Below are 57671 nucleotides of genomic sequence, written 5' to 3' on the forward strand. Positions count from 1 at the left end.
GGCCGGCCCCGCCCCCGCGCCGGCCGGCCGGGGGTTCACCCGTTGGGGGGCCGCCGGGCCGTTCACCCGCCGTCCGCCTCCCGGCGCGCCACCGTCAGGACCAGGTCGGTCCCCGCGGTGAGCGTGATCCAGGAGGCCGCGCCCGGCTCCGCCGCACCCGCCGGGGCGCCCGGTGGCGGTCCCGTACGCAGCTCGACCCGGGCATCGCGGGCAGGCCGGAGCACCGCGGTGACCTCGTCGGGGGTCCAGCCGAGGTCGAGCGTCGCGCCGAACCGTGTACGGACGCCCCGGAGCGAGCCCCTGGGGTACGCGGCCGGGAGCGCCGGCAGCAGGACCAGGCGGTCCGGTGCCGACTGGACAAGCATCTCCAGCACCACGGCCGGCAGCGCGTGGGCGGCATCCGCGTTGTACACGTCGCGGGCCGGGTAGTGGGCGCTCATCAGTGAGTCGTGGAAGAAGTCCCCGGCCAGCACCGACGCCAGCGCCGAGGACACCCGCGAACCGTCACGCAGCCGCGCCGCCACCAGCGCGTGGTGCAGATGGCCGTGGGCCGAGTCGTTCTCCGAACCCCGCAGCTCCAGGGCCCGGTGGGCGGCGCGGGCCAGTCCCGGGGTGTCGTACGGGTTGATCTCGTCGAGCGGCCACACCGGGTAGAGGTGGCTGAGGTGGCGGTGGTCGTACGTCTCGCGCAGCCCGGGCCACGCCCACTCCGCGAGCGCGCCGTCCTCGTTGACCAGGTAGTGAGGGAGCCGGCCGGCGAGGGCGCGCCAGCGGCCGGCGTCCGGATGGCCGGGGGCCAGCTCCGCCGCCGTCGTCAGGGCGTGACGGGCCGCGGCGATGTCCATCGTGGCGTTGACGGTGCCCCAACTCGAGTTCGCCGGGCGGTTCTCCGGCGAGTACGAGGGGACGACGGCCACGCTCCCGTCGGGGGCCCGGCGAGTGAGGAAGTCCGTGTAGAAATCGGCTACTTCGACACAGGCCGAGACCAGCTCCTGCGGGGTCTCCCCGGTGGTCGCCGCGCGTTCGACCAGCGGGTGCAGCAGCCAGTCGGCCCCCGCCGTCCACAGGTGGAGCGGATAGGCCCGCTGGAAGTGGCGGGTGTGGCCGGACTCGCCGTCCGAGTGGGAGGGTGCGACGATGCCCCGGGCGCCGAAGAGCGCGCGGGCGTTGTCCCGCCAGTGCTCCGACTGGCCCTCGATCAGCCGGGCGTGGGCGTCGAGGACCTCGGGCAGGTCCGCCGCGGCGGCCGAGGCCAGCTGGAGGTTGAGGTTGGCGTTGGTGGTGAACGCCCCCGACCAGGCGGTGTTCCAGTCGCCCGTCCACAGCCCGGTCAGCCGGGGCGGCAGCAGCCCGGAAGCGGAGAGCAGGTGGTAGCGGCCCGCCGCGAAGAGCCGTTCCAGCAGGGCGGGACTCCCCGGACGGCGCAGCAGCTCGCTGCCCGGGAGACCCGGCCGGGCCGGGTCCTCGTCGTGCAGGGAGAGCGTGCACCGGCCGAAAGCGGCTCGGTGGAGCGGCATGTGACGTTTCATCAGATACGCATGGTCGCCGTCCGGCAGGGCCGCCCACTCGGCTTCGAGGTCCGGGTCGCCCGGGCCCCGGCGTACCCGGGTGAGCAGCAGCAGACTCCGGGCGCCCGTGACGCGTACGCCGTCACCGTCCACCGAGACCGTGCCGCCCTCCGCACGCAGCGTGGCCACGCCCACACAGGACAGTTCGCTGTCCGGGTACCGCAGCCGCAGCGCGAGGCGGGCGCCGTGCGGCGTCAGCACCGTGGAGCGGCCGATCGCGAGGCCCGCCGGAGCACCGGGCAGGACCGGATCGAGCGTCACCTCGACGTCCGGCGCCGGACCGGTGATGTGCTGCACGATCACGTCGTCGGCCCGCGACACGAACACCTGGCTGCGCCAGAGGCCCGAGGAGGCGGTGGCCTCACCCGTGGTGAAGTCCAGCTCACGGCGGTAGGACGCAGGGCCGGGCGCATGGCCGGGTCCGGCCGAAGTGCCCGACGGAAGAGAGCTGTCGCCTGCGTCGGCGATGGCTTCCGTGCCGTTCCGCCGTACCCGGGTCCGGAACGCGGGGTGGAACGGCTGGACCCACACCAGCGGCCGGCCCGCGCCGAAGCGTTCGGCCGCCTCGGTTTCCCCGGCGAGCAACGCGTCCTGGAGCGTGCCGAGTTCGTCGGCGAGCTCCGGAGGGCGCAGGTGCTCGCTGCCGTTGGGCCGGACGAGGGTGTGGTGGTTGACGATCACCCGGTCGTCGACCGGGTCGCCGTACACCATCGCCCCGTGGTGCCCGTTCCCGCTGAGGAAGGCGTCCTCCCAGCGTGCCGCGGGCCGGGGCTCCCAGGTGCCCCGGCTCATGCCGCGCCGACCGGCTTCAGGGCCGCCACGCCGTAACGCCCCAGCTCCACGACGCCGTCCGCCTTCGCGCCGCTGAGCACGTCGGTGTACGCGCCGGGCAGCGGCACGGTCACCGTGCCCTGCCCGTGGTGGAGGAGGAAGAGCAGCTCGCCCCGGCGTACCGCCTCCACGCCCCCGGGCAGTCCGGCCACCACCGGGCGGACGCCCGCCTCGCCGGCCACCCGGCCGAGGAGATCGCGCAGGGCACCGGGCTCCGGCAGCGTCGAGACGTACCAGGCGCCGCCCTTGCGGAGCACGGCGGGCAGCCCGTCCAGCTCGCCGCCCCGGTAGGCGGCGACGGTCTCGCCGGTGCCGTCCGCCTCCAGCTCCTCCGACCACAGCAGGCCCCGGAAGCCGTCGCAGTCGACGCGCGCGTCCGGGTCGACGGGCCACCACTCGTGGAGCGTGCGGATCGAGAAGAGCTCACGAAGCCGCGCGTCCATGCCGCCCGGCCGGATGCGGTCGTCCACGTCGGCGACACCGGTGAAGAACCCGCTGACCAGGGTGCCGCCGCCCGCCACGTACGCGACCAGGTTGTCGACGGCCGCGTCGGTCAGGAGGTAGAGCTGCGGCACCACGACCATCCGGTAGCCGCTCAAGTCCCGCTCGGGGCGGGCGAAATCGGTCGCCGTGCCGTTCTCCCAGAGCGCCCGGTGCCAGGCCCGTACGATCTCCGGGTAGTCCAGGTGCGAGGACGGCCGGCCCTCCTGCGCGCTGCCCCACCAGGCGTCCCAGTCGTGCAGCACCGCCACCTCGGCCGGAGCGTGGGCGCCGCTCACCTCCGGTGCGAGGGTGGCCAGTTCGGCGCCGATGCGGGTGATCTCCCGGAAGGCGCGGCCTTCGGGTCCCGCGTGCGACACCATTCCGGAGTGGAACTTCTCCGAGCCCTGCCGGGACTGGCGCCACTGGAAATAGCAGACGGCGTCCGCACCCCGGGCCACCGACTGGAGGGACCAGAGCCGGTTGAGCCCCCGGGGCTTCGGGCGGTTCACCGGGCGCCAGTTGACCGCGCTCGCGGCCTGCTCCATCAGCATCCACGGGCCCTGGGCCTGCGAGCGGGTCATGTCGGCGAGCATCGCGTTGTACTGCCCCGCGCCCGGGTCCGCCGGGTCCGGGTAGACGTCCACCGAGACGACGTCCTCCTGCCCGGCCCACGTCCACGCGTCCTGACCCGACCAGAGCGGCATGAAGTTGGACGTCACCGGCAGGGCGGGGGAGTGGCGGCGCACGATGTCCCGCTCGGCCGAGTAGCACTCCAGCAGGGCGTCGGAGGTGAACCGCTTGAAGTCGAGCATCTGCGTGGGGTTGCGCATGTACTGGGCCTTGCGGGGCGGCAGGATCTCCGCCCAGGTGTCGTACCGCTGGCTCCAGAAGGCCGTTCCCCAGGCCTCGTTGACCGCGTCGAGCGTGCCGTACCGGCCGGCGAGCCAGCGGCGGAAGTGCGCCGCCGTCTCGTCGCACCAGCAGTGCGTGCAGTACTCGTTGTTGATGTGCCACATGGTCAGCGCCGGATGGCCGGCGTACCGGGCCGCGAGGTCCTCGGCGAGGGCCGCGGCGTACCGGCGGTACACCGGTGAACTCGCGCAGAAGTGCTGGCGCGAGCCGTACCAGACGACCGAACCGTCCTCCGCGCGCGGCAGCGTCTCCGGGTGCAGCGCGCCCATCCACGGCGGCGGGGAGGAGGTCGGGGTGGCGAGGACCACCCCGATGCCGTTCTCCGCCATGAGTCCCATCAGCCGGTCGAGCCAGCCGAACTCTCTTGCCCCGGGTCGGGGTTCGATCTTCGCCCAGGAGAAGACGCCCAGAGTCACCGAGTTGACCCCGGCCTCCTTCATCAGCGCCACGTCCTCGGCCCACACCTCCTCGGGCCACTGCTCGGGGTTGTAGTCGCCGCCGAAGAGCAGGCGGCCACGGGTGGCGTCACGCAGGGACGGCATGGTGTTCTCGATCCTCATTCCGGTTCGGCGTACTGGATGCCCCGGCCGTTGGTGCCCAAATACACCCGGCCGTGGACACGGGGGTCGCCGGTGATCACCTCGCCGGTCCACCCCCACTGATGCTGGTCGTCGTTGATGCGTATCCAGGTGACGCCCGCGTCGTCGGAGCGCAGCACCGCCACCCCTTCGTGCGTCGCGGACACCCGTCCCGTCTGGAAGACCGCGGGATACCCGGGGTGCCCGGGCCTGCCCTTCGGGGCGGGGGCCGCCTTGCCGAAGCCCAGCGCGTGCGACTCCTGGACGCCGGCCACGGCCGTGAACGTCCGGCCGCCGTCCGTCGAACGGTGCAGCCCGCCGGTCTTCGCCGACAGCCAGAGGTCTCCGGTCCTGCCGGGCGCCGCCGCCATCTTGAACTGCGCGTCCCCGTGAGGGAGTCCGGTGGCACCGGCGGCGAAGGCCGCGCCCGCGTCCGCGGAGAGGTGGACGGTTCCGGTGTCCGTGTCGTACGCGTAGAAGCGGGCGGAGTCCACCGGGTCGGCGACGGGCGTCGCGCCCTTCGGGAACGACGGCACCTCGCTCCAGCTCGCACCGCCGTCCACGGACCGGTGCGCCGGGTACTTCGTGCCGTCCCAGTGGACGAACGTCCAGAGCAGGGTCGTCCCGTCGGCGCTCACCGCGATCGGCCCCGGTGCGGACGCCGCGATCTCCGGCTGCGCCGCGAAGGGCCGCCAACTGGCGCCCCCGTCATGGGAGTACGCTCCGGCGACATCCGACCCCGAGGGCCAGCCGGTCCGTACGACGTACGAGGGGACGCGCGCCGCGAGGGCCAGGCCGGTCGCGGTGCCGAACACCGGGTCCGACGCCATCCCGCGCGAGGGGGAGGAGACGAGCGACTCGTGGTACATCACCCCGATGTCCCCGAGCCCGCTGAGCAGCCGGGCGCCCCGGGTGGTGGGCGGCGCGACCAGGTGGCGTACCGACGACTCCTCCAGGCCCCGGATCTCCGGCGCCCAGTGCACCAGGTCCCGGGTGCCGAAGACCGTGGCGCCGGTCCCGTAGACGAGGTGACGGGAGTCGAAGGGGTCGACCGCGACGGACTGGATCCACCAGCCGAACTTCGCCTCCCCGCCCCAGCGCAGGTACGGCGTCTCCGAGACGTCCAGCACCGCCGTGTCCTCGAGGGAGGTCCAGGTGCGCCCGTGGTCGGTGGAGCGGAAGAGCGTGTCGACCGGCCCCCAGCGGTTGTTGGTGGAGACGACGACGGTACCGGGGCGCCGGGCGTCCACGGCGATCCCGCCGTAGCCGAACGTGTCCGCGCCGCCCGGCACCACGGGCGTCACGTCCGACCAGGCGCCGGTCACCGTGTCGAGGCGGTGCACCGCGCCGTCGCTCTGGTTGTTGGGCCCCGGACCGTTCGCCCAGCTCACGTACAGGGCGCGGGAGGCGGAGTCGTACGCGGCGCGGACCGGTACCCGGGTCGCCCCGTCGGCCACCGGCGCGCCGGGGACCGGCTCCCACCCGCCGGACGCGGTCGAGCGGTACAGGGAGGTGGTGCCGTCGCCCCAGCCCGCGTACACCGTCCGCCCCGCCGCCACCAGCAGGGTGACCCCCTGGCCGGAGGCGGACGGGACGGCGGGGAAGGAGGGGTCCGGTGCCCAGGTGGCGCCCCGGTCGGTGGAGCGCAGCAGCCCGTCGTGGCGGGTGCCGAGCCAGAGGGTCCCGCTGTCGCGCGGGTCGACCAGCAGGCGCTCACCGGTACCCCGGCCGTCCTCGTTGGCGCCGAGCCGTACCGCCAGGTCCGTACGGGTCCAGGTCGCGCCCCGGTCCTCGGAGCGCAGCACCGCCCCCGGACCTGCCCAGGACTGGGCGTACGTACCGAGCGCGAGGTACACCCGGTCCGGGTGGGCCGGGTCCACGGCCATCGCCTCGACGCCGAGCAGGTTCCAGTCGTCCCAGCCGGTGAAGTCGGTGAGCGCCGTCCAGCGGGCCTTCGCGGCGTCCCACCGGTAGGCGCCGCCGATGTCCGTCCGGGCGTAGGCCAGGCCCCGCACCGACGGGTGGAACATCAGCCCGGTGACGAACCCGGTGCCACCGACGGCGGCGGTGCGCCAGCGGTACGCCTCGGTGCGCGGCCGGCCGGGGGACCGTTCCGCCGCCGAGGCCGTACCGGCGGCGGGCAGCACGCAGGCGGTCGCGGCGACGGCGGCCGCCCCGGCCAGCACCGAGCGCCGCCCGGGCGACGACGGCACGACGGGAGCGGGTGCGGGACCGGGATCGGAACGGAACGCGGGCATGGCGGAGTCCTTCCGGAGCGGGCGAGCGGGCGAGCGGGCGAGGAGAGGGGAACGGGACGCTCCGTGCCGCGCGCGGGAAGACCCGGCGCGCGGCACGTACGGCAGCGGAGAACGCGGTGGGCTCAGCCCTTCACGGCCCCGGTGAGCATCCCCTTCTGGAAGTGCTTCTGGACGAACGGTGACAGCACCGCCACCGGGATCAGTGCGAGGACCATGACGGCCATCTGCACCGCGAGGCTGTTGATCTGCCCGCTGCTCACCGCCGCCCCCATCGCGCCCGGCGGCACCTGGTGCTGGAGCACCAGCTGACGGAGAATCATCTGGAGCGGGTACTTGTCGCTGTCCTGGATGTAGAGCATGGCGTTGAACCACTGGCTCCAGTAACCCACCGCGTAGAAAAGCGAGATGACGGCGACCACGGCGCGCGAGAGCGGCATGACGATCTGGAGCAGGATGCGCCACTCGCCGGCGCCGTCGATCCGTGCCGCGTCGATGAGTTCGGGCGCGGTGTCCATGAAGAAGCCACGGAGCACCAGGATGTTGAAGACGGAGATCGCGCTCGGCAGGATCATCGACCAGTAGCTGTCGCTCAGACCGATCCCGGTCACCAGCAGATACGTGGGGATGAGCCCGGCGCCGAAGAACATCGTCGCCATGAGCGTCATCAGCAGCGGCCGGTGGGCGATCGAGTCGCGCCGGCTGAGGCCGTAGGCGCAGAGGATCGAGACCACCATGCTGAACACCGTGCCGACGACGGTCAGTCCGATGCTGACCATCGCGGCCCGGGTGACCGCGCCGCCGCTCAGCAGCTCCTTGTACGCGACGAAGGTGACGCTCTTCGGCCAGACGACCAGCCCGCCCGCGTCGTTGATGGCCTTGGTGTCGGAGAGGCTGGTGACGACCACCACCCAGATGGGGATGAGGATCACGGCGCAGATCGCGACCAGGCCGAAGCCCTTGAAGGCGAGCCCGGCCTTCGTCGGTTCGTCCTCCCAGGCGGGGCGCTGTTCGGTGCCGAGGAGGCGCTGCAGCGGGGTGCGGGCCGGGGCCGTGTCCACGGGCCACCCGCCCGGGGTCTTCTCGAGGTCCAGGAGAGTCGTCATTTCTTGGAGTACACCCCCTGCTCGCCCAGCATGTGGGCGACCTTGTTCGCGCCCAGCACCATGGCGACGCTGAACAGTCCCTTGAAGATCCCGGCCGCGGCGGCATAGCCGAAGTCACCGGTTTTGATGCCCGTCCACCAGATGTAGGTGTCGAGGATCTCGGAGGCGCCCGCGCCCACCTGGTCGCGCTGGAGCAGGATCTGCTCGAAGTCCAGGTTGAGAGCGCTGCCGACCCGCAGCACCAGCAGCAGGGCGATCACCGGGCGCAGCGCCGGCAGAGTGACGTGCCACATGCGGCGCCAGCGTCCCGCGCCGTCCACGGCGGCGGCCTCGTACAGGTCGGTGTTGACGGCGGCGAGCGCGGCCAGGAAGACGATGACGCCCCAGCCCGCGTCCTTCCAGACGGCCTGCGCGGTCACCAGGAACTTGAAGAACCCGGGGTTGGTCATGAGGTCGAAGCCCTCGTGACCGTGTTCGCGCAGCCACTGCGCGACGAGGCCGGCGCCGCCGAACATCTGCTGGAAGACGGTGACGACGAGAACCCAGGAGAAGAAGTGCGGCAGGTAGACGATCGCCTGCACCCACGCCTTCACCCGTGCACTCATCAGACTGTTCAGGAGCAGCGCGATGGCGATGGGGATCGGGAAGAAGAGGATCAGCTGCGTCAGGAAGATGACCAGCGTGTTGATCAGGACTTCCCAGAAGCGGTAGTCGTCGAAGATCCGCGTGAAGTTCTCGAAACCGACGAAGGGGCTGCCGGTGATGCCCAGGTCGTAGACGTCGTAGTTCTGGAACGCGACGATGTTCCCGAGCAGCGGTATGTAGTTGAAGATCAGCAGCAGCACGATGGCGGGGACCGTCATCAGGACCAGCGTGCGGTCCCGCCGCAGCCGGTGCCGCCAGGTGATGCCCCCGGACGGCAGCCCGGAGGCCGGCCGCCCGCCGCCCTTCGCCGCCTTGCCGGGCCGGCCGCCGCGCGCGCGGGGAACCGCGCTCCCGCCGGTGGCCCGCGGCCCGTCCGTACCGTCCTTGACTCCGCCGTCCGGCGCACTGCCGTCCGGCGTACTGCCGTCCCGCGTTCCGCCGTCCCGCGCGGCCTGCCGGCCGTCCTCGCCGGCCGGGACGTCGGTCCCGTCCGCCGCGCGGCCCGTGCCGGCCGCCGCCGTGGCCCGTGGCTTCACCGTGAGCTCCCCATGTCGTGCTGCTCCGCCCCGGCCGCCGGGCGTCACTGCGCCCGGCGGCCACTTTCCGTTCGTGCGTGGGTCCTGCGGTCTGCCGCGTACGGTCAGTTGCCGGAGCCGTTCTTGTCGAGGATGTCCTGGTACCAGCTGCGGAGCTCGTCGCCGCCGCTCTTCTTCCAGGTCGACACCGCCGACTCCAGGTCGCTGACCTTCTTGCGCCCGCGCCGGATGTCCTTCTGCAGGTCGTCGAAGGGCGTGTACAGGGAGGCGTACCGCTGGGGCTCGACGATCTGCATGCCGAAGAAGAGCGGCTTCTTGATGTTCGGCGCCTGCCGGGCCATCCACCCCGCGTAGTCCTGCACCAGCTTCGGCTCGTCGGGGAAGGCGATGGTGTGCGGCGGTGAGGCGAGGAAGAGGAAGGTGGAGGGCTGGGCCTCCTGGATGCCCTGGTCGGTGAAGGTCGGTACGCCGCCCTTCACTTCGTAGTGGGTGCCCTGGACGCCGTAGTTGGTGAGCATGAACTCCTCGGTGCCGTACGGGGCGGCGGCGAAGTCGGCGATGGCGAGCATCTCCTCGATCTTCGCCTTGGGGAGCTTCTTGCTGAGGAAGGTGAAGATGCCGGCCGGGTCGTCCTGCCAGAGGACCGGCTTGCCGCCGTCGGCCGAGAAGAAGTCGAGCGCCTGCATGTCGAACTTCGGGTTGGCGGCCTTCTGTTCGGTCACCATGCCCTTCCAGCCGCCGGTGCCGTCGTTGTACATGACGATGTGGCCGCTGGTGAAGCGGATCTTGGAGTCCGCGTCCTTGTTCGCCTCCGCGTCCGGGTGGACGTAGCCGAGGTCGTGGAGCTTGCGGGCGAAGGCCAGGGCCTCGCGGTACTCCTTCGTCTCGAGCTTGTGGACGAGCTTGCCGTCCTGGAGCTGCCAGTAGTGCGGGGCGTCCGGCAGCACGCCGTAGATCTTCTGGATGCAGGTCCACAGGTCGTCGAAGGCCCAGACCTTGCTCTTCGGCGCGGTGTACTCCTTGCCGAAGGCGAGCAGGTCGTCGGCGCTGGCCGGGACCGCGCCGGAGCCGACGATGTCCTTGCGGTAGAAGATCGCGTTGCCGATGACCGGCGAGGGCATGGGCAGGCCGCGCAGCTTGCCGCCGAAGACCGAGTACTGCCAGGCCCCGGTGGGGATGTTGGCGAGGTTCGGGTACTTCTTCACCGCGTCGCCGGCCAGGTAGGGGCTGAGGTCGGCGAACTTCGCGGTGATGGCGTTGCGGATCTGGCCCTGCATGTTCCAGCCGGGGATCGTCATCACGTCCGGGATGTCGTCACCGGCCAGGACGGCGCCGATCTTGTCCTGGTACGTGTTGCCGTCCTGCGGGTCGAAGTTCAGCGTCGCGCCGACCGCCTTGTTCACCGCCGTGTAGTACGGGTTGTTCTTCTTCGGGACGGTGCCCCACAGCGGGGTCATCACCCGGAAGGAAGAGCCCTTGCCGGGAACGGACTTGACCGACTTCGCCAGCGGGTCGGGCAGCTTGGTGAACCCGGGGCTCGACCCGTTGACGCTGGCCACGTCGGGCTGCACCAGGTCGGAGGGGACGTAACTCGGCACGACCTTGCTGAGCGCCTTGCCGGTCGTCGTGCCCTCCCGGGTCCCCGAGTCGGATCCGGAGCCGCCGCACGCGGCCAGCAGCGGTACGCCGCCCGCCACGGCCACCGCTGCGAAGGCGCTCGAAGCGAGGAAGCTCCGGCGGTTCGGAGTGATGGCACTGAGGCCCGTCGCGTTGTTCTCGGACCGGTTCGTGGCGGGGGAGGAATTCGGCGTCATTGCGTCAACCCTTCATGGCGCACCAGGACGACACCCGGCGGGCGACCGCCGTTCGGCTCCTGAGTCTGAGGTGGGCGTAACTGGACGGAACCGCTCGGATCGAGCGGTACACGACCGGGCGGTGACGGCTTGAAGCCACCGCCGGCGGCGAGACCGGGAACGGACCGCGGGGGACCAGGCCACCCTCGGCACTGTCCGGAGACACCGGCTGAGCACCCTCGAAGCGCTGTCGAAGCGCTTCGATGTTGCAGCGAGGTTAAGTGAACGGGACCGGTCGCACAAGGGTTCGTCCACACATTCCTCGGAGCTGTTTCCGTAACGTTTCCCGCGCTCCCCGGCAGCCCCCGTGAGCCGGGCAGGCCGAGTCAACCCCCGTGCGCCCTTGACACTTTGCCGGTCGGACACCGAGCATCGAAGCGCTTCGAAAGATCACTCGCTGATGTTCCGAAGGGCCGTGGCAGCCCATGGCTCCGCCAGACCTCCCACCTTTCCAAGGGGACCCGCACGTGACGGACCTTCCGCTTCCCTTCCGCGACCCGCAGTCGCCCTTCGAGGCACGCGTCGACGACCTGCTCCAGCGACTCACGACCGACGAACGGATCGCGATGCTGCACCAGTTCGCGCCGCCGGTGGAGCGGCTGGGGCTGGCCGCCTTCCGCACCGGCCAGGAGGCGCTGCACGGTGTGGCCTGGATGGGCGGGGCGACCGTGTTCCCCCAGGCCGTCGGCCTCGGCGCCACCTGGAACGACGACCTGGTGCGCCGCGTCGGCGAGGCCGTGGGCGACGAGGTACGGGCCAAGCGCCGGAGCGACGACCGGGTCGGCCTCAACGTCTGGGCCCCGACAGTGAATCTCCTGCGCCACCCCCTGTGGGGACGGGGCGAGGAAGGCTACTCCGAGGACCCCGCGCTCACCTCCGCCATCGCCGTCGCGTACACCCGCGGCCTGCGCGGCGAACACCCCCGCTACTGGCGCACCGCCCCGGTCCTCAAGCACTGGCTCGCCCACAACAACGAGACCGACCGCGACACCGCCTCCTCCTCCGTGCGCCCCCGCGTCCTGCACGAGTACGACCTGCGCGCCTTCCGCGACGCGGTCCGCGCCGGAGCGATCGCCGGGGTCATGCCGGCCTACAACCTCGTCAACGGCCGCCCCAACCACGTCTCCCCGCTGCTCGACCGGGAGCTGCGGCAGTGGACCGACCAGCCGCTCGTCGTCTGCTCCGACGCCGGCGCACCCTCCAACCTGGTCGACTCCGAGCACTACTTCGACACCCACGAGGAGGCCACCGCGGCCTCGCTCAAGGCGGGCGTCGACAGCTTCACCGACCACGGCACGGACTCCTCCGTGATGACCGGCCGCATCCGTGACGCGCTCGCCAAGGGCCTGCTCGACCCCGAGGACATCGACCGGGCGGTGCGCAGGCTGCTCCATCTCCGCTTCGCGCTCGGTGAGTTCGACCCGGAGCTCGACCCCTACGCGGACACCGACGCCTTCGACACCCCCGCCCACCGCGAACTCGCCCTGGAAGCAGCCGAACAGGCCGCGGTCCTGCTGAAGAACGACGGCCTGCTGCCGCTCCCGCCACGCGCGGGGCGGAAGATCGCGGTCGTCGGCCTGCTCGCCGACGCCTGCAAGCTCGACTGGTACAGCGGCACCCTGCTGCACCGCTCCACCCCGCTCGACGGGCTGCGCGCCCGCTACGGCGCCGACGACGTGCTGTACGCCGAAGGCGTCGACCGGGCCCTGCTCACCTGCGAGGCGGGCCAACTTCTCGTGCCCGCGGCCCAGTCGGAGGAAGGCGGGGCGCGCGGTGAGGAAGGCGCGCTCGACCCGGCACTCCTCACCGGCCGCACCGACCTCCCGCCACTCGTCGCCGCACCCGAGGGAACCGCCCTCGCCGTGGTCGACTGGGGCGACGGCGTCCTCACCTTCCGCACCGACGAGGGGCGCTACCTCTCCGTCGCCGAGGACGGCTTCGTCCGCGCCTCCGCCGAGGAGCCGGGCGGCTGGATCGTCCAGGAGACGTTCCGCCTGGAAGCGGTCGAGGGGCACGACGCGGGACACCGCCTTCTGCACATCGGTACGGGTGGGTACGTGTCTGTCGCCGCCGGGGGCGCAAAGGTTGCCGAGGACGGCGAAAAGATTCCGGCGGACCGCGCGACCCTCTTCGGTGTGGAGATCGTCGAGCGTGGCGCGGACGAGGTCGCCCGGATCGCGGCCGAGGCCGACACCGTTGTCGTCGTCGCGGGCAACGACCCGCACATCAACGGCCGCGAGACCGAGGACCGCACCACCCTCGCCCTCCCCGCCCAGCAGGAGAGGCTCTGGCGCGCCGCGCACGCCGCCAACCCGCGCACCGTACTCGTCCTCACCTCCGCCTACCCGTACGCCGTACCGGAGGCCGACGCCACCCTCCCCGCCCTGCTGTGGACCGCGCACGGCGGCCAGGCCGCCGGCACCGCGCTCGCCCGGGTCCTCGCCGGAGACGTCTCCCCGGCCGGACGCCTCCCGCAGACCTGGTACGCCGGTGACGACGACCTGCCCGACCTGTTCGACTACGACGTCATCGGGTCCCGCCAGACCTACCTCTACTTCGACGGCACCCCCCTCTACCCGTTCGGCCACGGCCTCTCCTACGCCTCCTTCGCGTACGAGGACCTCACCGTCGCCCGTGAGGACGACCTGCTCCGGGTCGGCCTGACTGTCACCCGTACCGGCGCGGCCACCCCCGACGGGGCCGCCTCCGACGAGGTCGCCCAGCTCTACGTACGCCGCAACGCCCCGGACGCCGCCCGCCTGCCGCTGCGCAAGCTGGTCGGCCACCGCAGGCTGCGCCTCGCCGCCGGTGGCTCCGAGCGCCTCGAATTCCTGTTGCCGGTGGCCGAGTTGGGCCACTGGGACGTGGCCCACGGCCGCTGGGCCGTGGAACCGGGCTCCTACGAGCTGCTGGCCGGGGCGTCCAGCACGGACATCCGGCTCACCGCGGCCGTGGAGGTCGACGGAGAGCCCTCCGGGCCCCGCCCCGTCCTCGCCGCGGGCATCGAGGCCGCCGACTACGACGAGCAGTACGGCACCGGGATCGTGGACCGCGCGAAGACGGACGGCGACGCGGTCACCGCCACCGGCACGGAGAGCGGCCGACTGGTCTTCGAGGCCTGCGACTTCGGGCCGGGGGTACGCGGCGTCACCGTCCACGCGGCCGGTGAGGGCACGGTCGAGATCGAGACGGACACCGCCGCCGCGGCCATCGACGTACCCGCCACCGGCGGGCCGTACGACTACCGGTCCGTGACCGCCGCGTTCGGGGCGGACGGGGTGGCGGACCTCCGGGTCACCCTGCGCGGCGCCCTGCGTCTCGCCCGCCTCACCTTCGCCCCCTCGGGAGCGTCCGAGTGACCCGGCACCGCACCGCGACAGCCGCCCAGCCTCCGCTCACCACCGCCCCCGGCAAGGAGTCCTCATGAAGTTCACCGACGGATTCTGGCTCATGCGGGAGGGAGTCAGCGCCTCCTACGCCACCGAGATCCGCGATCTGCGCGTGGACGCCGACCGGATCACCGCCCACGCCGCGGTCATGCGGGTCACCGGGCGCGGCGACACCCTCAACACCCCACTGATCACGGTCGAATGCTTCGCGCCCGCCGAGGGGATCATCGGCGTCCGCGCCACCCACCACGCGGGGAAGGTCAACCACGGCCCGGACTTCGAGCTGACGGCGGATACCGAGCCGCACGCCTCGGTGCGTACCGCGCGGGAGGGCTCGGTCGCCGAACTCACCAGCGGGCCGCTGACCCTGAGGCTGGACGAGGACGGGCCCTGGGGCCTCACCTTCCTCGATGCCGACGGCCGCCGCCTCACCGGAGCCGACCGCAAGGGCACCGCCTTCGCCACCACCCCCGACGGTGCCCACCACATGATCGCCCAACTCGCCCTGGCCGTAGGGGAGAACGTCTACGGTCTCGGGGAGCGGTTCACGCCCTTCGTGAAGAACGGCCAAGTCGTCGACGTCTGGCAGGCGGACGGCGGCACCAGCAGCGAACAGGCCTACAAGAACATCCCGTTCTACCTCTCCTCGCGCGGCTACGGCGTCTTCGTCAACCACCCCGGCAAGGTGGGATTCGAGATCGGCTCCGAGTCCGTGGGCCAGGTGCAGTTCAGCGTCGAGGACCAGACGCTGGAGTACTACGTCGTCGCCGGACCCACGCCCAAGGACGTCCTCACCCGCTACACCGCCCTCACCGGCCGCCCCGCGCTCCCCCCGGCCTGGTCCTTCGGGCTGTGGCTCACCACCTCCTTCTGCACCTCCTACGACGAGGAGACGGTGACCTCCTTCGTGGAGGGCATGGCCGAACGCGACATCCCGCTCTCCGTCTTCCACTTCGACTGCTTCTGGATGCGCGAGTACCAGTGGTCCGACTTCCTCTGGGACCCCGACGTCTTCCCCGACCCGGAGGGGATGCTCGCCCGCCTCAAGGAGCGCGGGCTGCGCATCAGCATGTGGATCAACCCCTACATCGCCCAGAAATCGGCCCTGTTCGCCGAAGGCGCCGAGAAGGGCTACCTCGTCCGCCGGCCCAACGGCGACGTCTGGCAGTGGGACCTCTGGCAACCGGGCATGGCCCTGGTCGACTTCACCAACCCCGCCGCGACCGCCTGGTTCCAGAGCAAGTTGAAGGTCCTCCTCGACCAGGGAGTCGACTGCTTCAAGACGGACTTCGGCGAGCGCATCCCCACCGAGGTCGTCTGGCACGACGGCTCCGATCCCGAGCGGATGCACAACTACTACGCGCAGATCTACAACCGCGCGGTCTTCGAACTCCTGGAGAAGGAACGCGGAAGCGGCGAGGCGGTGCTCTTCGCCCGCTCCGCCACGGCGGGCGGCCAGCAGTTCCCCGTCCACTGGGGCGGCGACTGCTTCGCCTCCTTCAACGCGATGGCCGAATCCCTGCGCGGCGGGCTGTCGTTGAGCCTCTCCGGCTTCGGCTTCTGGAGCCACGACATCGGCGGCTTCGAAGGCACCCCCGACCCGGCCGTCTTCAAGCGCTGGGTCGCCTTCGGCCTGCTCTCCTCGCACAGCCGCCTCCACGGCAACGTCTCCTACCGCGTGCCGTGGGAGTTCGGCGAGGAAGCGGTCGAGGTGACCCGGCGGTTCACCCTCCTCAAGCACCGCCTGATGCCGTACCTGTACGGCGCCGCCGCCGAGGCCCACCGCACCGGCGTCCCGGTGATGCGCCCGATGCTGATGGAGTTCCCGGACGACCCGGCGGCCCGCACCCTGGACCGGCAGTACATGCTCGGCCCGGACCTGCTCGTCGCGCCGGTCTTCTCCGAGGAGGGCGAGGTGGAGTACTACGTACCCGAGGGCACCTGGACCCACCTGCTCACCGGCGAGACCGTCACCGGACCGGCCTGGCGCCAGGAGACCCACGGCTTCGACAGCCTCCCGCTGTACGTACGGCCCGGCGCGGTGCTCCCCTGGGGCAGCGACGACCAGCGCCCGGACGGCGACTGGCTCGCCGACCTCACCCTGCGGGCCTTCGGCCCCGCGCCGGACGCCGGGACGACCACCACCGAGGTCACCGTCCCCGGCCTGACCGGCGAACCCGCCGCGGCCTTCCACGTCACCCGCGACGGGGACGGCGTACGCGCCACGGCGGAGGGCAGCGGCCGGCCCTTCCGCGTCGTGGTCGAGACGACGGGCGCGACGGCGGAGGGAACGGGCACGGTGCACGTGCCGCACGCCGGCTGACGTGGGCGTGAGGCCGGTCGTGCCGGGGACCGGCCCACCGCTCCCCGGCAGGACCGACCTCCGGGACCGGGTACCACAGCCCCCGGTCCCGCTGCCGTCCCCCTCGGGTCCGGGGCGTCCGGCGGGGCTGGCTAGCATGCCCGCATGCCGTCCCTTTCCCTTTCACCGCTCCGCTTCTCCTCGCAGGAGATCGCCGAGCTGGTCGACCTCTACACCAGCAACCCGGAGTACTGCCGAGCAGCCGGGGAGTACGACCCCGAGAACGTCCGGGCCGACCGGGTCGAAGCGGATCTGCGGGAGGAGGCCGGCACCGAGGGCGGCGAGGTGCTGCTCGCCCGCGACGAGCGGGGACGGCTCGTCGGGCTGCTCTGCCTCCTCGGCCGCCATCCCAAGGACGGCCTGCCCTGGATCGGGCTGCTGATGGTGCACGGCGACTTCCGCCGCAAGGGCATCGGCCGGTCGCTCGCCGCCCTGGCCGAAGAGCGGTTTGCCGCTGAGGGCCGGAGCGGCATCCGCCTCGCGGTCCTGGAGAACAACCCCGGCGCCCTCACCTTCTGGAGCTCGCTGGGCTGGCAGGAGATCGACCGGCGTGCCGACCGGGAGCACGGCCGGCCCTGCCACGTCATGCACAAGCGACTGGCCTGAACCACCGGCGCCGGTCAGACGCGGGGGACCACCACGACCTGGACCTCGTCCTCGTAGACGACCCGCCCCGGATCGGCCGACTCCACCCGGACACAGGGAACCCCGTGGGCGGCCAGCAGGTCGAGGTAGCCGTCGACCCGTTCGACGAGATGGACCGCGGAGGCCTTGAACCACGCCACCGCGCCGGGGTTCACCGCGGCGTCGTAGACGTCCGGATCGGTGTCGGACGGGTTCGGGTAGTGGCCGTCGTACCAGTCGTTCGCCGCCCGCCAGAAGCGGAACTGCTCCTCGCTCAGCCGGCCCTCCCGGGCGAGCCCGTTGGCGAGGCCGAACACGCCCGGGTACTGCCCCCGGTGGTTGCGGACCGGGCCCTGGAACCTGATGTAACCGGTGTCGGCCATGCCGTACGTCTCCCACCTGCCGAGGCCGCCCCGGGTGCCCGGGACGGGACGCGCGGGGCCACCCTACGGCGGCGGGCGCCGGGGCCGGGCGGGCCGCCCCCGGTCACAGCCCCACGAGCAGCTGGACGCAGACGATCTTCACCAGGATGCTCAGCGCGAACAGCGTCGAATAGCCGCTGTTGACCCGGCTGTCGCTCACCCGGCTGTTGGTGTACGCGAGGATCGCCGGGTTGCCCACGTACCCCGAGAGCAGGCCCATGGTCCGCTCCCGGCTCTGGCCGAGCGCCTTCGCGACCAGGACCATCAGCGCGTAGCTGACGACCGCGCCGACGACCAGGACGGCCAGCAGCTTCAGGCCGAACATCGAGAAGGCGTTCTCCCGGAAGGAGTAGCCGGAGCTGAGGCCGACGATGGCGAGGAAGAGCAGCAGACCGATCTGGCGCAGGGTGAGGTTGGCCCGGGTCGGCAGCGTCCAGACCAGGGGGCCGGTGCGCCGCAGCCAGCCGAGGACCATGCCCATCACCAGCGGGCCCGCCCCGGTGCCGAGGGCCAGGGTGGTGTCGCCGAGCGTCAGGGACGGGATGCCGATGAGGAAGCCGAGCGCGAGGCCGAGGCCGAGGCTCACCGCGCTGACCTCGCTGACCTTCGCCTCCGTGTCGCCGAGGAACCGGGTGACCTCGGCGGAACGCTCACGCGGCATGACCACCCGGAGCCGGTCGTCCAGCTGGAGGACGAGGCCGTCGTGGGCGAGCATGTCGAAGTCGCCGCGCCGCACCCGGCTGACGGCCGCTCCGTAGGCGTCGGCCAGGCGGAGTTCGGCGACCGTGTGGCCGGCCAGGTCCGGGTTGGTGAGCAGGACGCGGCGGTAGTCGACGGTGGACCGGTCGTCGAGCAGGTGGGCGGCGGCGAGTTCGCCGAGGCGGGCGGTGGCCGCCACCACGTCCTCCTCGCCGCCCACCACCTCGACCAGGTCACCCGGGTGCAGCCGGTCCAGCCGGAGGGCGACCCGGGGCGCGGCGCCCACCGCCCGGTACTCGCTGGCCAGGACGCGGTGCTCGGCGACGCCCGGTACGTCCGCCCAGGCGATCTCGCGGGTGACGTGCACCGTCCGGGTGACCAGCGTGGCGGGCAGTCCGGAGCCGGGGTCGCGGCGGGCGGTCCACCGGCGGCGGGCGGCGATGGCGGCGATGAACAGGATGGTGATCACCACGGCGAACGGATACCCGATCGCGTATCCGACGGCAGGCTGCGCCGGGTCCTCGGACGCCGCCTGGGCTGCGGCGAGGCCCGGGGTGGTGGTCCCGATGCCCGCGAACCCGCCGGCGAGGAACGGGCCGCCGATGCCCAGGGCGCCGTGGCCGAGGGTGCCCACCACGACCGCGGTGACCACGAGTGCGACGACCGCCCCGGCCATCACCGCCAGCTGGCCCCGGAGTTCACGGAAGAACGCGGGCCCCGACTCCAGCCCGACCGTGTAGACGTACAGGGCCAGTCCCAGGGCGGACACCCCGGCGGGCAGGGCGGCGGCGATGTCCTTGTCCAGGGCGCCCACCAGGAGGCCGACGAAGAGCACGCCCGCCGCGCCGAGCCTGACCGGGCCGAAGCGCACCATGCCGAGCAGGGCGCCGACCGTGATCACCGAGAACACGGTCACCCAGGGGTTGTCCGCGAAGAACTGCCACACGCGCGCTGCCTCCTGGCTTCCTACCAGCATGGGGGCCTTTCGCCCAGCCCTGTCGGGGGCAGCTTCCGGCAGGCCCGTACGCCCCGCCACTCGGCGGCGGGCAATCCGGACACGACCGCGCCGCCGTCCCGGAGCGGGACGGCGGCGCGGCACACCGGGGGACGGAGCCCCGTCAGACGCCCGGCGGTACGTGCGACGGGCGGCCCCGGCCGCGCGTCACGGAGTAGCCGAAGACGCCGGCCAGAGCGGCGAGCACCGCTCCGCCCGCGCTCCACAGCCAGCGCCGCGTCCACCAGCCGGAGGCCCAGCCGTCCTCCGGCTCGCTGCCGGCCACCACGACCGGCTCGTCCGTCGCGCCGTCCGTGGGGGAGGCGGACGCGGTGGAGCCGGCGGCGGCGCGTACGGCGGAGGAGCCGGGCACCAGCGGCTCGGAGAGGGTGCCGTCCACGTCGTGCGCGCTGCCCGCGTCGATCGAGGTGGCCTCCACGCGCGCCCCGATGGGCCGGCCGAGGTCGGTGTCGGGCAGGTCCAGCACGGTCAGCCGTACGTAGTAGCTGCCAGGCAGCGGGTCGTTGGCCCACGGCTCGGACCAGGCGCGCACCGGGCGCAGCACGCAGTCGAGCTCGACCGTCGCCGCGTCGGCCGCCGCCTTGCGGGTCTGGTGGCCGTACATGCAGGCCTGACGGCGGCGCAGGCCGTCGTAGACGTCGATCTGCCAGGTGGACGCCCCGTGCCGGAGCGACGCCTCGGGGAGGGTCACGGTGGCCCGTACGGTCGCCCGCTGCCCGGCGTCGGCCGGGAAGACCCAGTAGAGGTAGTCGCCCGCCGAGGCCTGCGCCGTTCCGGCCTGGTCCTGCTGGAGGGCGGTCGCGGTACGGAAGGTGGTGCCGGCCTCGGTGGGTCCGGCGTCCGAGCCTTCCTCGCCGGGGCTCGCGGAGGCCGACGGGTCGTCGTCGGCCAGGGCCGGGCCGGCCGAGGGGAACAGGGCGAGACCGGCGACCAGGGCGCCCGCGCTCGCGCGCAGCACCCGGTGGGTGCGCGTGGTCCGGGTACGGGGGGTCGTACGCATCAGTTGGTCCTCCAGACGGCGACGCGCCAGCGCGAGATCCAGCCGAACAGCAGCCCAGCCAGCAGACCGGCGAGCAGCATCAGGCCGAGGAACCACCAGCCGCGGCCGAGGCCGAAGGCCGCGGTGTCCGCCGCGTCGTCGGGGGAGTCCACCACGTCGATGGTCAGCTCGACCGGCATGCCGGGGCCGGTCTTCACCGAGGCGGGGGAGGAGAAGGAGTCGCCGACCTGGAGGCAGACGGCCTCGGGGGTCTCGGCGTCGGCGTCGTCGTCCGCCTCGGCCTTCGGGTAGCGCAGACCGGTGGAGATGGCATCGGTGCGGCCGGTGCCCGATTCGGAGCCCCGGACGATCTCCCGCCCGTGCGTGGTGACCGCGCGCATCAGGATGCCGTAGTCGTTGTTGACGGCCCGGTCGGCCGACACGGTGACGGAGGCCCGCAGTTCCTGGCCGGGCAGGACGTTCACCCGGTACCAGCGGTGCTCGCCGAGCTTCGCGCGGTCCGTGTACAGGCCGGGGGTGAGCTCGGGGGCCTTGGCACAGCTCGCGGCGCCCTCGGTCGCCACCGGGGTGACGACGGGTTCGGCGGCCCGGTCGACCAGCTGGGTGACCCGGTGGGAGAGGTCCTCCTTGTGCTGGACGGCCGTGTACGTGCCACCGGTGGCCTCGGCGATGCAGGTCAGCTGCTGCCGGATCTTCGCGTTGGGCACCAGGCCCAGGGTGTCGATCACGAGGTGCACCCCGCGGGCGGCGATGTCGCGCGCCACCTCGCACGGGTCGAGCGGGCCGCAGGTGTCCTCGCCGTCGGTGATCAGGACGATCCGCCGGGTGGACTCACCGCCGTCCAGGTCGTCCGCCGCGCCCAGCAGCGCCGGGCCGATCGGGGTCCAGCCGGTGGGCGCGAGGGTCGCGACCGCCGTCTTCGCGTCCGTACGGTCCAACGGGCCGACCGGGTAGAGCTGCTTGGTGTCCTTGCAGCCGACCTTCCGGTCGTCGCCCGGGTAGTTCGCGCCGAGGGTGCGTATGCCGAGCTGGACCTCCTCGGGTACGGCGTCCAGCACGTCGTTGAACGCCTGCTTGGCCGCGCTCATGCGGGACTCGCCGTCGATGTCACGGGTGCGCATGGACCCGCTGACGTCGAGGACCAGTTCGACCTTGGGCGAGGAGGCGGTGGGGGGTTCGTCGGCGGCGGCCGGCACGGCGGTGCCGATTCCGGCGGCCAGGGTGGCGAGCAGCAGGCCCACCCCGGTCGTCAGCCGTTTGGTTGTGATCATCGCCGGATCCTATTGAACATCGGTTCGCATCCCCAAACCCGCTGCGCGGAAGCGGGTTCGGGGATGCCCGAGGTGATCCGGCGGTGCTGCCCAGGGCGCCGTCAGCCGCCGAGAAGGGGCTGCGCGGACCGTTCGAGGACCGAGCCGATCCGCTCCCAGGCCGCCGTGTCCCGCTCGACCGGGTCGAGCTGACGGTCCGTCCCCGCCGTGCCGTTGCCGTTCCACTCCGTCGCCAGGGCGACCGGGTCGCCGCCGCCGGCCGCCGAGGCCGCGAGGGCGGCGGCGCCGAGCGCGACCAACTCGCCGTTGGCGGGCAGCACCAGGGGCCGGCCGGAGAGCCGGCGCACGGTTTCGATCCAGGTGGTGCCCTGCGCGCCGCCACCGATCAGACGCAGCGGGCGGGCGGCGACCTCCGGGGCCGCCGGGTCGAGCCCGCAGGCGCGGAGCAGTTCGTCCATGGCGTGCAGCACGGTGAAGACCGCGCCTTCGTAGGCCGCGCCCAGGAGTTGCTGCGGGGTGGTGTCGTGCCGCAGCCCCGTGAGCAGCCCGGAGGCATGCGGCAGGTCGGGGGTGCGCTCGCCGTCCAGGTAGGGAAGGAGCACGGCCTCGCCGCCGGGTGACGCGTCGTCACGGTGCAGTCCGAGCAGCGCGGCCACCTTGTCCACGGCGAGGGTGCAGTTCAGCGTGCAGGCGAGCGGGAGGTACGTACCGTCCGCCGCCGCGAAACCGGCGAGCGCCGGGGAGGCGGGCCGGGTGCGCGAGGCCGCGAAGACGGTGCCGGAGGTGCCGAGGCTGAGCACGGGGTGGTCGAGCAGCCCGGCCGCGCCGAGGCCGAGACCGACGGCGGCGCTCATGTTGTCGCCGGTACCGGCCGCGACGGCGATGCCGGCGGGCAGGCCGAGCGCCTCGGCCGCCTGGGCGGTCAGCGAACCGGCGCGGGCGCCGCCGGTCGAGGCGACCTCGGGCAGCAGGGCGGGGTCCAGGCCGATCAGGGCGAGCAGCTCGGGGTCGTACGCGCCGGTGGCGGTGGAGTACCAGCAGGTGCCGGAGGCGTCGCCGGGGTCGGTCACCGCGACGCCGGTGAGGCGCTCGGTGAGGAAGTCGTGAGGGAGGCGTACGCGCGCGGCGGCGTCCGCGCTCGCCGGGTCGTTCTCCCGCAGCCACTGCCACTTGGCGGCGGTCATCGAGGCGACCGGCACCGAGCCGGTGCGCGCCGTCCACGCCTCCGGGCCGCCGAGCGCGGCGGTGAGGGCGGCGGCCTGCGGAGCGGAGCGGGTGTCGTTCCAGAGCAGGGCGGGGCGCAGCGGCCGGCCGGAGCGGTCCAGCACCACGAGGCCGTGCTGCTGCCCGGCGACCGCGATGCCCGTGACGGCGGAGGCGGGGACCCCGGACTCCTTCATCCCGGCGGCCACCGCCTCGCGCAGCGCCTGCCACCAGACCTCGGGGTCGCTCTCGCGGGCGCCGCCCTCGCCCAGGACCGTGTGCGGGGCGCGGCCCACGGCGAGGAGCTCGCCGGTTACGGCGTCGGTGACAGCTGCTTTGGTGGACTGGGTGGAACTGTCCACACCGATGACGACCGTGCGCGGCGGCATGGCTACCTCTTCTCGTGCTGCGGGATTTGCTCGTGCGACAAACAAATTACGTGATCGGAAGGGGTGCGAACAGCGGAGTGAAGACTTTTTGGTTCCCAAGGGTTTCGCTTCGGGCCCTCTCGGTGTCATATTAGTAATGGCACTGAACAAATTGGTCGGTCGGCAGAGCAGCCGTCCGCGCCCGTCGATCAAGAGGCAGACATGTCGGACCGCTTCACTCCCACTTCCGCTGACAAGTTCACCTTCGGTCTCTGGACCGTGGGCTGGCGGGGCAACGACCCCTTCGGCGAGCCGACCCGCCCGGCCCTGGACCCGGTCGAGTCCGTCGAGCGTCTCGCGGAGCTCGGCGCGCACGGTGTGACCTTCCACGACGACGACCTGATCCCCTTCGGCTCCTCCGACAGCGAGCGCGCCGCGGTGATCGGCCGGTTCAAGGACGCCCTGGAGCGCACCGGCCTCAAGGTCCCGATGGCCACCACCAACCTGTTCACGCACCCCGTGTTCAAGGACGGCGGCTTCACCTCCAACGACCGGGACGTCCGCCGCTACGCGCTGCGCAAGGTCATCCGCAACATCGACCTCGCCGCCGAGCTCGGTGCCGAGACCTACGTCGCCTGGGGCGGCCGCGAGGGCGCCGAGTCCGGCGGTGCCAAGGACGTCCGCGACGCCCTCGACCGCATGAAGGAGGCGTTCGACCTTCTCGGCGAGTACGTCACCGACAAGGGCTACGACATCCGCTTCGCGATCGAGCCCAAGCCCAACGAGCCCCGCGGCGACATCCTCCTGCCCACCGTCGGCCACGCCCTCGCCTTCATCGAGCGCCTGGAGCGCCCCGAGCTCTACGGCGTGAACCCCGAGGTCGGCCACGAGCAGATGGCCGGGCTCAACTTCCCGCACGGTATCGCCCAGGCGCTGTGGGCCGGCAAGCTCTACCACATCGACCTCAACGGCCAGTCCGGCATCAAGTACGACCAGGACTTCCGCTTCGGCGCCGGCGACCTGCGCCAGGCCTTCTGGCTCGTCGACCTCCTGGAGAACTCCGACTACACCGGCCCGCGCCACTTCGACTTCAAGCCGGTGCGCACCGACGGCATCGACGGTGTCTGGGAGTCCGCGAAGAACTGCATGCGCAACTACCTGATCCTCAAGGAGCGCGCGGCCGCCTTCCGCAACGACCCGGCCGTCCAGGAGGCCCTCGTCGCCTCCCGCCTGAACGAGCTGGCGCAGCCCACCGCCGCCGACGGCCTCAAGGGCCTCCTCGCCGACACCTCCGCCTACGAGGAGTTCGACGTCGACGCCGCCGCCGAGCGCTCCATGGCCTTCGAGGCCCTCGACCAGCTCGCCCTGGACCACCTCCTCGGCGTCCGCTGAACCGACCCGTCGCGCGCCTCGCGTCCCGCTCTCCGTCGGGCGGCCCGCGCCACGTGATGCGTCAACCGGCAGGGGCCGGGCCGTCCACCAGGACGGCCCGGCCCCTGCCGTTCGTCTGCGGGGACGCACCCCCGGCAGACGGGTACCTCAGCGTTACCGGGAGGCGTACGCCACCGGGTCGGCCAGTACGTCCTGCATCACCAGGGCCGCCGCGCCCCGGGCCGCGTCCCCGGCCACCGACGACGCCCGGAGCCTTCCGCTGCCCGGCGACCAGAGGCCGGAGACCACCCGGCCGGTCAGCTCCTCGTCGGCAGGCCCCGCCAGCCACGGCATCAGGCCCCGGTAGATCCCGCCGAGCACCACCGCGTCCGGGTCGATCAGGTTCACCGCGCCCGACAGGACGCGCCCCAGCATCCGGCCCGCCTCACCGACCGCCGCCTCGGCGCGCACGTCACCGGCGCGCACCCGGCGTTCCAGCTCGATCACCGCCGCACCGCCCCCGGCCCCCTCTATCCCCGCCGCCCTCAGCAGCGCCGCCTGACCGGCGTACTGCTCCAGGCAGCCGCGTGAGCCGCAGCGGCACTCGGGGCCGGAGGGGTCCACCACCACATGGCCGATCTCCCCGGCGAAGCCGTGCGCGCCGCGCAGCAGCTCGCCGCCGATCACCAGAGCACCGCCGACGCCGATCTCGCCCGTCAGATAGAGGAAGCTGCGGACGTCGCCGAGACCGCCGAACCACAGTTCGGCCAGGGCCGCCAGGTTCGCCTCGTTCTCCGAACTGACGGGGAGCGGACGGAGCCCCGGGCTCAGGACCGCCAGCGCCTCGGCGAACAGGCGCTCCGCCGGTACCCGGTTCCAGCCCAGGTTGGGGGCCTGGCGCACCGCGCCACCGGAGACGAGGCCCGGCAGGGCGAGGGCCGCGCCCACGGGATCGAGTTCCTGTTCGCGGGCGGAGTCCAGGGTCCGCGCGGCGATCCGGGCGGCGCGCACCAGGACCTCCTCGGGCGGCTCCCCCCGGTTGTCCAGGTGTTCCGTCTGCCGTACCCGCCCGGTGCCCGCCAGGTCGACGACGCACACCGAGACGTAGTCGATGTTGACCTCCACGCCGATGCCCGCGGGCCCGGTGCGGGCGACCTTGAGCGCGGTGCCGGGGCGCCCCGCCTGACCGCTGAAGGTCTTGCCGGACTCGGTGAGGAAGCCGGTCTCCAGCAACTGCTCGACCAGCGAGGACACCGCCGCCCGCGTGAGCCCCACGCGGGCGGCCACACCTGCTCTGGTCGCCTCGCCGGTCTCGTCCTCGTCGCGGACGGCGCGCAGAACGAGGCTCAGGTTGTGCCGCCGGACGGTGTCCTTGTCGGCCTTGGGACCCAGCTGCGTGAGGTGGTTCTTCATATCGTCCACGACCCTATGTGATGGCGGGCACGGCCGGACGGGGAGCGGGGGTCCGGTCCGTCCGCCGCTCCCCGTCCCGGGCCCCCGCCCGGTGCTCCGGTCAGGGCTTCGCGCCGTGCCGGGGCGTCGTGCCGCTCAGGGTTTCGCGCCGTGCCGGGGCGTCGTGCCGCTCAGGGTTTCGCGCCGTGCCGGGGCGTCGTGCCGCTCAGGGTTTCGCGCCGCGCTCGCGGAGCATGTCCGCCATGAGCGCGATCTCCGACCGCTGGCCGCGCACCATGCCGGTGGCCAGGTTGCCGATCACCTCGGTCGTGGCCGAGTCCGCCGCCGCCTGCGCCATCTCCGCTCCCGCGGTGTGGTGCGCCGTCATGAGCCGCAGATAGAGGATCTCGGCCTCCTCGCCCTTCGCCGCCCGCAGCGCGTCCAGCTGCGTGTCGGTGGCCATGCCGGGCATCAGCGCCCCGTCGTGCGGTGTGACCGTGTGCCCCATCCAGCGCATCGGCGGGACCGCCGAGCTCTTGGGCAGCCCCCACGCCTCCAGCCACCCCAGCATCATGCCGCGCTGGTTGGCCTGCGTGTTGATGATGTCGTACGCGAGCCGGCGCACGTCCTCGTCGTCGGTGCGGTCCCGGACGATGAAGGACATCTCCACCGCCTGCTGGTGGTGGACGGACATGTCGCGGGCGAAACCGGCGTCCACCGAACCGTCCGCCGGCGCCGACCGCCCGGCCGGGGACGCGGTGCCGGACGGGGAGGCGGAGGACGGCCGTACCACCATCAGCGCCACCAGCCCCAGGGCGAGCAGCAGCACGGCCGCACCCGCCACCGCCAGCCGCCGTGACCCGGTCGCGCGGCCGGCGCGCGTCACTTCGCGATCCCGCCGGTGCAGGCGGCACCCGGCTCCGGGGTCTGCGCGCCCTGCACGTACTTGGTGAAGAACTGCGCGACCCGCGGGTCGGAGGCGCTGGTGACGGTGACCTGCTTGCCCCAGGCACTCAGGATCAGCGGGTCGGCCTGGTCCTCCAGCGGGCTCATCAGGGAGTACGGGGTGGCCTCGACCCGCTCGGCGAGCGCCTTCACGTCGGCGTCCGCGGCCTTGCTGTTGTACGTGACCCAGACGGCGCCGTGCTCCATGGAGTGGACGGCGTTCTCCTTCGGTATCGCCTCGGTGTAGACGTCGGCGTCGCAGTTCATCCAGACCGGATTGTGGTCGCCGCCGACCGGCGGGTTCATCGGGTAGGTCACGGGCGTCTCGACATGGTTCTGGGTGAGCTTGTCCCAGCTGCGCTCGCCCACGATGGCGTCGGTCTTGGCCTTCGCCCCGGTCTTCGCCTCGGCCTTGTCCTGGTCGTCCGCCTTCGTGATCAGGTAGCCGCCGCCGACGGCGAGCGCGGCGACCACCACGACGGCGGCCGAGACGGCGACGATCCGGGCGCGGCGCTGCCGGCCGCGCTCCTTGCGCCGCGCCTCCTCCAACTTGGCGCGCCGCGCTGCGGAGGCGGGGTTCTGGTCCTGGCTGGAAGTCATGGTCGTCCTCGGGATTCGGCATCGGCGGGGAAGTGCGCCGGGCGGATGGTGCCCCGTACGGGCGGCCGGGGGCAACACCCCGTCGGACGAGGGTGCTTGTTCTCGCCGCACGCCGGCCGGGCCGGGAGGGACACGGCGTCGGCCGCCACGGGCTGTTGACGGAACGGCGCTCGCCCGGCCGGTCGGGGCGGAACCCGTGAGCGGGTGGCCCGCGCACCCGCGGATCCGCCGCCGGACCGTGCGTCCTCCCGTGCACCCGCTCACCCGCGGATCCACCGGCGGGCCGTCCGCCCGCCCGCGCCCCGGGCCCGGTCACCGCCGCCGCGGTCAACCGTTACAGGTGTGTGAAGTTCCGGGATGTGCCCGCGGCCCAGTGGCGGGATAGTGTGCCTCGGTGACCACGACCTCGAACATACCTGCGGGTTGGTTCCCTGACCCGCACGGTGCCACGGAGCTGCTCCGCTACTGGGACGGCTCCCAGTGGACCGAGCACACCCACCCCGCCGCCGGCACCCAGCCGACGGCCCCGGCGGGCTCTCCGCAGGCCGCCGCCGTGCAGGCCCCGGCCCCTCGGGCGGCCGTGCCCCAGCAGCAGTCGGCACCCGCCCAGGCCGCTCAGCCCGGCCAGATCAGCGCCGGAACGCTCTTCAATCAGCAGGTCCTGGTGGTGAACCAGAAGGCCAAGCTGATCGAGGTGACGAACGAGTACCGCGTCTTCGACCAGCAGGGCGCGACCCTCGGCTCGGTCGTGGAGGTCGGGCAGAGCCTCTTCCGCAAGGTGATCCGCTTCGCCACCAGCTGGGATCAGTACCTGACGCACCGCCTGGAGATCCGGGACGCCTACGGTCAGCCCCAGCTCCTGCTGACCCGTCCCGCCAAGTTCATCAAGTCGCGCGTGATCGTCCAGCGCCCCGACGGGCAGACGGTCGGCGAGATCGTCCAGCAGAACGCGATCGGCAAGATCAACTTCGCGATCATGGTGGACGGCCAGAAGGTCGGCGCGATCAAGGCCGAGAACTGGCGCGCGTGGAACTTCGCGATCGTCGACCAGAACGACGCGGAGATCGCCCGGATCACCAAGACCTGGGAAGGGCTCGCCAAGACGCTCTTCACCACGGCGGACAACTACGTCCTCCAGATCCACTACCAGCTGCCCGAGCCGATGCTGAGCCTCGTCGTCGCGACGGCGCTCACCGTGGACACGGCCCTCAAGCAGGACTCGCGCGGACTCGGCTGAGCCGCGCCCCCGCCTGCCGGTGCCCCGTACGCGTCGGGCGCGTACGGGGCACCGGTGTGTTTCCCGTGTCCCCGACGCGACGAGGCCCGTAGCGGCCCCCGCCCCCCCCGGCACCGCGCGCGGGCGACCCGGTACCGGCCGACAATGGCGGAGCGGCCGGGGGGTCCGGCCGGAACAGGAGGGGCGCGGCATGCGGACCCGTCCGCCGCACGGACGCCGGGGCACACCCGAGGAGCCGCCCCGGGCAGGCGCCGAGAACCCGGAGGCCGGGGGAGCACCGGCGTGACCGCCGGGCCGAAGCGGGCCGCGATGCTGCGCAGATCCGTCCGCGTCACCGTCTCCGCCTGCGTGGGCTTCTATCCGCTGCTGTACGCAGCCGGGCTTCCGGTCGCCTCCCTCTATGCCCTCTTCGCGCCCATCGCCATGGGCCTGCTCTCCGCCGTTCCCGGATCGGGCCGTCAGCAGGCATCCGGCACACTGCGGGTGATTCCCCCGGCCCTGGCGGCCGCGACGCTGGGGACGCTGCTCGCGGTGGACACCTGGGCGGCCACCGGCGGAATGCTTGTCATCGGCTTCGTCCTGGCGTTCGCCGCCGTGGCCGGTCCGCGTGCGGCCGGTGCGGGACCCGGCCTCCAGCTCTTCTACATCCTCGCCTGCTTCCCTCCCTACGCGCCCGGCACGCTCGTGGAGCGGCTGGCCGGGCTGACCATCGGCCTGATCCTGCTCGCGGCCTGCGAGATCCTGCTGCCCGACCCGGTCGTCCCCACCTACCGGGAACGGCTGGCGACCGGGCTCCGGACGGCCGCCCACCAAGCCCTCGCCGGGAACACGCCGCCCGACCGGCTGCACGAGGCCGGGTCGGCACTGCGGCTCTCGCGCATCCCGCCCGCCGAGCGCCCCGCCGGAGCGGGCCGCACCGACCGGGCGCTGGAACAGGCCGGCCGCGCCGTACGCCGGCTCCTCGGCCAGTTGGCTTCCCTCGCCGAGGAGCATCCGGACGCGCGTGATCGCGCCGAGGAGCATCCGGAAGTGCGCGATGCGGCGTCCGCGACGCTGCTCGCCCGGGTCGGCGAACTGTGCGAGGCCTGCGTGCGCGCCCTGCGCACGGGGACCGGGCCGCCGGCGCCCGAAACCCTGGAGCGTGCGATGCGGGTCTTCCAGGCGGAACGCGTCCGGCTGGCCGCCGGGGAGGGCACCCCTGAGCCCCCGGCCGATCGGCAGCCTCCCACCGCCCTGCTCCGCACGCAGTCCCGGGTCCTGGCACTGGCCGAATCCGCCCGGGTCGCCGGGGTCGCCCTGGACATCGCGCTCAACGGCGTACCGGCCCGGAGCCCCGCCCCACGGGCCATGTTCTGGTACGCGGAACTCGCCACGCCACGTCTGTGGGCCCGGCGGGTGCGGGGCAACGTGACCCTGCGGTCGGTCCTCTTCCAGAACGCCGTACGGACCGCGCTGGGACTGGCTGCGGCCCGGCTGGTGGCCGGATCGCTCGACCTGACCCACGGGTTCTGGGTCCTGCTGGCCGTACTGACCCTCGGGCGTTCGACTCTGGGAGCCACCTGGCAGGCGATCCGCCGAGCGCTGGCGGGCAACGCCGCGGGGGCGGTGGCGGCCGGCGCGCTGCTGATCGGGATCGGCCCGTACACGGAGGGGTACGCCGTGCTGCTCGCCCCTCTGATGCTGCTGGCGTTCTTCGGCGGCCCGATGCTGGGGATCGCCGGTACGCAGGCGCTCTTCACCCTGGTCGTGGCCACCGCGTTCGCCCAGATCTCGCCGGTCACCTGGCAGCTCTCGGAGGCGCGGATGATCGACGTCGTCACCGGAAGCGCGGTCGGACTGCTCTGCGGGCTCCTCGCCTGGCCGGCCGGGGCCCGGCGCGAGGTCCGGCGGGCCATGGCGGCGCTGCTGCGCTCCTGCGGCGCGCTGGTGCCGGGCACCGCGGACGCCGTGCTGATGTCACCGCCGGGGGGACGGACCGTGCCGGGGACGCTGGTGAGCGTGCACCGGATGCGCCTGGCCGAGGCCGCGTACACCCAGTACCGCACCGAGGCGTCGGCCGGGCCGGGGGCGCCGGAAGGACCCGAGGCCGACTGGCACGCCCTGCTCGTCACCGCCGACGACATGCTGTGGGGCGCGCACAGGCTCCCCCTCTTCGGCCTCCGCCCGGCGGTCCCGGCCCCACCGGACGCCTGGACCCGGAACAGTGCGGAGGGCCTGGAGGCGGCGGCGGACCGCATCGCCGCGCGGCTCGACGGCGGCGGCAGCGGCGGCTACAGCGTCCCGGCCGAGCCCCCGGTCGGGAGCCCGCCGGTCCCGCCCTCCGTCGACCTGGAGGTGTGGATCACGAGCCTCGGGCGCCGGCTCGCGCGGATCGAGGCGTCACTGGAGAAGCGGGAGCCACCAGGGCAGGAGCGGCCGGGGCAGGGGCGGTCAGGACAGGGACGGTCAGAACAGGGGCGGCCAGGACAGGGGCGGCCGGAACAGAAGCCCTGAGCACCGGGGCGGCCGTCCTCCGCCGGATATCTTTTACAGGTGTAATACCTGTTAAAGTAAAGAAGTGAGTGAGACAACCATCGTTCCCCGGCGCCCATCCGTCCGCAGACTCCCCCTGAAGGCGGCACTCCGCCTCAACCACCCCTCGGACACCTGGTTCAAGCCGGCGCTGAGCGTGGTCGTCGCCTCCCTCGTACCGAACCTGCTGCTCTTCGCCTTCGACCGGCTGGACCTCGTGATGTACACGATGGCCGGCTCGCTCTGCGCCCTGTACGGGCACGCCCTCCCGTACGCCCGCCGCGCCGGGACCGTCGTGCGCGTCGTCGCCGGGATGACCGCCGGGCTGGCCGTAGCGCTGATCGCGGGCTCGCTCACCGACTCCACCGCGATCCTCATAGCCGTCGGCGCACTGCTCGCCGCCGTCCAGAAGGCGCTCTGCGACGCTTCACGCATCGGGCCGCCCGGACACGTGATCTTCACCTTCGTCACCTCCGCGGCCCTCTTCGCGCCCCAGCACCTCGGCCAGGTGCCCGGCCACCTCGCGCTCACTCTCGCCGCCGGTGCCTTCTCCTGGTGCGTCACCGTGGTGGGCCCCGCCCTGCTGCGCCGCGAAGGACCCGAACGCCGCGCCACCGCGCGGGCCCTGGACGCGGCCGCCGCCTGCGTCGCCGACCCCGGTCCGCGTACGCGCGGCGCCGCCGCCGCGGCGGTGCACGGAGCCTGGCAGACCCTGCTCGCCTCCGGCCGTGCCACGCCGGACCGCCGCGCGCTGGAGCGCCTCGTCGTGCACGCCGAGGCCGCGCTCGCCGAAAGCTCCCCGGAAGGCCACCGGGCCGCCGCCGACCCCACGCGGCTGCGCGAGTGGGCCGCGCTGACCCGGGCCCGCGGGCCCGTCCCGATGCCGCCCGCCGCCCCCGGCACCACCGCGGAGCTCTACGGCATCGACGCGGAGCGCGCCGGACGCCGGGCCCGTTCGAACCGGGGCGAGCTGCTGCGCCGGCTCGGCCCCGGCTCCCACGTGCTGCCCATCGCCGTCCGTACCCTCATCGGCTGCGCCCTCGCCGGATACGCCTGCGAGGCACTCGGCGTCGGCCGCCCCTACTGGGCCATCGTCACCGCCGCCTCCCTCTACCAGGCCAATGTCACCCTCTCCTGGAACCGGGCCCTCCAGCGCACGCTGGGCAATCTGCTCGGCGTGCTCGTCTTCGCCGCGGTCCTCCCGCTCACCCGGGTGAGCCCGCTGCTGCTGATCGGCTGCGTCCTCTGCTTCAACTTCGCCGCCGAGGCCCTCATCACCCGCAACTACTGGCTCGGCTCGGTCGCGGTCACCCCCATGGCACTCCTGGTCATCGAGTTCGGCGGCACCCACCCCGCCGGAGAACTCATCGGCGACCGGGTCATCGACACCGTGGTCGGCGCGGCGGTCGGCTTCCTCGCCGCCGTACTGGTCACCAACCGCCGGGCCACCGGCCGGGTCGAACGCGCTCTGGAGGCCACCGGGCGGGCCCGCGCCCACGCCGTACGCGTCCTCGCCGACGCCACCGCGGACCCCGCCGCCCTCGACGCCTCCCGCCGCGGGCTCACCGCCTCCCTGGTCGAGCTGCGCGAAGCCGGCGACACCGCCGCCGGGGAGTGGTGGCAGCGCGCCCTGCCGGAGGAGGACCTCGTCGCGGCCGAGCGGGCCGGACACCGTACGCTCGCCGCGACGGCACAACGGCAGGGGCTCATCTCCCTCGCCCCGGAGAACGGAGCGGTGTGAGCGACGACATCGTGGCCTCGGTGGTACGCCAGTGGCAGGCGGTGAGCCCCGGTCTGGACACCGGGCCGATGGAGCTGATCGGCCGGATCAACCGCTGTGCGGCCCTCCTCCAGCAGGCCGAGGACGCCCCGCTGCGCGCCGCCGGACTCAACCGCGCGGAGTTCGACCTGCTCGGCGCGGTACGCCGGACGGGCCGTGAGCTCACCCCCGGCGAACTGGCCCGGGAGACCTTCTCCTCCGGGGCCGCCGTCACCAAACGGCTGCGCGCCCTCCAGGAGCGCGGCCTCGTCGAGCGCCGGGGAGACGACCGGGACCGCAGGGTCACCTACGTCCGCCTCACCGAGGAGGGACGCGGCCTGGTCGACCGGCTGCTGCCCCAGCAACTCGCCTACGAACGCTCGGTGCTGGCCGGTCTGGACGAACCGGCGCGCGACCGCCTCAGCGCCCAGCTCAGCGAGCTGCTCGTGCAGTTGGAGGGACGCATCGGCGGCGCCGGGCGCTGAGCCCCCGCCGCTCCGTTCCCGGCGGGGGTGCGGTCAGCCGGCGGCCGGCCGACCCAGCGCCGCCGCCGACTGCCGCAGCCGCACCGCGTGTCCGGCCAGCTCATCCTCGCCGCCCCGGTCGGCGGGCACCGAGGCCACCAGGGAGAGCCGGTCGCGCGGGCCCGAACCGGCGAGCGGCACCGCGACGGCGTTCATGCCCGGCGCCGACTCGCCGCGGCTCAGCGCGTACCCCCGGTCGCGGACCCGGTCCAGCTCCGCCAGCAACGCGGTCCGCGAGACGGCCGTGCGCGCGGTGACCTGCTCCAGCTCCTCGTCCGGATAGAGGGCGCCCACCTGACCGGCGGTCATCAGCGCGAGCAGCATCTTGCCCCCCGCCGTCGCGTGCGCCGGGTGGGTCAGACCCGTGCCGGGCCGCACCCGCACCGGGTGCGGGGACTCCCGCCCGTCCGTGACGATGATCCGGTCCCCGATCAGCGCCACGGCCTGCACGGTCTCCCCGGTGCGCCGGACGGCGTCGTCCAGGACACCGGCCACGCGCTCCCGGACGGCCGTACCGAAACCCGCGGGGCGGCCCAGCCGCATCAGTTCCGGCCCCGCCGAGTAGCCCCGCCCCGTGGCGTCGCGCCCGGCGAACCCCCGGCCCTCCAGCGTGGCAAGCACCCGGTGCGCGGTGGAACGCCCCACCTCCAGCAGTTCGGCGGCCTCGCTGACGGTGAGCGTGTCATGGGTCAGGAACAGCCGCATCAGCCGCAGACCGGTGTCCAGCGACTCGATGGTGTAACCCGGCGCCGATGCCATGGGGTGCCCGCTCTCATCCGGTTCTCGCCGCGGCCGCGCGGAGGCGCGGGCAGGTCCTCACCGGCCGTCGAACCGGGCGACTTTGCCCGCCACCCTTCCGCGGGGCGTGAATCCGCCCCTTTCGATCCACTTCGAGTGTGTGTGCGTACGTACTGCTCTGCGGGACGGTCGGCGTGAGGCCCTCCCGGCGGCGAGCTTAGAGCCTCGATCGCGGATCCTGCCTCAGCCCCGCCCGCGTTGGCCCGCGGGAGGGCCGGGTCGCCCGGGATGATTACGGTCGGTTCCCGTGGTGCTCCGTACGTCTTCGTACCACTGTGCGGGACGGAAGCCCCAAATCCCGCCCGTCCGACGCGGTTCGTCACTATCCGCGCACGTCCGGAAGCGTTGAGTGCGAAAACTGGCGAGTGTATTACCCCCGGAGTCCGTCCGCAGGGCGTTGGGTGAATGTGCCGACCCCCTGTTCTGATCTGGCTAAGCTCACGCGCAGTGAAGCCGAGTTGGCACCAATTCGCGCACATGTTCATGAGTGTCAGCACCTGTGGGCATACATCCCGGAATCAACCGCCAGAGGGTTTTTAGATGGTCCGTGTTGAATCACCACCGACCGACCGACGGATCCCCGTCGTCCGTGTACTCCTCCTGCCCGTCGCGCTGGTCGTCGGCGCCTCCGCGCTGGGCGTCACCCTGGTCACGGACGCCGCGCGGATACCACTCGCCGTGAGCGGCGCGCTCGCCGCCGTCGTGGTCGGTGCGCTCGCCGTCGCACTGAACCGGCGACGGTGCGAGACACGCGTCCTGCGCGCGAAGTACGAACAGCGCATCGCCCAGCTCGAATTGCGCATCGCCGCACACGACGAGGAGACCGTGCGGCTCACCAAGGAACTGATGCCCTCCGCCATCAGGATGCTGCGCGCGAGCAACTCGCCCGAAGAAGTCATGCGGGAGGTGGTGGACGGGGACGAGTCCTACCGCAACCTCCCCAAGGCGCTGCGGCGCCTCGTCTACACCGTCCTGCAGATCATCGACGACGAGGAGGCCCGGCGTGACTCCGCGCAGCGCGCCTTCGTCAGCGTCGCCCGGCGCGTGCAGGCCATCGTCCACCGCCAGGCGAGCGAACTGCGGGAGATGGAGGACCACTACGGACGCAACCCCGAGGTCTTCGACGACCTGCTCCGCATCGACCACGGCACCGCGCTGATCGGCCGCCTCGCCGACTCCATCGCCGTGCTCGGCGGTGCCCGCCCCAGCCGCCAGTGGCCCAAGCCCGTACCGCTGTTCAGCGTGCTGCGCGGTGCGATGTCCCGCATCCTGGAGTACCAGCGCGTCGATCTGCACTCGATCGCCAAGGTCGCCATCGTCGGCACCTCGGTCGAACCGCTCATCCACGCCTGCGCCGAACTCCTCGACAACGCCACGCGCTACTCCCCGCCGCAGACCCGGGTGCACGTCACCGCGGTCGAGGTGCAGACGGGAATCGCGATCGAGATCGAGGACGGCGGCGTCAGCCTCAGCGAGGAGGCCCGCGCCCGGGCCGAGAACATGCTCGCCCAGGCCCAGGCCGGCATCAACATGAACGACCTCGGGGAGTCCCCGCGCCTCGGCATGGCGGTCGTCGGCCGGCTGTCGCGCATGTACCAGCTCCAGGTGTCGCTGCGCCAGTCCGCGTACGGCGGCGTCCGGGCCGTGCTCATCGTCCCCCGGGACATGATCACCACCGGGCCCGCGCCCGGCATCGCCCACGGCATCGGCGCCACCTCGCGGCCCACCAGTTCGCTGGACATGTCGCAGCTCCAGCACGTCGTACCGCCCGCGGGAAAGCGGAAGGCCAGGGTCGCGGCCACCGGCCCGGTGCCCTCGGCAACCGTCCCGCCGGCCGCGTCCGCGCGCCCGGCCGCGCCCGCGGCGGCCATGGAGGACGAGGTCCCCGTGGTGACCGACTGGACCGAGAACGGCCTCCCCCAGCGCCGCAGCCGGGGCCGCGCCCCGCTCGGCTCGCACAACCTCCCGCAGCAGGCCCCGGCACCGGCGACGGAAGGCGTCCCGGGGGCGCTCAACGGCGCCACCCCGCAGGCCGCAGGCCGCGCGGGCGGCGAGGAGAAGCCCCCCGGCCTCTGGCTGGAGGCATTCACCAAGGCCGTCAACGGCGTGCCGCACGACCCGAAGAACGGCGAAGACTCTGACGACGCGTGGGACAAGGGAGACCTCAAGTGATCCAGCAGCGGGGAAACATGGACTGGATGCTCAAGGAGCTGGCCGACGACGTTCCGAGCATCCACCAGATCGTGGTGCTCTCCTCGGACGGACTGCGCATCGCCATGCACGGCGGAGACCCGGACGTCGGGGACCGGCTGGCCGCGGCCTGTGCCGGGCTGCAGAGCCTGGCCGCCGCCGTCGCCTCCGAAATCCCCTACAGCGACGGCCTGATGAAGCTCGTCGTCATCGAGGTGACCGGCGGGTTCTTCTACCTGATGGCGGCCGGCACCGGCGCCTACCTCGCCGTACTGGCCGGTGAGACGGTCGACGCCGGGCTCGTCGGCGCGCGGATGCGCGACATGGTCGTCCGGATCGGGGCCCATCTGACCAGCCCGCCGCGCCACGACGGGCAGGCCGGATGAACGCTCCCCGACGGGAACGCCGCAATGCCGACCCGGCGCTCAACGATCCCGAGCGCCTGTACGTCATCACCGGCGATCTTGACGGCAGCGAGCGGGCAGCGCTCGACCTGGTCACCATGGTCGTCGCCCAGGCGGAACCCTCACCGACGTTCCAGCCCGAGCAGGCCGCGATTCTGCGGCTCTGCCAGGCACCTCTGTCAGTCGCCGAGATCTCCGCCTATCTCGGCCTCCCGTTCAGCGTCGTCACCTCACTCCTGACCGAATTACTCGCGACCGAACTGATCGAGTCGCGCGCACCCATCGTCCGCGCCACTCTCCCCGACAGGTCCCTTCTCGAAGCGGTGATGCATGGACTTCAGAAGCTCTGACACGATCACCGGCCCCCGGACCGAGGACGTCCTGCCCACCACGGCCACCGCCGCGGTGAAGGTCGTGATCGTCGGTGGATTCGGGGTCGGCAAGACCACCATGGTCGGTTCGGTCAGTGAGATCCGGCCTCTGACGACCGAAGAGACCATGACGCAGGCCGGCGTCGGCGTCGACGACAACGCCGGGGTGGAGAGCAAGACCGCCACCACCGTCGCCATGGACTTCGGCCGGATCAGCCTCAGCGAGGAACTGATCCTCTACCTGTTCGGCACGCCCGGCCAGGAACGTTTCTGGTTCCTGTGGAACGGCCTCTTCGAGGGCGCCCTCGGCGCCGTCGTCCTGATCGACACCCGGCGCCTCGAAACCAGCTTCGACGTCATCGGACGCCTGGAGGAGCGCGGGGTGCCGTTCGTCGTCGCCGTCAACACCTTCCCCGACGCCCCGCACCATCCGGTCGAGACGTTGCGGCAGGCGCTGGACCTGCCCGACGAAGTCCCCATGATCGACTGCGACGCGCGGCTTCGGGCGTCCAGCCGGGACGTGCTGATGACGCTCATGCGCTACCTGCACAGCCTGGCCGTACCCCTCGTATGACATCCGGGGCGGCCGGCCGGACGATCCGGACGGCCGCCCCGGACCCAGGCCGTGTCGTGAGAGTCCCGCCTGTCCGGCGACGCCCGGTACGCACGCTCGCCGTGTCGCCGGGAGCGCCCCGGTACATCCAGTACCGGGACGGCCCTCGGCCGTGCGATCGCACGCACCGGACGCCGCCGGACCCGCCCTCCGGGCGGACGGCGCCACGTTCACAACACGACCTGGCCGCGCGGCGCCGGGGGTGCCCGGCGGATCCGGCCGGTCGCAGCGCGGCTCCGGTACGACGTGTCACCCCGACGCGAGTACCGGACCGGGCGCGTGAGCCCGGCCGTGATCCGCCGGACACCCCCTTCGGGTCGTGTCCCCTCCCCGCCCGCGCGGCCCTCCCGCGCGACCCCTGAAAGCCTCATCACTGGAGCCACTGTGACAACCCCCTTCTCCCACGAACCCGGAGCGCCGACGGGAGCCGCCCCGCCGCCCGGATGCCCCGCCCACGGCCTCGGCCCCGGCGGGCTGCGCCGCTACTACGGCGCCGAGGTGGAGAACGACATCGTCGGGCTGAACGAGAAGCTGCGCGCCGAACACGGCAGCGTCGCCCCGGTGCTGCTCCACGGTGACGTACCCGCCTGGCTCGTCCTCGGCCACAGCGAGAACCTCTACGTCACCCGGACCCCCTCGCAGTTCTCCCGCGACTCCCGGCGCTGGCGCGCCCTGCAGGACGGCAGCGTGGGCCCCGAGCACCCGCTCGCGCCGATCTTCACGTACCAGCCCATCTGCGCCTTCGCGGACGGCGCGACCCACGAACGCCAGCGCGGCGCGATCACGGACAGCATGGCCCGGATCGACACCCGCGGCGTGCGGCGCCACATCAACCGGTTCAGCAACCGGCTCGTCAACGATTTCTGCCTCAAGGGCACCGCCGACATCGTCAGCCAGTTCGCCGAGCACCTGCCGATGATGGTCATGTGCGCGATCTTCGGCATGCCCGAGGAGTACGACGACCGGCTGGTACTGGCCGCCCGCGACATGACGCGGGGCACCGAGACCGCCGTCACCAGCAACGCGTACGTCGTCGGCGTGCTCACCCGGCTCGTCGAGCGACGGCGGGGCGCCCCCGAGTCGGACTTCGCCACCTGGCTCGTCGAACACCCCGCCAGGATGAGCGACATCGAGGTCATCGAACACCTCCGGCTGACACTCATCGCGGCGTACGAATCCACCGCCAACCTGATCGCCAACGTGATCCGGATGGTGCTGACCGACCCCCGCTTCCGGGCGCGGCTCAGCGGCGGCCACATGACCGTCCCCGAGGCGGTCGAGCAGACCCTCTGGGACGAGCCCCCCTTCTCCGCGGTCTTCGGCCGCTGGGCCGTCGGCGACACCGAGCTCGGCGGGAAGCAGATCAAGGCCGGCGACGCCATGCTCGTCAGCATCGCGGGCGCCAACAGCGACCCCGCCGTACGGCCCGACCTCAGCGCCTCCATGGAGGGCAACCGCGCCCACCTCGCCTTCAGCGGCGGCCCCCACGAGTGCCCCGGCCAGGACATCGGCCGCGCCATCGCGGACGTCGGCGTCGACGCCCTGCTCATGCGGCTGCCCGATCTCGAACTCGCCGTGGACGAGAACGAACTGCGCTGGATGGGCAACATCATGTCGCGCCATCTGACCGAACTCCCGGTCCAGTTCGCACCCAGCCCGCAGCAGGAGATCGACGACGAACCCATGACGTCGATGGCCGCCCGCTCCGTCCCCCGCAACGACTGGGAGATCTCGTCGCCGGCGCCGGCCGCCCCCGGCCGGCCCGCGGGCGGGCAGGAGGCCCCCCCGGCGCCGGCCGGCGCCGCCCCGGCCCCCGCGATCCCGGAGCAGCGCGCCGAGAGTGCCACGAACCGCCTGTGGCAGGCCGTCTCCAGCTGGTGGAAGGGGTACTGACCGACGTTCACCGGGGCGCCCGGCGCCCCGGTGAACGCCCCGCGCCGAGCGGTTCCCGGCACGGACGGCGCGCCGGAGTCCCGGCCCGCCGTCCCCCGAGTCCCGGCGGGCCGGGGCCGGACCCGTACCATCGAGCAGCGTGAAGCTGACAATTCTTGGCGGTGGCGGATTCCGGGTTCCCCTCGTGTACGGGGCACTGCTCGGCGATCACGCCGAGGGCCGCGTCTCCCGGGTCACCCTCTACGACACGGACCACGACCGCCTCACGGCCGTCGCCCGGGTGCTGGGTGAACAGGCCAGGGGGGTGCCCGACGCTCCCGCCGTCGTGGCCACCACCGACCTCGACGAGGCCCTGAAGGGCGCCGACTTCGTCTTCTCGGCGATCCGGGTCGGCGGCCTGGCCGGCCGGGCCGCCGACGAGCGGGTGGCCCTGGACGCGGGGGTGCTGGGGCAGGAGACCGTCGGGGCGGGCGGCATCGCGTACGGCCTGCGCACCGTTCCGGTCGCCATCGACCTCGCCCGCCGCATCGCCCGGCTCGCCCCGGACGCCTGGGTCATCAACTTCACCAACCCCGCGGGCCTGGTGACCGAGGCGATGTCCCGGCACCTGGGGGACCGGGTCGTCGGCATCTGCGACACGCCCGTGGGCCTCGGCCGCCGCATCGCCCGGGTCCTCGGCGCCGACCCGGACCGCGCCTGGATCGACTACGCCGGCCTCAACCACCTCGGCTGGGTCCAGGGCCTGTACGTGGACGGGCGGGACGAGCTTCCCCGGCTGCTCGCCGACGACACCCTGCTCGGCTCCTTCGAGGAGGGCAAGCTCTTCGGCACCGACCTGATCCGGTCGCTCGGCGCCGTGCCCAACGAGTACCTGCACTACTACTACTTCAACCGGGAGGCGGTCCGCGCCTACCAGCAGGCCGAGCTGACCCGCGGCGCCTTCCTCCGCGAGCAGCAGCAGGGCTTCTACGCGCGGATGCGCGAACCTGGCACCCCGGCCCTCGCCACCTGGGACCGCACCCGCGCCGAGCGCGACGCGACCTACATGGCGGCCAACCGCGAGGTCGCGGGGGCCGGGGAGCGCGCCGCGAGCGACCTGGAGTCCGGCGGCTACGAACAGGTGGCCCTCGCCCTCATGCGGGCCGTCGCCCGAAACGAGCGCACCTCGCTCATCCTCAACGTCCGTAACGGCGGAGCCCTTTCGGCGCTCGACGCGGATGCCGTCGTCGAAGTCCCCTGCCTGGTCGACGCGAACGGCGCCCACCCGGTGGCGGTGAGCCCGCTTCCGCTCCACGCGGCCGGGCTCGTCGCCTCCGTGAAGGCCGTCGAACGCGCCGTGCTCGAAGCGGCCGACAGTGGATCGCGCTCCGCCGCCGTACGGGCGTTCGCGCTGCACCCGCTCGTGGACTCCGTCAACGTCGCCCGCGAACTGGTCGGCGCCTACATCCGGGTCCACCCCCGGCTGGCCTACCTCGACCAGCCCTGACCGGCCACCGTGACGGTCCGGCCCGGCACACCGGCCGGACCGTCAGGCGCCGGACCGCCGTCGGCCGGGGCGCGCCGGACACCGCCGAGCGACGTCAGGTCCGCGAGCACCTCGGACGCCGTCACCTGGTCCAGGCAGCCGAAGAGATGGGTGTACGTCCCGTGGGGCCAGTGGTCCCCGGGCCGGTCGCCGAGCCAGACCGCCTCCAGCCGCTGATCGGGGAAGGCCTGCGGAGAGCCGGCCACGATGCCCTCGTAGAACCCGACGACCAGGTACAGCTCCTCGCCGAGGCGTTTGGAGATCCACCCCACCACCCCGGCGTCCTGCGGCGCGCCCCGCTCCCAGCCGCGCCGCTCCAGGCCGAGGACCTCCACCGTGGGGACGGTGACGCCCTCGAACCGGGCCAGCCGGTTGCCCGTCCGCTCCTCGTCCGTCAAGGCGAAGACCGCGCGCTCCAGTTGGGGGAACGGCTGGGACAGCTCCCGGCGGGCGAAGAGCTCCGACCAGGCGGCCCGCTCGTCGCCGAGGAGGAGCGGATGGGCCAGCCGCACGGACGCGTCGGCGGGCAGCACCGACACGTCGTCGCGCACATCGGCGAACGTCCGGTCCGCCGCGACCCGGAAGGCGGTCGTCGTGCCCCGCGACCCGCTCAGCCACACCAGCCGCCGCACCAGATGCCCCACCAGCGGATGGGCGACGAACAGCTCCTGGAACTCCCGCGCCGTCCAGGACCGGCCCGAGACCATCGCGGCCTCCAGCCGCTGCACCTGCCCGGAGGCGACCGTACGCACGTCCTTCTTCAGCGCCAGGAACCGCTTGCGCCCCGCCGAGGCCAGCTCCCCGTCGTCCCGGGCCGCCGGGGCCGGCAGATCCCTGCGGCGGTTCCCCGCCCCGTCCACGACGTACGCGCCGAGGCGTTCGTCGAAGCCGACGGTGAAGCGCCGCGGGCCGTAGTCCACGACCGTCGAGCCGTCCGCGTCCAGCCCGAAGTCCGGCACCAGGCGGTCGGACAACTGCTCGGCGGTGAGGCCCAGGACCGCGGCCACCTCGGCGATCTTCTCCTGGGCGCGCGTCTTCAGCGCCTTGAACTTCACCCGCTGCCCGATGCCGTGCAGATGGAGCAGGGCGACCTCGCTGCCGATGGCCGCCAGCACGTCCAGCCCTTCGACCGCCCGGTGGTGCGCGCCCTCGCCCGGCCAGGCGCGGATGACCGGGGTGAGCCGCCGGACGGTCTCGTCGTCCCCGACCTCACCGAGGGCGTAGAGCGCCCAGGACTCCCTGGCCGGCAGCCGCGCGTCGAGCCACTGCTCGAAGACCGCCCAGGCGAACCCGGCCAGCGAGGCGGGCGCCGCGGCCTCGCGCAGCGCGGCGAGACCCGGGTAGACCTCGCCCGGCCGAAGAAGCGCGAACATCGTCAGGGCGTTGCGCACCACCTCGGCGGGCAGGGCTTCGCCGGTACGTGTCAGGAGCTGAGGCAGCAGCCCCGGCTCGGCCCAGTTCGGCAGGACCGGCAGCTTCGCGGGCAGCGCGTGCTCCAGCGGATCGGCGACCAGCAGCATCTCGACGGAGCGCAGCGCGTCCGCGCCGTACCGGGCGGCGGCCTCGCGCACCGTCGCCTCGCCGTGCACCGCCGCTATCTGGAGCAGCGCCCGCTCGGCCGCCCGCCGCGGAGCGCCGGGCCTGCCGACCGCGTCCGGCACCAGGAACACCGCGGCGGCACCGCCGTGCCGCGCGAACCACGCCCGGGTCGTCGCGGCGGTGGACTTCAGCCGGGCCGCCCAGTCCGCCATGTGCCGGGCGACGGCCGCGTCGGCGAACGGCAGGAACAGCTCCGCCATGGTGCTCGGCTGCCGGGGGACGGTACGCAGCAGGAGCGGCAGCGCGTCGATCCCGAAGCGGGCGACGACCGGTCTGAGGGTGTCCGCCCCGTCCCACAGGTCCGTCGGCGCCCAGGTGGCCAGGGCCGGCGCGATGCGCTCCACCGGCGCGTGCAGGAAGATCCACGCGGGCCGCAGCCCGGTGCTGCCCAGCCCTTCGAGCTGGGAGGAGATCACCTTCTCGTAGTCGCCGCCGTGCTGCGGGCGGGTGTACCAGGTGGAGCAGCGCGCCCACGCCTCCTGCTCGCCCGGCAGCCAGCGCAGCTCCGGCGCGGGGAGCACGGCCGCGCCGGTGCTCACCGGGGTGGCGGCACCAGCGCGCGGCCGGGTCCACGGAGGCCGGGTGAGCACGGGCGGCAGGGACGCGAGGGAGGCCTCCGGGAAGCGGGACACCGGGTTCAGCAGCGGGGCGACGACCTCCGCGAGATCCCCGGGCAGGCCCGCCAGCAGGGAGGAGACCAGCGGGCGGTGGGTGTTGATGTGGGCGTGCAGTAACTGCCGCGAGGCACGCGACCTGGTCGCGGTGTTGTACCGGACGTCGGCGGAGAGCAGCCGCAGGGCCCGCACCGGGTAGCGGCGCATCGCGTCGAGCAGCGCCGCGCGGACCTGCTTCAGCTCCTTGTGGTGGAGCAGGACGTTGAACGCCTCGTCCGTGGGGAGTTCGGCCAGCGCGGCGGAGACCGCCTTGACGCCCTCGGCGTAGTGGTTGCCGTGGTCGAGGTACTTCCGGAGCATCGGCGCGACAGCCGTCCCGATGCCGTCGGCGAGCGTCGCGATCACGGCGAGCGTGTGGTCCGGACGGTACGACAGCCGTGCCAGCTGGTCGGCGGACGTCAGCGAGCAGAGCACCATGCGCTGCAGGACGTAGTGGTCCTCGGCGAGCACGGCGGGCTCCGACAGGAGGGCGTCGACCCACTCCCGCTCGCTCGGGGCCAGGAAGGCGGCGGCGATCCGCTGGTGGCTGTCCCTGCGGGCCGCGCCGAGCGCTTCCACGACCGCGCGGTAGGTGGCCTCGTCGGCGGCGGCGATGTGGGCGCGGGCCCGCGCGGCCACGTTCAGTGAGCCGTGGTGCCAGTGCAGGGACGAGGAGAGCGAGACGCGCTTGAGCGCGCCCTTCACCCGCCGCCCCAGGGCGTGATAGCTGTGCGCCTTGATCGTCTGGAGCTCCTGGGCGGCCCGGGCGGCGAACGGCAGCCCGTGGTCCGCCACCCAGGTGTCCACCCAGCACGAAGGGGCTGTCTCCCCCAGGGAGACGACGGCCGCCAGGGCTGCGGCCCCGACCGGGGAGGGGCTGCCGGCGAGGTGGGCCCGGGTGGCGTCCACCAGGTCCGGGTCCGAGCCAGGCTCGGTGAGGATCAGCTCGATCCAGGCGGCTTCCCCCGCGATCCGCTCCCCGACCTGCGCCAGGGCATCCTCACCGGGCCGGTTCAGCGGCCGGGCGCAGCCGCCCCGCCGGGGGTAGAGCACCCGGCGCCAGCTCAGCGGGAGTTCGAAGGCGTCCTCGTCCGGCAGCGCGGCCGCACCCGCCGTCGCCCCCGCCGTCCCGGAGGCTTCCGGGGGCCCGGGCACCGCAGGCGCGGACGCGCTCGCCGCCACCTCCTCGTACCCCTTGCGCTCCTTCGCCGCTATCGTCCTGCGCACCTGGGCGTGCGCGGCCTCCTCGGAGGCGTACTCCGTCGTCCGGGTGCGTCCCTCCGACCCGCAGCGGCCGTACCGCACGGTGACCGCGACGCCGACCGCCCCGGTCTCCCAGAACTTCGACGCAGTGCCCTCGACCAACTCCCAGCGCCGCATCCGCCCCGCCCCCTCAACCCCAGTACGGCCTGCCGAGCGGCGGGCCTCCCGATCGCTGTCTTCATTCTGGAACCGACCACTGACAGTGCCGGGCGGCGGCGGGCCGCCGCCCGGGGACCCGAGAGCCGGCGGACCGGACCGGGATCCCTCTCAGGGCGCGGTGACCGCCCGCCGGCGGCCCGGCGCTCCCCAGCTCGGTGTCACCCCGGCCACCTGGCACACCATCAGGAAGAGCGGGATCGGGGGCGTGTACGGGGTGCGGCTGTCCGGGCCGTGGATGAGCCGGGGCCGCGGCACCGGTACGAAGCCCCCCTCGGCGTAGGCGACCGGTTCGGGCCAGTCCAGGTCCTGGTCGGAGCCCGCGGGGACGATCCACCACCACACGTCCGCCGCCTCGAACACGCAGCCGGTGCGGGGGAGATGCGACAGCAGGTGGAATCCGTGCCGGGCCGGGACGCCCACCGCGTCGTACCCCAGACTCGCGCACAGCTCCGGCGGCAGCGGCAGCCGCGCCCGCGCGGGACCCGCACCGCCCCCGTTCCCGGCCGTCCCGCCCTCGGCGTTCCCGCTCTCGGCGGTCCGGGAGGCGTGACGGCCCGCGCGCAGCCGGACCAGCGCGTCCCTCAGCACGGCTGCCCCGCACCGTGCGCCAGCTCCGACCAGACGACCCGCCCGGACGCGTCCTCGGCGTCGTGCGAGCCCCACGCCTGGCTCAGGGCGTCCACCAGGAACAGGCCCCGCCCGTGCTCGTCGTCGGAGGAGACGCGCAGCCTCGGGCCGCCGGTGAGTCTCCCCTGGTCCTGGACCGCTATCCGCAACAGGTTGTCCAGGCGCCGGAGTTCGCAGACGACCAGCGCGCTCGCGGTGTGCACCACGGCGTTGGTGACCAGCTCGGAGACGACGAGTGCGGCAGTGTCGCGCAGGTCGCCCCGGAGCTTCCAGACCGCGAGTCTGTCCCTGGTCAGCCTGCGTGCCCCGGCGGCCGACGCCGGTCTGGCCGGCAGGGCGAAGCGGAAACGGAGCGCCTCAGCCCCGGAAGGGGAGCCCACGGAACGGGGGATGAGCGCACTGCCAGGTGCCACGACCGAATCCTCACAGTGGTTTGCCGCGTCATGTCCGGACCTCGACGCATCGGGAGAGGGGCGGACGTGACCAAGTGAATTGGTTCAATCGCCAACTCTCCCCCTGACGCGGACACTTGGCAAGGGGCACTCTGAAAATTGCAGAGTGCCCGTGTCTTTGTCGTCAGCCGCATGGCACACTGCTGACAGAAGAGACCATCGGAGGTCCGAAGTGAGCGAGCCTCGGTCAGCCCCGACCGTGGGGCAGGTCGTCCTCGGCAGGCGCCTGCAGGACCTGCGGGAGCGTGCCGGACTCACCCGCGACCAGGCGGCCAAGGTGCTCCGCGTCGCGTCCGCCACGGTCCGCAGGATGGAGACGGCCGAGGTCGCCCTCAAAATTCCCTACGTACAGGCCCTGTTGCGCGCCTACGGGATCGGCGAGGAGGAGACGGACGCCTTCGTCGATCTCGCCGAAGAGGCCAACAAGCCCGGCTGGTGGCAGCGTTACCACGACGTGCTGCCCGACTGGTTCAGCATGTACGTCAGCCTGGAGGGCGCGGCGAGCCTGCTGCGCATGTACGAACCGCACTTCGTGCCAGGCCTTCTCCAGACCGAGGACTACGCCCGCTCCGTGATGCTGGGCGGCGCGGTCGGCCAGTCCGAGCCCGGGGACATCGAGCGGCACGTCGCCCTGCGCATGGAGCGGCAGAGCCTGCTCGCCAAGGCTGACGCACCGAGGCTCTGGGTGGTCATGGACGAGACGGTCCTGCGGCGCCCGGTCGGCACCCCCGAGGCCATGCGCGCGCAGATCGACAAGCTCCTCGAAGCCTCCGAACAGACGCACATCACGCTGCAGATCGCGGAGTTCGCGACCGGCCACCACCCAGGGACCTACGGACCGTTCGTGCTCTTCCGCTTCGGCGTGCCCGAACTGCCCGACATGGTCTTCAGCGAGTACCTGACCGGCGCCGTCTACTTCGACACGCGCCCCGAGGTGGCCTCCTACCTCGAGGTCATGGACCGCATGGCGGCCCAGGCCGCGACTGCACGACGCACGAAGGACATCCTCCGGGATTTCCGCAAGGAGCTGTGATGAGCGACATCTACAACGGCATGCCGGCCACCGCCCTCGGTGCCGAGGGCTGGTCCAAGCCCTGGAGCGGCGGCAACGGCGGCAACTGCGTCGAGACCATGAAGCTGGCGGACGGCAGAGTCGCCATCCGCCAGTCCGCGGACCCCGACGGCCCGGCGCTCATCTACTCCACCGGCGAGATGGCCGCCTTCATCCAGGGCGCCAAGACCGGCCAGGCAGACTTCCTGCTGACCTGACCTGACCTGACCTGACCTGACCTGACCTGACCCGACCTGGCCCGAGAGGCCGTTGCCCCACCGGACGTGATCTTTCGCAGAGTGGTCCTGTCCGGCCCCGCTGCCATCCGCAGGCGGGCGTGCCGCGGCTCCGACCGGTCTCAGAGCCGCTCCACGGCCGGGTGCGGAACCGGGCTGCTGGTGCCCTGGTCCGGCGTCAGTTCCGGGGCGGTCCGTGGCCCGGCCAGGGTGGTGCAGCGGGCCCAGATCAGAAGGGTGAGCGGGTACACGGCGTACCCGACGCGGGTTGCCGGGGACAGCAGGATGGCGATGGTGAGGCCGAGCGCGAGCCGGTGGGCGGCTGCCGCCGTGGTCGTCGGCGGCTGAACGATGAGCGACAGGGCTGTGGCCATGGCGCCGACGCCTATCAGGGCCACGGCCACGGTCTTGCCGTGGGGCAGCACGGCAGCCAGGAGGGCGCCCAGGAGCGGGCTGGCGGCGGTCGAGGCCGTGTCGCTCAGTCCGAAGGGGTAGAGCACCGCGTTGTCGAGGAAGGCACGCGGATCGGCCAGGAGCGGCGGCACGACCACCGAAGCCGCCACCGCGACCGCCACCGCTGCCGCGGTCCTGGCCGCGCGTGATCCCCTGGTCGCAGCCAGGAGGACGACGACGACCGGTATGGCCGGCCATGCGGTCCACTTCAGAATGGCTGCCGCTCCCAGTGCCAGACCAGCGCCCACGGCACGGCCCCGGTGCGCGTAGGCCAGGGCCAGAAGGACGAAGGCCACGACCACGGGATCGACCCCGCCGATGGCCAGTGGCAGCGCCACCACGGGGCAGGCCGCGATCCATGCCGCCCCCGTCACCGCCGTGCGTCGGGACTGGGGCCGGCCCTTGGCCAGCACGGCCACGGCAGCGGACAGCGTGGCGGCGAACCCGGCCAGATTCCACAGGCGGGCGCTGGAGAACACCGTCTCGCCGAACAGTGCGTGGGGGAGCCCGAAGAGGGCCATGCCGGGCAGGTAGGGGTTGAAGTCACGGACCGCGACCGGATGCGAGAGGTAAGGGGTGCCGGTCTCCAGGAGGTGCTGGGCGGACCGTTCGACGACGCCGACCTCCATCTGCTGCAGGCCCACGGCGGTCAGCCACACCAGCGGAACCGCCAGCGCGCCGACGACGCCGGTCAGGGCCACCGCACGAGACCACTGGACACGGGAACCCAGCGACACCAGCGCGGCACAGGCATAGGCGACAGCAGCGGCAAGTCCCCACCGGTGCTGCGACGTGTTCGACGCGGAAGCAAGCCCCACACCCAGGGCCACCAGGGAGCTCGCCGCCAATGCCCACAGGTCCCACCGGCGGAGAGCCATGCTGGAGCGACGACCCGGGCGACGACCGGAAGCATCTGGAAATCGTGATATGTGCATGTAAAGAGGCCTTGCCTGGAAAGTCGTCCGCCCAAGTGAACAGACGCGCAACGAGAGGTTGGACGCGCCGGCGACACGGGCTCCCGCTGCGGGGTGGCCGGCATGGCGCCCCGCGCGACGTGAGCGCGTTTCGGCGCATGCTGATCCGCGCCCCGGCGTCCTTCGCCGCACAGGAGCGCACAGGACCGTGCCCGGCACACCTCATCCAAACCAGTGCGGGCCGGGGGGACCAGGAAGTTCGACCGGCAGACGGAGCGGCCCGCATACTTCTGCCGGTGAGTACTGCCGGTAGCTACGCCGTTCCGGCCGGGCCACGCAGACCAGGGGGACCAGAGCTGTGAGCGACAACGAGTTCGGCGAGCGGCTGCACGCACTGCGCACGGGAGCGGGCATCAGCCAGGAACGGCTGGCGCAGCGGGCGGGGATCAGTGTGCGGGCGCTGTCGGACATGGAGCGCGGGCGGACGCGGGGGCCGCGGCAGCGCACGGTGGAGGCATTGGCGGCGGCCCTGGGAGTGGACGGTGCTGTGGGCCACGAGCTCGAGGACGCCGCCCGGTCGGGCCGCCCGCGGACCGTGGGCGGGGCGGGGCCCAGGCCGTCGGCCGGGACGGGGCCGGGCGTGGGGTTGCCGGCCGGGCACGGGCTGGCGTTGCCGCGTGATCTCCGGGACTTCACCGCCCGCGGCCCCGCCCTGTCCGGGCTGCGAGTCCTGGCCGAGGACCTCGATCCCGCCCGCCCGCCGGTCGCCGTGATCTGCGGGCAGCCCGGGCTGGGCAAGACCGCCTTCGCCGTGCACGCCGCCCATGCTCTGGCGCCACGTTTCCCGGACGGACAGTACGCCGTCGACCTGCGCGGCATGGACCCGGAGCCCACACCGCCGCGCGAGGTGCTCGCCCGGCTCCTTCACGCGCTCGGTGTGGCCGAGACCGCTGTCCCGGCCGCCACCGACGAGCGCAGCGGGCTGCTGCGCTCGGTGCTGCGCGAGCGCCGGGTGCTGCTCCTGTTGGACAACGCCGCCGACGAGGACCAGGTCCGTCCCCTGCTGCCCGGCCGCGGCGCCTGTCTGGCCCTGGTCACCAGCCGCCGCTCGCTGGCCGGCCTGGAAGCCGTCCACCGCACGGAGCTGGCGCTGCTGCGCCGGGAGGAGGCGGTCGAACTCCTCACCCGCGTCATCGGGCCGGAGCGGGTCGAGCGGGAGACGCAGGCCGCCCGCGACCTCGCGGAACTCTGTGGGCACTTGCCCCTGGCCGTGCGCATCGCCGCCCAGCGCCTGGCCTCCCGGCCCGGCGAGACCCTGGCGAAACTCGTGACCCAGCTCACCGCTCACGGGGGCCGCCTGGACACCCTGCGGGCAGGTTCCCTGCAGATTCGGTCCGCCTTCACCTTGTCCTACCGTCAGCTCAGCCCGGCCGCCCGCACTGTCTTCCGCCGCGCCTCACTCGCCTGCGGCCCCGACTTCGGCCCCGCCACCGCAGCCCTCCTGGCAGACATGCCCCCACGCCAGGCCGCGCGCTGCCTCGAACGGCTGACCGACGCCGGACTGCTCCAGCCCCACTCCACCGCTGACCGCTACCGCTTCCACGACCTCCTGCGCCTGTTCGCCGCCGAACAACTGGTCGAGGACGACGACCCCACCCGGATCGCCGCCGCCCAGGACCGGGCCGCCCACTGGATCCTGCGCCGGGCCACCGCCGCCGCACTGCGCTTCGACGCCGACCGCCACCAGGACGCGCCCGAAGGCGACCCCGACCCGGCCACCGCGCCCACCGACTGCGAGCAGGCCCGGATCTGGCTGGAGGCCGAGCGGCCCCAGTGGCTCGCCGCGCTGGGCCACGCCCAGGCGGCAGGCCGGCACCAGCAGGTCATCGACGCCGCCGAAGCGATGCACTGGTTCTCCGACGTGACCGCGCACTGGGAGCTGTGGGCGGAGGTGTTCCAGCGGGCCGCCGACTCCGCCCGCGCGCTCGGCAGCAGGCGCGACGAGGCCGTCCACCTCAACTACCTCGCCTGGGCCTGCAACTTCTGCCTCCACGACTACCCCGCCGCCCTGGCCGCCGCACGAGCGGCCCTGGCCGCGGCATACGAGGCCGCAGACCAGCTGCAAGCGGGATGGGCCCTGGGCTACGCGGCAGGAGCACTCCGTCGGCTCGGACGGACCGACGAGTCCATCGTCCGGCTGCGCGAGGCGGCCGCCCACCTCGGAGATCACGCGAACGCGCAGGTCCGCCTCGCCGAACTCACCATTCTCAATACCCTGGGCCAGCACCTGCGCTGTGCCAACCGTGCGGACGAGGCCCTGGTCATCCACCGGCGCAGCGAAGCTCTCTGCCTCGCCGGAGTGCCGGGGACGCCGCACGACCTCGTCGCCTCCTATCTGGCGCAGACCCGCCACAACCTCGGCAGCGACCTCATGGCCCTGGGGCGATGGGGCCAGGCCGAATCCCCTCTGCGTGCCGCATTGGCCTACTGGGAGGCAGGCCGGATGCCCGCCTGGAGCGAACCCGTCCGCCTCGACCTCGGCATCACCCTGCGCCACCTCGACCGCCACGACGAGGCCCGCGCGGCATTGACCACGGCCCACCGCACCCTCACCGGGCTGAACAATCCCCGCCGGCGTGAGGCCGCCGACGAACTGGACCAGGTCACCGCGGTGTTCGGCGTCGCCGGCCGGCCGATCGGCTGAGGCGCCCAGTTCCTTGTCCTGTGACGCGCTTCAGGCGGCGCGGGGCAGAGTGGGCGGCATGACGGACAGCTCCGGCCACGGCCCCGGTCCGGGGGACGTGGACGACCGCCGGGCGATCGAACACCTCCTCGGTCGGCCCCCGGACCGGACGTGGCCGGCGGGAGCGCTGGAACCGGGAAGCCGCGTCGCTGTCGTTCGCGCCGAGCACTGGGGCGGTACCTGGCAGACAGAGTGCGCCGGGACGATCGACGCCATGGCCGCACCCGAACCCAATGAACACGCCCGGTCGCCCGACGGCGAGCTGCTGTACCGGGTCACCTTCGACGCCCCGCAGTACGACCGCGACGGTGCCGGCCCCTGTCGCAAGAACCGGATCCGGGGCCGGTACCTACGGGCCGAGCAGGGGCAGACGCCTGCCGGGCCGACGGGTCCTCAGCGACCTGAACCCGCCGAGCGCCGCGACCCGGACGCTTCCTCCAGCAGCACGGCGCTGTCACCGGGGTCCAGGGCCACCGCCCGCAGCCGCTCGAACAGCGACCGGTGGTGCAGGGTCTCCTCCTCCGAATCCAGGAACACGTCACCGGCGGGGGTGTCCGCCCAGACCAGCTCCGCGTCCAGCGCGTCGGGGAAGTCCAGGTGAACGAAGCTTCCGGCCATCCCGCCGTGCGCCCCCGCGCCGAAGGGGATCACCCGCACCTCCACCCCGGGCTTCCGCCCGATCCGCACGAGGTGCTCGGCCTGCTCGCGCATCACCTCGGGCCCGCCGACCGCCCGCCGCACGGCGGCCTCGTCCACGACCGCGCGGAGCCTGGGACCGTCCGCCCCGGCGAGCAGGCTCCGCCGCTCCATCCGTACCCGGACGCGCTCGTCGACCTCCGCCCGCCCGGCATCGGGCAGCACGCCCCGGATCACCGCCCGGGCGTAGCGCTCGGTCTGGAGCAGTTCCGGCACGCACATCGATTCGTAGGCGCGCACCGTGCGCGCCTCGGCCTCGAACCCGAGGTACGCGAGGTATCCCTCCGAAAATCCGGCGAACCCGGCGTACCCGCCGGCCCCCGCCACCCCGGACGGCTCCGCGCCGTACGGCCGCAGCCGGCTCCGGTCGTCCGCGAGCCGCTGAGCCGCCAGCAGGTCCGCGCGCTGCGCCTCGCCGGCCTCGTACGCCACCATCAACGCCGCCAGGGTCCGCTTCTGCGGGCGGGCGCGTGCCTTCTCGATCCGGTACAGCGTCGCGACGTTGATTCCGGTGCGCCCGGCGACCTGCTCGCGCGTCAGCTCCGCCTCGGCGCGCAGCCGCCGCAGGAGTGCGGCGAGCCGCCGCAGCCTGACGACCGGGGGTGGGGTCTGCTGCCTGTCCGACACGTTGTGCGCCTTCCTGTCCCGGGGGTAACGAGAGTCTGGCCGGTGACGGGGCCTCACCTCAAACCGGCAGGAGGCGGGCATGGGGACGCGGGCGGACAGAAGGCAACCATGGAGAACGCAATCTTTGCGTTCCGGCCCTCGGGCGGTGCATGCTGAGGTGCGGCATCACGCACCGTGCGTGATCCACCACAGGGCGGGAGAGGTGCGCACATGGCCGAGGACGCACGGGCAGGCGGACGGACAGCCGGGCGGGCCCGATGACGATTCCCCCGCACTGCGTCGACTGCGGCGGCCCGGTTCTCGGTGAGGCGGTGGTCGTGGTGTACGGCGACAACGCGACCGGCGCCCGCGCCCACGGGTACGCACATCCGGCGGGATCGCCCGACTGCACGCGTGCGCTGTCCACCGGGGCGGGTGGCAGGCGCCGGCCGACGGGCGGAAGGGCGGAGCCCCCGCAGCGGTGGTGAGGCCCGCCGTCGGCACGAGGCGCACGTCCCGACAGGCGACAATGGGGCGCATGTCACGACGCACCGCCCGCCGGAAACCGCCCGTCCCCTCCGTCCCGCGCGTCACCGCGGACGCCCCCTGCCCCTGCGGCCTGCCGGCTTCGTACGGCGCGTGCTGCGGCCGGTACCACGCGGGTACGGCCGCCGCGCCCACCTGCGTTGCTCTGATGCGGTCCCGGTACGCGGCCTTCGTCGTCCGGGACGCCGGTTATCTGCTCCGTACCTGGCACCCGGCGACCCGGCCGCCGGCCGTCGAGTTCGACCCCGGCACGCGCTGGGAACGGCTGGAGATCCTGGGCATCACCGAGGGCAGTGCCTTCCACACGACGGGCACCGTCACCTTCCGCGCCCACTGGACCGAGGGCGGACGGCCCGGCAGCATGCACGAGCGGAGCAGCTTCGTCCGCCACGAGGGCGCCTGGGTCTACGAGGACGGCGAGTTCCCGGACGCGTGACGATCCCGGGGCCGTGCGGCCGGGCCCGCACGGCCGCGGCCGGAGCCCGGCCGCCGTCAGACCGCCGTGCCCACCGGGGTGGGGGCGTGGTTCCGGGGAGCCGGGGCGAGTTCGGCCGCCAGGTCCTCCGCGAGGAGCTGCTTGGCGATGACGTCGACGGCCGCCCTCAGCTGCCGGTCGTCGGGCCGGGCACCGTCCTCCGCCAGCCGTTCGTTGAGCCACCGGGCCCAGGCGGAGGTGATCGTGGCGGCCTCCCGCCGGCCCGCCGCGGTGTGCTGGAAGAGCCGTCCGTCGCCGGTCAGATAGCCCTCGTCGATCATCCGGTCGAAGACCGGCACCAGGACCTCCGGGGGCAGCCGGTGGCGGGTCGCGATCAGCCCGAGACCGGCGTGCCCGACCATCCGCGTGAACAGGTCGACCTGCATGACGGCCCAGGCGCCCGCCATGTCCAGCCGGGTGTCGGACGCGTCGACGATCCGCCGTGCCGTGTCCGGGCGGGCGCCGTGGAGGATCTTGGCCACCGAGAACTCCAGGACCCGGTCCGGGTTCCCGCTCATGGGCTGGGCGAAGCCCTCGCCCATGTCGGTCGAACCGGCCCGCGCCGAGTCCCGCAGCTTGACCTCCTTCAGGAACAGCGCCACCACGAACCCGATCAGCGCCACCGGCACCGTCCAGAGGAAGACCGTGTGGATGGTGTCCGCGTACGCCTGCGCGAGCGGCGCGGACTGCGCGTCGGGCAGGGCGTGCAGGCTCAGCGGGTTCTGCGAGGCCGCGGTCAGCGTCGCGGGATCACCGCCCGCCCGCGCGGCCTCGGCCACCCCCTGCTGGAGGTTCGGCCCCAGCGAGTTGGCGTAGATGGTGCCGAAGACCGCCGTGCCGAAGGAGCTGCCGAGGGTACGGAAGAAGGTCACACCCGAGGTGGCCGTACCCAGGTCCGCGTAGTCCACGGTGTTCTGCACGGCGATCGTCAGGACCTGCATCGACAGCCCGATCCCGAGACCGAGCACGAACATGTAGACCGACTCGAGGAACACCCCGGTGTCCGGGCCCATCAGGGACATCAGGAAGAGCCCGGCGGCCATCACCAGCGAGCCCACGATGGGGAAGATCCGGTACCGGCCGGTCCTGCTGACGGTGTTGCCGCTGAAGATCGAGGCGATCAGCAGGCCGACGACCATCGGGAGCGTCCGGACGCCGGAGATCGTCGCCGAGTTCGCGTCCACGTACTGGAGGTACGTGGGGAGGAAGGTCATCGCCCCGAGCATCGCGAAGCCGACGATGAAGCTCAGGATCGCGCAGACCGTGAAGACCGGGTTGTGGAAGAGCCGCATCGGCAGCATCGGTTCCTCGGCCCGGCTCTCCACCCGCACGAACAGGGCGAGCGCGACGAGCCCGCCGACGAAGAGGCCGATGATGACGGGGGAGCCCCAGGCGTACTCGTTCCCGCCCCAGCTCGTGCCGAGGATCAGCGCGCTCGCGCCGACCGCCACCAGGGCGATGCCCAGGTAGTCGATGACCGGGCGGCCGGCGGCCCGTACGGACGGGATGTTCCGGGCCGCCGCGATGACCACCACGATCGCGATCGGCACGTTGACGTAGAACGCCCAGCGCCAGGTCAGATGGTCGGTGAACACCCCGCCGAGCAGCGGGCCGACGACGGTCGACACACCGAACACGGCCCCGATCGCACCCTGGTACTTGCCGCGTTCGCGCAGCGGGATCACGTCGGCGATCAGCGCCATCGAGGTCACCATGAGGCCGCCCGCGCCGATGCCCTGGAGACCGCGCCAGATGATCAGCAGCAGCATGTTGGAGGCCAGGCCGCAGAGGAACGAACCGGTGATGAAGACGATCGCCGAGACCTGGAACACGAGCTTGCGTCCGAACAGGTCACCGAACTTGCCGACCAGCACCGTGGCGACGGTCTCGGCGAGCAGGTAGGCGGTGACCACCCAGGACATGTGGGCCGCCCCGCCGAGGTCCGAGACGATCGTGGGAAGCGCCGTGCCCACGATCGTCTGGTCCAGCGCCGCGAGGAGGATCCCGAGCACGATCGTCGCGAAGACGATGTTGCGGCGGCGAGGGTCGAGGACGGGCGGCGCGGAGGCGCTCGGCGCCACCGGAGCGGTCTCGCTGCTGGCTGTGGTCACCCTCGCACCCTCACACCGGGCCCGTTCGCCCGCATGCCGGACGGAGCCGGACGAGTCAGGCGAGGACGGCCGCCACCGACTCGGCCATCCGGCTCACGAACGCCTCCCGCACCTCCTCGGAGACCCGGTCGAGCGAGAGGAACGGGTTCAGGTCCTCCAGCTCGACCAGGAGGAGTCCGCCCTCCACCGTCCGGCAGGCGTCCACGCGCTGGATGCCGTGGCTGAGGGTGTTCCACTCCACGAACGTACGGGCGAACTCAAGGTCCGCCCCGCTCGCCTCCCACGGCTCCAGCACCCAGCGCCGGTCCTGGTCGGGGGCGTACAGCGCGTACTGGAAGTCGTGGTCCACGAAGTAGAAGGAGACCTCGTGGCGGAAGTCGATCCGGGGCTGCACCAGCAGCGTCCCGTCGTCCGCCGGGTCCAGCTCGGGCCGGGGGACGAAGCGCAGCCCCTCGGAGTCCGCCCCCAGCTTCGGCTTCACCACGTACGACTCCGCCGCCGGCAGCCGCCCCAGATCGGCGGCCCGGTCCACGGTCGGTATCACCGGCAGCCCGGCCCGGTCCATGTCCACCAGGTACTGCTTGCCCGCCATGTCACCGCTGCCGTCCAGCGCGTTGTACACCGGTGTCCCCAGCTCCAGCGCCCGCCGCCGGAACGCCTCGTACGCCTGGGGGTAGTGCAGTACCGGGCCGCTGTTGCGCACGATCACGCCGTCGAAGCGGTCCAGCAGCGCCGCCGCGTCCCGGGGGTGGCAGAGGGCGAGGTCGAAGCGGGCGCGGAGCCGGGAGGTGAGGAAGATGTCCTCGTCGCAGTAGCGCCGGCCGCGCGCCTCATAGGCCAGGTCGGTGACGAAGAGGACGGACGGGCGGCGGACGCCGGAGGTGAGGGTCATCGATCTTTCCCAAGGGTGCCGGGAGCGGGTGGTCGTCAATAGCCTGGACGCCGATGACCGTTCACGACCGAGGAGCGCACATGTCTTCCGCCCCGCGCGAGTCGCACGCATCGCCCGCGTCGCCACTGCCGGACATTCTCTCGCCCGCCTTCGCCGCCGACCCCTACGGGGCCTACCGGATCATGCGCGAGCAGGCCCCGCTGATCCGGCACGAGGCGACCGACAGCTATCTCGTCTCCCGTTACGAGGACGTCGAGCGGGTCTTCCGGGACAAGGCCCAGGAGTTCACCACCGAGAACTACGACTGGCAGCTCGAACCCGTCCACGGCCGCACCATCCTCCAGCTGAGCGGCCGGGACCACGCCGTGCGCCGCGCGCTGGTCGCCCCCGCCTTCCGGGGCTCCGACCTCCAGGAGAGGTTCCTGCCGGTCGTCGAGCGCAACGCCCGCGAACTGATCGACGCCTTCCGGCACACCGGCGAGGCCGACCTCGTCGCCGACTTCGCCACCCGGTTCCCCGTCCTGGTCATCGCCGACATGCTCGGGCTCGACCGGGCGGACCACGACCGCTTCCACGGCTGGTACACCTCCGTCATCGCCTTCCTCGGCAACCTCGCGGGCGACCCGCAGGTCGCCGCGGCGGGCGAGCGGACCCGGCGGGAGTTCGCCGAGTACATGATCCCGGTCATCCGGCGGCGCCGGGAGGAGCCCGGCGACGACCTGCTCTCCACGCTCTGCGCCGCCGAGGTCGACGGGGTGCGCATGAGCGACGAGGACATCAAGGCCTTCTGCAGCCTGCTCCTCGCGGCCGGGGGCGAGACCACCGACAAGGCCATCGCCTCGGTCTTCGCCCATCTCCTCGCCCACCCCGGCCAGCTCGCCGCCGTCCGCGAGGACCGCTCACTGATCGAGCGGGCGTTCGCCGAGACGTTGCGCTTCACGC

General features: G+C 72.9%; 41 protein-coding genes (1 of these 41 running past the window's edge). 19 read left to right on the forward strand and 22 right to left on the reverse strand.

All coding sequences use genetic code 11. The annotated features are described in order from the left end of the window. Positions 1 to 62: 62 nt before the first annotated feature. From ACWCSV_RS07830 to ACWCSV_RS07855, 6 genes are all read right to left on the reverse strand, one after another. Positions 63 to 2360: a glycosyl hydrolase family 95 catalytic domain-containing protein gene (locus ACWCSV_RS07830; RefSeq protein WP_451139595.1), complete on the reverse strand. Its 2298-nt coding sequence runs from the start codon at positions 2358 to 2360 to the stop codon at positions 63 to 65. After that, positions 2357 to 4336 (reverse strand): beta-galactosidase, encoded by a 1980-nt coding sequence (locus ACWCSV_RS07835; protein ID WP_451139597.1) that lies wholly within the window; start codon positions 4334 to 4336, stop codon positions 2357 to 2359. The genes ACWCSV_RS07830 and ACWCSV_RS07835 overlap by 4 nt, the downstream gene beginning before the upstream one ends. A 14-nt stretch (positions 4337 to 4350) precedes the next feature. After that, entirely contained in the window at positions 4351 to 6630 is a 2280-nt protein-coding gene (locus tag ACWCSV_RS07840; protein WP_451139599.1) for a 1,4-beta-glucanase, read from the reverse strand. Between the two features lie 122 nt (positions 6631 to 6752). After that, positions 6753 to 7733, reverse strand: a complete 981-nt coding sequence (locus ACWCSV_RS07845) for a carbohydrate ABC transporter permease (RefSeq protein WP_451139601.1) — start codon at positions 7731 to 7733, stop codon at positions 6753 to 6755. Then, a complete protein-coding gene (locus tag ACWCSV_RS07850) occupies positions 7730 to 8914 on the reverse strand; it encodes an ABC transporter permease subunit (protein WP_451139603.1) in 1185 nt (394 codons plus the stop codon). The genes ACWCSV_RS07845 and ACWCSV_RS07850 overlap by 4 nt, the downstream gene beginning before the upstream one ends. A 104-nt stretch (positions 8915 to 9018) precedes the next feature. Beyond that, the gene (locus ACWCSV_RS07855) at positions 9019 to 10728 is read right to left on the reverse strand and encodes an extracellular solute-binding protein (RefSeq protein WP_451139605.1); all 1710 of its coding nucleotides are present in this window, start codon (positions 10726 to 10728) and stop codon (positions 9019 to 9021) included. A gap of 506 nt (positions 10729 to 11234) precedes the next feature. On the opposite strand from ACWCSV_RS07855, the gene ACWCSV_RS07860 reads away from it, so the two are divergent. The 3 genes from ACWCSV_RS07860 to ACWCSV_RS07870 all read left to right on the forward strand — a co-directional run bounded on the left by ACWCSV_RS07860 (position 11235) and on the right by ACWCSV_RS07870 (position 17124). Continuing rightward, on the forward strand, positions 11235 to 14126 hold the full coding sequence (locus tag ACWCSV_RS07860) for a glycoside hydrolase family 3 C-terminal domain-containing protein (RefSeq protein ID WP_451139607.1): 2892 nt from the start codon (positions 11235 to 11237) through the stop codon (positions 14124 to 14126). A 64-nt stretch (positions 14127 to 14190) separates the two neighbouring features. Beyond that, positions 14191 to 16479 carry an alpha-xylosidase gene (yicI, locus tag ACWCSV_RS07865; RefSeq protein ID WP_451139609.1) on the forward strand — a complete coding sequence of 763 codons (2289 nt, stop codon included), beginning with the start codon at positions 14191 to 14193 and terminating at the stop codon, positions 16477 to 16479. A 144-nt stretch (positions 16480 to 16623) separates the two neighbouring features. Next, on the forward strand, positions 16624 to 17124 hold the full coding sequence (locus ACWCSV_RS07870; protein WP_451139612.1) for a GNAT family N-acetyltransferase: 501 nt from the start codon (positions 16624 to 16626) through the stop codon (positions 17122 to 17124). A gap of 14 nt (positions 17125 to 17138) precedes the next feature. Here ACWCSV_RS07870 and ACWCSV_RS07875 read toward each other — a convergent pair whose 3' ends face one another. The 5 genes from ACWCSV_RS07875 to xylB all read right to left on the reverse strand — a co-directional run bounded on the left by ACWCSV_RS07875 (position 17139) and on the right by xylB (position 23141). Next, positions 17139 to 17525, reverse strand: a complete 387-nt coding sequence (locus ACWCSV_RS07875; protein WP_451139614.1) for a hypothetical protein — start codon at positions 17523 to 17525, stop codon at positions 17139 to 17141. Between the two features lie 103 nt (positions 17526 to 17628). Then, positions 17629 to 19239, reverse strand: coding sequence for an aspartate:alanine exchanger family transporter (locus ACWCSV_RS07880; RefSeq protein WP_451139616.1), 1611 nt, complete (start codon positions 19237 to 19239; stop codon positions 17629 to 17631). Between the two features lie 142 nt (positions 19240 to 19381). Continuing rightward, positions 19382 to 20278, reverse strand: coding sequence for a hypothetical protein (locus ACWCSV_RS07885; RefSeq protein WP_451139618.1), 897 nt, complete (start codon positions 20276 to 20278; stop codon positions 19382 to 19384). Next, positions 20278 to 21549 carry a VWA domain-containing protein gene (locus tag ACWCSV_RS07890; RefSeq protein ID WP_451139620.1) on the reverse strand — a complete coding sequence of 424 codons (1272 nt, stop codon included), beginning with the start codon at positions 21547 to 21549 and terminating at the stop codon, positions 20278 to 20280. Before ACWCSV_RS07890 ends, ACWCSV_RS07885 begins: the two co-directional genes overlap by 1 nt. A gap of 101 nt (positions 21550 to 21650) precedes the next feature. Then, positions 21651 to 23141, reverse strand: a complete 1491-nt coding sequence (xylB, locus tag ACWCSV_RS07895) for a xylulokinase (protein WP_451139622.1) — start codon at positions 23139 to 23141, stop codon at positions 21651 to 21653. 201 nt (positions 23142 to 23342) lie between these two features. Between xylB and xylA the strand changes: the two genes are divergently transcribed. After that, a complete protein-coding gene (gene xylA / locus ACWCSV_RS07900; protein WP_386892526.1) occupies positions 23343 to 24512 on the forward strand; it encodes a xylose isomerase in 1170 nt (389 codons plus the stop codon). Between the two features lie 153 nt (positions 24513 to 24665). Here the strand turns inward: xylA and ACWCSV_RS07905 are convergent, their stop codons facing one another. From ACWCSV_RS07905 to ACWCSV_RS07915, 3 genes are all read right to left on the reverse strand, one after another. Further along, a complete protein-coding gene (locus ACWCSV_RS07905; protein WP_451139881.1) occupies positions 24666 to 25904 on the reverse strand; it encodes an ROK family protein in 1239 nt (412 codons plus the stop codon). 205 nt (positions 25905 to 26109) lie between these two features. Further along, positions 26110 to 26679: a DUF305 domain-containing protein gene (locus tag ACWCSV_RS07910; RefSeq protein WP_451139883.1), complete on the reverse strand. Its 570-nt coding sequence runs from the start codon at positions 26677 to 26679 to the stop codon at positions 26110 to 26112. Between the two features lie 86 nt (positions 26680 to 26765). After that, positions 26766 to 27428 carry a DUF3105 domain-containing protein gene (locus ACWCSV_RS07915; RefSeq protein WP_451139624.1) on the reverse strand — a complete coding sequence of 221 codons (663 nt, stop codon included), beginning with the start codon at positions 27426 to 27428 and terminating at the stop codon, positions 26766 to 26768. Between the two features lie 394 nt (positions 27429 to 27822). Between ACWCSV_RS07915 and ACWCSV_RS07920 the strand changes: the two genes are divergently transcribed. The 4 genes from ACWCSV_RS07920 to ACWCSV_RS07935 all read left to right on the forward strand — a co-directional run bounded on the left by ACWCSV_RS07920 (position 27823) and on the right by ACWCSV_RS07935 (position 33420). Then, positions 27823 to 28665, forward strand: a complete 843-nt coding sequence (locus ACWCSV_RS07920; RefSeq protein WP_451139626.1) for a phospholipid scramblase-related protein — start codon at positions 27823 to 27825, stop codon at positions 28663 to 28665. A gap of 282 nt (positions 28666 to 28947) precedes the next feature. After that, positions 28948 to 31158 (forward strand): FUSC family protein, encoded by a 2211-nt coding sequence (locus tag ACWCSV_RS07925; RefSeq protein WP_451139628.1) that lies wholly within the window; start codon positions 28948 to 28950, stop codon positions 31156 to 31158. Between the two features lie 64 nt (positions 31159 to 31222). Further along, a complete protein-coding gene (locus tag ACWCSV_RS07930) occupies positions 31223 to 32917 on the forward strand; it encodes an FUSC family protein (protein ID WP_451139630.1) in 1695 nt (564 codons plus the stop codon). Beyond that, positions 32914 to 33420 (forward strand): MarR family winged helix-turn-helix transcriptional regulator, encoded by a 507-nt coding sequence (locus tag ACWCSV_RS07935; protein ID WP_327179105.1) that lies wholly within the window; start codon positions 32914 to 32916, stop codon positions 33418 to 33420. Before ACWCSV_RS07930 ends, ACWCSV_RS07935 begins: the two co-directional genes overlap by 4 nt. 33 nt (positions 33421 to 33453) lie before the next feature. On the opposite strand, the gene ACWCSV_RS07940 is transcribed toward ACWCSV_RS07935, so the two are convergent. Further along, entirely contained in the window at positions 33454 to 34218 is a 765-nt protein-coding gene (locus ACWCSV_RS07940) for an IclR family transcriptional regulator (RefSeq protein ID WP_451139632.1), read from the reverse strand. A 579-nt stretch (positions 34219 to 34797) separates the two neighbouring features. Between ACWCSV_RS07940 and ACWCSV_RS07945 the strand changes: the two genes are divergently transcribed. The 6 genes from ACWCSV_RS07945 (at position 34798) to ACWCSV_RS07970 (ending at position 41214) form a co-directional block, all read left to right on the forward strand. Further along, positions 34798 to 36429, forward strand: a complete 1632-nt coding sequence (locus ACWCSV_RS07945; protein ID WP_451139634.1) for a sensor histidine kinase — start codon at positions 34798 to 34800, stop codon at positions 36427 to 36429. Further along, on the forward strand, positions 36426 to 36833 hold the full coding sequence (locus tag ACWCSV_RS07950) for a roadblock/LC7 domain-containing protein (protein WP_275491019.1): 408 nt from the start codon (positions 36426 to 36428) through the stop codon (positions 36831 to 36833). Before ACWCSV_RS07945 ends, ACWCSV_RS07950 begins: the two co-directional genes overlap by 4 nt. Next, entirely contained in the window at positions 36830 to 37201 is a 372-nt protein-coding gene (locus ACWCSV_RS07955) for a DUF742 domain-containing protein (RefSeq protein ID WP_266711909.1), read from the forward strand. Before ACWCSV_RS07950 ends, ACWCSV_RS07955 begins: the two co-directional genes overlap by 4 nt. Further along, positions 37182 to 37796 (forward strand): GTP-binding protein, encoded by a 615-nt coding sequence (locus tag ACWCSV_RS07960; protein ID WP_327179109.1) that lies wholly within the window; start codon positions 37182 to 37184, stop codon positions 37794 to 37796. The genes ACWCSV_RS07955 and ACWCSV_RS07960 overlap by 20 nt, the downstream gene beginning before the upstream one ends. Before the next feature lie 423 nt (positions 37797 to 38219). Beyond that, positions 38220 to 39728, forward strand: coding sequence for a cytochrome P450 (locus ACWCSV_RS07965; protein ID WP_451139636.1), 1509 nt, complete (start codon positions 38220 to 38222; stop codon positions 39726 to 39728). A gap of 139 nt (positions 39729 to 39867) precedes the next feature. Beyond that, positions 39868 to 41214 (forward strand): 6-phospho-beta-glucosidase, encoded by a 1347-nt coding sequence (locus ACWCSV_RS07970; RefSeq protein WP_451139638.1) that lies wholly within the window; start codon positions 39868 to 39870, stop codon positions 41212 to 41214. Here ACWCSV_RS07970 and ACWCSV_RS07975 read toward each other — a convergent pair. The 3 genes from ACWCSV_RS07975 to ACWCSV_RS07985 form a co-directional block, all read right to left on the reverse strand. Beyond that, complete coding sequence (locus tag ACWCSV_RS07975; protein ID WP_451139640.1) at positions 41196 to 44885, reverse strand: DUF4132 domain-containing protein; 3690 nt, start codon at positions 44883 to 44885, stop codon at positions 41196 to 41198. The genes ACWCSV_RS07970 and ACWCSV_RS07975 overlap by 19 nt on opposite strands. A 150-nt stretch (positions 44886 to 45035) precedes the next feature. Continuing rightward, on the reverse strand, positions 45036 to 45515 hold the full coding sequence (locus tag ACWCSV_RS07980) for a hypothetical protein (protein WP_451139642.1): 480 nt from the start codon (positions 45513 to 45515) through the stop codon (positions 45036 to 45038). Next, complete coding sequence (locus ACWCSV_RS07985) at positions 45509 to 45967, reverse strand: ATP-binding protein (RefSeq protein WP_451139644.1); 459 nt, start codon at positions 45965 to 45967, stop codon at positions 45509 to 45511. Before ACWCSV_RS07985 ends, ACWCSV_RS07980 begins: the two co-directional genes overlap by 7 nt. Before the next feature lie 211 nt (positions 45968 to 46178). Between ACWCSV_RS07985 and ACWCSV_RS07990 the strand changes: the two genes are divergently transcribed. Together ACWCSV_RS07990 and ACWCSV_RS07995 are read left to right on the forward strand one after the other, a co-directional pair. Then, on the forward strand, positions 46179 to 47039 hold the full coding sequence (locus tag ACWCSV_RS07990) for a helix-turn-helix domain-containing protein (protein WP_451139646.1): 861 nt from the start codon (positions 46179 to 46181) through the stop codon (positions 47037 to 47039). Continuing rightward, a complete protein-coding gene (locus ACWCSV_RS07995; protein ID WP_327179116.1) occupies positions 47039 to 47275 on the forward strand; it encodes a DUF397 domain-containing protein in 237 nt (78 codons plus the stop codon). Before ACWCSV_RS07990 ends, ACWCSV_RS07995 begins: the two co-directional genes overlap by 1 nt. 140 nt (positions 47276 to 47415) lie before the next feature. Here ACWCSV_RS07995 and ACWCSV_RS08000 read toward each other — a convergent pair whose 3' ends face one another. Further along, positions 47416 to 48624 (reverse strand): glycosyltransferase 87 family protein, encoded by a 1209-nt coding sequence (locus tag ACWCSV_RS08000; RefSeq protein WP_451139648.1) that lies wholly within the window; start codon positions 48622 to 48624, stop codon positions 47416 to 47418. Between the two features lie 394 nt (positions 48625 to 49018). Between ACWCSV_RS08000 and ACWCSV_RS08005 the strand changes: the two genes are divergently transcribed. After that, positions 49019 to 51364, forward strand: coding sequence for an ATP-binding protein (locus ACWCSV_RS08005; protein ID WP_451139650.1), 2346 nt, complete (start codon positions 49019 to 49021; stop codon positions 51362 to 51364). A gap of 432 nt (positions 51365 to 51796) precedes the next feature. Here ACWCSV_RS08005 and ACWCSV_RS08010 read toward each other — a convergent pair whose 3' ends face one another. Then, the gene (locus ACWCSV_RS08010) at positions 51797 to 52726 is read right to left on the reverse strand and encodes a helix-turn-helix domain-containing protein (RefSeq protein WP_451139652.1); all 930 of its coding nucleotides are present in this window, start codon (positions 52724 to 52726) and stop codon (positions 51797 to 51799) included. Between the two features lie 517 nt (positions 52727 to 53243). On the opposite strand from ACWCSV_RS08010, the gene ACWCSV_RS08015 reads away from it, so the two are divergent. After that, positions 53244 to 53687 (forward strand): YchJ family protein, encoded by a 444-nt coding sequence (locus tag ACWCSV_RS08015; RefSeq protein WP_451139654.1) that lies wholly within the window; start codon positions 53244 to 53246, stop codon positions 53685 to 53687. A 56-nt stretch (positions 53688 to 53743) separates the two neighbouring features. Here the strand turns inward: ACWCSV_RS08015 and ACWCSV_RS08020 are convergent, their stop codons facing one another. Together ACWCSV_RS08020 and ACWCSV_RS08025 are read right to left on the reverse strand one after the other, a co-directional pair. Next, entirely contained in the window at positions 53744 to 55837 is a 2094-nt protein-coding gene (locus ACWCSV_RS08020) for an MDR family MFS transporter (protein WP_451139656.1), read from the reverse strand. A gap of 55 nt (positions 55838 to 55892) precedes the next feature. Further along, on the reverse strand, positions 55893 to 56729 hold the full coding sequence (locus ACWCSV_RS08025; RefSeq protein WP_451139658.1) for a hypothetical protein: 837 nt from the start codon (positions 56727 to 56729) through the stop codon (positions 55893 to 55895). Positions 56730 to 56809: 80 nt separating this feature from the next. Between ACWCSV_RS08025 and ACWCSV_RS08030 the strand changes: the two genes are divergently transcribed. Next, a protein-coding gene (locus tag ACWCSV_RS08030) for a cytochrome P450 (protein WP_451139660.1) crosses the window boundary here: on the forward strand, positions 56810 to 57671 show its 5' portion. Its footprint extends 389 nt past the window's final position; the window shows 862 of its 1251 coding nt (coding positions 1-862); the start codon lies at positions 56810 to 56812; its stop codon lies off the right edge, out of view.

This window comes from Streptomyces sp. NPDC001770, from assembly GCF_053596135.1.

Coding starts and splice junctions, on each gene's coding strand:
- ACWCSV_RS07830 (WP_451139595.1), bottom strand. CDS start 2,360: ATGAGCCGGGGCACCTGGGAGCCCCGGCCCGCGGCACGCTGGGAGGAC.
- ACWCSV_RS07835 (WP_451139597.1), bottom strand. CDS start 4,336: ATGCCGTCCCTGCGTGACGCCACCCGTGGCCGCCTGCTCTTCGGCGGC.
- ACWCSV_RS07840 (WP_451139599.1), bottom strand. CDS start 6,630: ATGCCCGCGTTCCGTTCCGATCCCGGTCCCGCACCCGCTCCCGTCGTG.
- ACWCSV_RS07845 (WP_451139601.1), bottom strand. CDS start 7,733: ATGACGACTCTCCTGGACCTCGAGAAGACCCCGGGCGGGTGGCCCGTG.
- ACWCSV_RS07855 (WP_451139605.1), bottom strand. CDS start 10,728: ATGACGCCGAATTCCTCCCCCGCCACGAACCGGTCCGAGAACAACGCG.
- yicI (WP_451139609.1), top strand. CDS start 14,191: ATGAAGTTCACCGACGGATTCTGGCTCATGCGGGAGGGAGTCAGCGCC.
- ACWCSV_RS07870 (WP_451139612.1), top strand. CDS start 16,624: ATGCCGTCCCTTTCCCTTTCACCGCTCCGCTTCTCCTCGCAGGAGATC.
- ACWCSV_RS07875 (WP_451139614.1), bottom strand. CDS start 17,525: ATGGCCGACACCGGTTACATCAGGTTCCAGGGCCCGGTCCGCAACCAC.
- ACWCSV_RS07880 (WP_451139616.1), bottom strand. CDS start 19,239: ATGCTGGTAGGAAGCCAGGAGGCAGCGCGCGTGTGGCAGTTCTTCGCG.
- ACWCSV_RS07885 (WP_451139618.1), bottom strand. CDS start 20,278: ATGCGTACGACCCCCCGTACCCGGACCACGCGCACCCACCGGGTGCTG.
- ACWCSV_RS07890 (WP_451139620.1), bottom strand. CDS start 21,549: ATGATCACAACCAAACGGCTGACGACCGGGGTGGGCCTGCTGCTCGCC.
- xylB (WP_451139622.1), bottom strand. CDS start 23,141: ATGCCGCCGCGCACGGTCGTCATCGGTGTGGACAGTTCCACCCAGTCC.
- xylA (WP_386892526.1), top strand. CDS start 23,343: ATGTCGGACCGCTTCACTCCCACTTCCGCTGACAAGTTCACCTTCGGT.
- ACWCSV_RS07905 (WP_451139881.1), bottom strand. CDS start 25,904: ATGAAGAACCACCTCACGCAGCTGGGTCCCAAGGCCGACAAGGACACC.
- ACWCSV_RS07910 (WP_451139883.1), bottom strand. CDS start 26,679: ATGGTGGTACGGCCGTCCTCCGCCTCCCCGTCCGGCACCGCGTCCCCG.
- ACWCSV_RS07915 (WP_451139624.1), bottom strand. CDS start 27,428: ATGACTTCCAGCCAGGACCAGAACCCCGCCTCCGCAGCGCGGCGCGCC.
- ACWCSV_RS07940 (WP_451139632.1), bottom strand. CDS start 34,218: ATGGCATCGGCGCCGGGTTACACCATCGAGTCGCTGGACACCGGTCTG.
- ACWCSV_RS07945 (WP_451139634.1), top strand. CDS start 34,798: ATGGTCCGTGTTGAATCACCACCGACCGACCGACGGATCCCCGTCGTC.
- ACWCSV_RS07955 (WP_266711909.1), top strand. CDS start 36,830: ATGAACGCTCCCCGACGGGAACGCCGCAATGCCGACCCGGCGCTCAAC.
- ACWCSV_RS07960 (WP_327179109.1), top strand. CDS start 37,182: ATGGACTTCAGAAGCTCTGACACGATCACCGGCCCCCGGACCGAGGAC.
- ACWCSV_RS07975 (WP_451139640.1), bottom strand. CDS start 44,885: ATGCGGCGCTGGGAGTTGGTCGAGGGCACTGCGTCGAAGTTCTGGGAG.
- ACWCSV_RS07995 (WP_327179116.1), top strand. CDS start 47,039: ATGAGCGACATCTACAACGGCATGCCGGCCACCGCCCTCGGTGCCGAG.
- ACWCSV_RS08000 (WP_451139648.1), bottom strand. CDS start 48,624: ATGGCTCTCCGCCGGTGGGACCTGTGGGCATTGGCGGCGAGCTCCCTG.
- ACWCSV_RS08015 (WP_451139654.1), top strand. CDS start 53,244: ATGTCACGACGCACCGCCCGCCGGAAACCGCCCGTCCCCTCCGTCCCG.
- ACWCSV_RS08025 (WP_451139658.1), bottom strand. CDS start 56,729: ATGACCCTCACCTCCGGCGTCCGCCGCCCGTCCGTCCTCTTCGTCACC.